Consider the following 56,242-nt stretch of genomic DNA (forward strand, 5'->3'; position numbering starts at 1 on the left):
CATGCGGTTCCTGACCGATACCGACAAGCGCAAGAAGTAACGAGAGATCACACGCAAGAGCACTTTATGAGCAAAGACTACAAGGATCTGCTGGTTTCCCTCGACATCGGCACGTCGAAGGTGGTGGCCATCGTCGCCGAGCTGAAGGGCGAAGGCCACTACGAGGTGATCGGCCTCGGCCAGAGCGAGTCGAAGGGTCTGAAGAAAGGTGTGGTGGTCAACATCGAGGCCACCGTGCAGTCGATCCAGCGCGCGCTCGAGGAAGCCGAGCTGATGGCCGACTGCAAGATCACCAACGTGTTCACGGGGATCGCGGGCAGCCACATCCGCAGCTTCAACTCGAGCGGGATGGTCGCGATCAAGGACAAGGAAGTCACGCAGACCGACGTCGCGCGCGTGATCGAGACCGCGAAGGCGATCAACATCCCGACCGACCAGCAGGTGCTGCACATCCTCACGCAGGAATTCATCATCGACGGCCAGGAAGACGTGCGCGAGCCGATCGGCATGAGCGGCATCCGGCTGGAAGTGAAGGTGCACATCGTGACGGGCGCGGTGAGTGCCGCGCAGAACATCGTCAAGTGCGTGCGCCGCTGCGGGCTCGAAGTGAACGACCTGATCCTGCAGCCGCTCGCGTCGTCGCTGGCCGTGCTGACGGAAGACGAGAAGGATCTCGGCGTGGTGCTGGTCGACATCGGCGGCGGCACGACGGACATCGCGATCTTCGCCGAAGGCGCGATCCGCCACACCGCGGTGATTCCGATCGCCGGCGACCAGATCACGAGCGACATCGCGATGGCGCTGCGCACGCCGACGCCGGATGCGGAAGACATCAAGGTCGGCTACGGGATCGCGAAGCAGGCGCTCGCCGATCCGGACGAAATGGTCGAAGTGCCGGGCCTCGGCGAACGCGGTCCGCGCACGCTGTCGCGCCAGGCGCTGGCCGCGGTGATCGAGCCGCGCGTCGAGGAACTGTTCTCGCTCGTGCAGCAGGTCGTGCGCGAATCCGGTTACGAAGAACTGCTGAGCTCCGGGGTGGTCATTACCGGCGGTGCATCGATGATGCCCGGCATGGTCGAGCTTGGCGAAGACATTTTCCTGAAACCGGTGCGCATCGGCGCGCCGGAATATGCAGGCGGCCTCTCCGACGTCGTGCGCAATCCGCGCTACTCGACGGCGATGGGGCTGCTCGTCGAAGGCAGTGCCCAGCGCATGCGCGGCCGCAAGGTCGCCGTGCAGTCCGGCAACGCGGGGCAAGTGTTCTCGCGGATGAAGGAATGGTTCCTGAGCAACTTCTGACGAATCGAACCGAATCGAAATTCGCGCTGGTGCCGGCGGCTGGCGCGCGACAGGGGGTTGCCCGATCTCCTGCCGAATAACGGCCGAGTAGCAGTCATTCTCTTGACGGAGGCAACAATGGAATTCGAAATGCTGGAAACCGAGACCAACGGCACCATCATCAAGGTGGTCGGCGTTGGCGGCGCTGGCGGCAATGCCGTCCAGCACATGATCAACCGCGGCGTGCAGGGCGTCGACTTCATCGTGATGAACACGGATGCGCAGGCGCTGTCGCGTTCGCGCGCATCGTCGGTGATCCAGCTCGGCAACACGGGCCTGGGCGCCGGTGCGAAGCCGGAAATGGGTCGTGCGGCAGCGGAAGAAGCGCGTGAGCGCATCGCCGACGCACTGCGCGGCGCGCACATGGTGTTCATCACGGCCGGCATGGGCGGTGGCACGGGCACGGGCGCGGCACCGGTGGTCGCGCAGATCGCGAAGGAGATGGGCATCCTGACGGTAGGTGTCGTCAGCAAGCCGTTCGAGTTCGAAGGCGGCAAGCGCATGCGCGTCGCTGAAGCCGGTTCGCAGCAACTGGAGGATCACGTCGACTCGCTGATCGTCGTTCTGAACGACAAGCTGTTCGACGTGATGGGCGACGACGCCGAGATGGACAAGTGCTTCCAGTGCGCGGACGACGTGTTGAACAACGCGGTCGCAGGCATCGCTGAAATCATCAATGTCGACGGCCTCGTGAACGTCGACTTCGAAGACGTGAAGACGGTGATGGGCGAGCAGGGCAAGGCGATGATGGGCACGGCGACGGTCGCCGGCGTCGATCGCGCACGCCTCGCGGCGGAACAGGCCGTGGCGAGCCCGCTGCTCGAAGGCGTCGATCTGTCGGGCGCGCGCGGCGTGCTGGTCAACATCACGTCGAGCCGTTCGCTGCGTCTGTCGGAAACGCGCGAAGTGATGAACACGATCAAGAGCTACGCGGCGGAAGATGCGACGGTGATCTTCGGTGCGGTGTACGACGACGCAATGGGCGATGCGCTGCGCGTGACGGTCGTGGCAACGGGTCTGGGTCGTGCGGCGAAGAAGCAGCAATCGGCACCGATGACGCTGCTGCGCACGGGTACGGACAACCAGCCGGTCAGCGCGGTGTCGCACGGTTATGCGCCGACGCATCACGTCAGCACGGCAGACTACGGCGCGCTCGACACGCCGGCGGTGTGGCGCAATTCGCGCGAAACCGCGGCATCGCACGTGCAGGCGCTGCAGGAGAAGGGTGTCGACACGTACGACATCCCGGCTTTCCTGCGCAAGCAGGCTGACTGACGCACACACAGGCGAAGCCGCGGCGAATCTGCCGCGGTAACGCCGGCGTGACGGATGCTACGGACCACGACAGGCCGCGTCGGCTGCGACGCCGGGCCGGGAAACGTGCCCTCTCCGCTCAAGCGGGGCGGGATGGACCGTGCTGTCCGCGACACGCTGAAAAACCGTATCGCTATGAGGGACCAGCCATGATTCAAGTGGGCGACGCGCTGCCCGACGCGCAATTGTTCGAGTACATCGACGACGCGCGCGAAGGGTGCACGCTGGGGCCGAACGCCTACAGCGTGCGCGACCAGGTTGCGGGAAAGCGGGTGGTGATCTTCGGATTGCCGGGCGCTTTCACGCCGACCTGCTCGGCGCAGCATGTGCCGGGCTACGTCGAACACGCCGAGCAGTTGCGCGCGGCGGGCATCGACGAGATCTGGTGCGTGTCCGTCAACGACGCATTCGTGATGGGCGCATGGGGACGTGATCTGCACACCGCGGGCAAGGTGCGCATGATGGCGGACGGCAGCGCTGCTTTCACTCATGCGCTGGGGCTGACGCAGGATTTGTCGGCGCGTGGCATGGGAATTCGTTCCCTGCGCTACGCGATGGTGATTGACGGCGGTGTGGTCAAGACGCTGGCCGTCGAGGCGCCGGGCAAATTCGAAGTGAGCGATGCGGCGAGTGTTCTCGCGACGTTGACGTCCTGATCGTGCGGTGCGCCGTTGCCTTCCGGCAACGCTGCTCACCGGCCTCAGGGCAGTTGTAACACGGGCCGATGACCGGAAACGCCTCCGTTCCGGGCATCGGCCCGTCCCGTATCGGCGCGGGTAAACGGTCGAAACAGATTGATACGCAGTTTCAAACGACGCTGAATAGGGAATTACGCTATAATCTCCCCTATCGAATATAACTCCTGATTGATATCTTCAATCACGACGAAGAACATCATGCTGAAGCAGCGCACCATCAAATCCATCGTGAAGACCGTGGGTATCGGTGTCCACTCGGGCCGCAAGATCGAGCTGACGCTCCGTCCTGCCGCACCCGGCACGGGCATCGTCTTCTCGCGCGTCGACCTTCCCACGCCCGTCGACATTCCCGCCGCGGCGACGTCGATCGGCGATACGCGGCTCGCGTCGGTGTTGCAGAAGGATGGCGTGCGCGTGTCGACCGTCGAGCACCTGATGTCGGCATGTGCCGGCCTAGGTATCGACAACCTCTATGTCGACGTGACGGCCGAGGAAATCCCGATCATGGACGGCAGCGCGGCGACCTTCGTGTTCCTGATCCAGTCCGCCGGGATCGAGGAGCAGAACGCACCGAAGCGCTTCGTCAAGGTGAAGAAGACGGTCGAAATCCGTGATGGCGACAAGTTCGCGCGTCTCGATCCGTACTTCGGTTTCAAGCTGAAATTCTCGATCGACTTCCGTCACCCGGCCGTCGACAAGACCGGCCAGGAGCTCGAGGTCGATTTCGCGAATACGTCGTACGTGCGCGAGATTGCGCGGGCACGCACGTTCGGTTTCGCCCATGAAGCCGAGATGCTGCGCGAGATGGGTCTCGCCCGTGGCGGCAGCATGGAAAACGCGATCGTGCTCGACGAGTACCGCATCCTGAACAACGACGGGCTGCGCTATGACGACGAGTTCGTGAAGCACAAGATGCTCGACGCGATCGGCGACCTGTACGTGATCGGCCATCCGCTGCTGGCGTCGTACACGGCGTACAAGTCGGGCCACGGGCTGAACAACGCGCTGCTGCGCGAACTGCTCGCGAACGAAGATGCGTACGAGATCGTCACGTTCGACGATCCGCAAGCCGCACCGAAGGGCTTCGCGTTCGACATGCAGACGGCCTTCGCGTGACCTGCGTTTGGCGCAAGCAATAAAAAAGCAGCCTTCGGGCTGCTTTTTTATTGGCCAGGCCACCTGGCGCTGCCGGCGGCGCGCGCCGTCAGCGCGGCTTCGCGCCATGCCGGGCCGCCATCCGCGCGAGCGCGTCCTGCAGCGGTGACGGTTCGAGATGATCTGCCAGGTCGCGCAACGCGGCCGCGCCGACCGACGTCATCCGCGCCTGCTTCACGTGGGGCGGCTCCGGCGCATCCTTCGGGCGCACGCGTACGCGTAACGTCGAGACCGGCCAGCCGCGTTTTTGCAGATCGCCGAGCAACCGCGGTTCGACCTGTCGCAGGCGAGCGGCCAATGCGTTGTGCGCAGCAAAGAGGGTCAGGGTGCCATCCTTGATGAAGCCCGGTTCGACGTGATTCGCCAGATAGTCGGGCAGGAGCGCGGCAAGGTCGCGCTGCAGCGACGCGATCTGTTCGACGCCGGCGCGCAGCGCCGCAAACGCGTCGGTGCGGCCGAGCACTTCGGACACGGGTTGCGGGCGATACGGGGCGAGCGGGCCGAAACGCTTGGAAAATCGGTTCATCGAGACATTCTTCGGGCGCGCACGCGCGCGGACGTTGACGCCGATTGTACCCGTGCGGGCCCGTGCACGGGCGGCTTTCGCCCCGATGGCCCGGCGGTCGGCGCGCAGTGCCCGTCCGGCCGAGACACGGGCGCACGCGTCCCCGCGTGCTAAAATTCATCGTTTGAGTCCACTAATTCGCTAAGCCGCCGAGGCTCGGGCGCCGGGGCGCGCAACACGCGCCGGGCGCCGGTGCTGCGACGCAGGATCCGATCCGATGACAACCGGTTTTCTCCAGAAAATTTTTGGCAGCCGCAACCAGCGGCTCGTCAAGCAATACCAAAAGACCGTCACGACGATCAATGCGCTCGAAACGCAGATCGAGAAGCTGACGGACGACCAGTTGCGCGGCAAGACGGACGAATTCCGCCAGCGGGTCGCGGCCGGCGAGTCGCTCGACAAGCTGCTGCCCGAGGCCTTCGCGGTCTGCCGCGAGGCCAGCCGTCGCGTGCTGAAGATGCGGCACTTCGACGTGCAGATGATCGGCGGCATGGTGCTCCACTACGGCAAGATCGCGGAAATGCGCACCGGCGAGGGCAAGACGCTCGTCGCGACGCTGCCCGTGTACCTGAACGCGCTGGCAGGCCGCGGCGTGCACGTGGTGACCGTCAACGATTACCTCGCGCAGCGCGACGCCGAATGGATGGCGCGCCTCTACAACTTCCTCGGTCTGTCGGTCGGCATCAACCTGTCCGGCATGGAGCATGACCAGAAGCAGCAGGCGTACGCGGCGGACATCACGTACGGCACGAACAACGAATTCGGCTTCGACTACCTGCGCGACAACATGGTCTACGAGACCGACGCGCGCGTGCAGCGGGCCCTGAATTTCGCGGTCGTCGACGAAGTGGACTCGATCCTGATCGACGAGGCGCGTACGCCGCTGATCATTTCGGGCCAGGCCGAGGATCACACCGAGCTGTACGTGCGGATGAACGCACTGCCGCCGCTGCTCGAGCGCCAGATCGGCGAAGAGAAGGCCGACGGCACGGGCGTCGAGAAGCCGGGCGACTATACGCTCGACGAGAAGGCGCGCCAGGTGTTCCTGACGGAATCGGGCCACGAGAAGGCCGAGCGCCTGCTCGCCGAATGGGGCCTGATCGGCGAGGGCGAGAGCCTGTACGCGCCGCAGAACATCACGCTGATGCACCACGTGTACGCGGCGCTGCGCGCGCACACGCTGTTCCACAAGGATCAGCACTACGTCGTGCAGAACGGCGAAGTGGTCATCGTCGACGAATTCACGGGCCGCCTGATGGCCGGCCGCCGCTGGTCCGACGGCCTGCACCAGGCGGTCGAGGCGAAGGAACACGTGAAGATCCAGAGCGAGAACCAGACGCTCGCGTCGATCACGTTCCAGAACTACTTCCGGATGTACGCGAAGCTGGCCGGCATGACCGGTACCGCCGACACCGAAGCGTACGAATTCAACGAGATCTACGGTCTCGAAACGGTCGTGATCCCGACCAACCGCCCGCCGAAGCGGATCGACAAGCAGGACCAGATCTACAAGACGGCCAAGGAGCGCTATGACGCGGTGATCCGCGACATCCGCGAATGCTACGAACGCGGTCAGCCGGTGCTGGTCGGCACGACGTCGATCGAGAACTCGGAGCTGCTGTCGCACCTGCTGAAGCAGGCCGGGTTGCCGCACGAAGTCCTGAACGCGAAGCAGCACGAGCGTGAAGCCGCGATCGTCGCGGAAGCCGGCCGGCCGAAGCGCATCACGATCGCGACCAACATGGCCGGCCGCGGTACCGACATCGTGCTCGGCGGCAATGCGGAGAAGCAGGCGGCGTTCATCGAGGCCGACGAAGCGATCCCGGCCGACGAAAAGGCGCGCCGCATCCAGCAGCTGCACGACGAGTGGGAAACGCTGCACGAGGAGGTGAAGGCCGCGGGCGGCCTGCACATCATCGGTACCGAGCGCCACGAATCGCGCCGGATCGACAACCAGCTGCGCGGCCGTGCGGGCCGCCAGGGCGATCCGGGCTCGTCGCGCTTCTACCTGTCGCTCGACGATCCGCTGCTGCGCATCTTCGCGGGCGACCGCGTGCGTTCGATCATGGATCGCCTGAAGATGCCGGAAGGCGAGGCGATCGAGGCCGGCATCGTCACGCGCTCGATCGAGTCCGCGCAGCGCAAGGTCGAAGCGCGCAACTTCGACATCCGCAAGCAGCTGCTCGAATACGACGACGTGTCGAACGACCAGCGCAAGGTGATCTACCAGCAGCGTAACGAGTTGCTCGAAGCGCACGACATCACCGAGACGATCACCGCGATGCGTCACGGCGTGATTACCGAAGTCGTCCGCCAGTTCGTGCCGGAAGGCAGCATCGAAGAGCAGTGGGACGTGCCCGAGCTCGAGGAAGTGCTGCGCAACGAATGGCAGCTCGACCTCGCGATCCAGGAAATGGTGAACGAGTCCTCGTCGATCACCGCCGAGGAGATCCTCGACGCGGTGACGACGGCCGCCGACGAGCAGTATGAGGCGAAGGTCGCGATGGTCGGCCGCGAATCGTTCAGCGCGTTCGAGCGCTCGGTGATGCTGCAGACGGTCGACCGTCTGTGGCGCGAGCACCTCGCGGCGCTCGACCACCTGCGCCAGGGTATCCACCTGCGCGGCTATGCGCAGAAGAATCCGAAGCAGGAATACAAGCGCGAAGCGTTCGAACTGTTCGCCGCGATGCTCGAGGCGATCAAGCAGGAAGTCACGCGCGTCGTGATGAACGTGCAGATCCAGTCGCCGGAACAGCTCGAGCAGGCCGCCGAGCAGATCGAGGAGCGTGGCGGTCATCTCGAGAACGTCGAGTACCAGCACGCCGATTACGCGGAATCCGGTGCGCCGGTGGCCAACGTCACGGCTGCCGTGGCGGCCACGGCGACGGCCGACATGGTCGGCAGCGCGATGACGCACAGCGGCCCCGGCGGCGAAATGCCGAAGGTCGGCCGCAACGACCCGTGCCCGTGCGGCAGCGGCAAGAAGTACAAGCAATGTCACGGGAAGCTGTCATGATCGACGGCGGCGCGCATCGCGCGTGCCGCTTCATTCGCAGCTTCGCGTGAGTGATGTGAGTTGCGGCGGCCCGCGCGTGCGGCCGCTGGTTCTTCCAATCGATGCCGGCGCATGCCGGCATTTTCCATCCGGCAGGTGTGCCCCATGGCTGTCAATTTTCCGTCGATCGATCCCGCCCAACTGCATCCCGTCGCCGGCGTCACGCTCGGCTGGGCGGAAGCGAACATCCGCAAGCCGAATCGCAAGGACGTGCTGGTCATCTCCGTCGACGAAAGCGCGACGGTCGCGGGCGTGTTCACTGAAAACCGTTTCTGCGCAGCGCCGGTCACCGTCTGCCGCGAGCACCTGGCGAAGGTGCGCGCGGGCGGCGCGGGCATTCGCGCGCTCGTCGTGAATACGGGCAATGCGAACGCAGGCACCGGCGAGCCGGGCCTCGTGAACGCACGCGAAACCTGCACGGAACTCGCGCGCCTTGCGGGCATCGAGCCGGCGCAGGTGCTGCCGTTCTCGACCGGCGTGATCCTCGAGCCGCTGCCGATCGATCGCCTGAAGGCCGGCCTGCCGGCCGCGCTCGCGAACCGCAAGGCCGCGAACTGGTTCGACGCCGCGCAGGCGATCATGACGACGGACACGCTGCCGAAGGCCACGTCGCGCCAGGTGACGATCGACGGCCATACGGTCACGCTGACGGGCATCAGCAAGGGCGCGGGCATGATCAAGCCGAACATGGCGACGATGCTCGGCTTCCTCGCGTTCGACGCGAACGTCGCGCAGCCGGTGCTCGACACGCTCGTAAAGGAAGTCGCGGATCGCTCGTTCAACTGCATCACGATCGACGGCGACACGTCGACGAACGACTCGTTCATCCTGATCGCGTCGGGCAAGAGCACGCTGCCCGCGATCACGTCGACCGATTCGCCGGCCTACGCGGCGCTGCGCGATGCGGTGACGGAAGTCGCGCAGGTGCTGTCGCAACTGATCGTGCGCGATGGCGAAGGCGCGACGAAATTCATGACGGTGCAGGTCGAAGGCGGCAAGAACGTCGCGGAATGCCGCCAGATCGCTTACGCGATCGGCCATTCGCCGCTCGTGAAAACGGCCTTCTACGCATCCGACCCCAACCTTGGCCGGATTCTCGCGGCGATCGGCTATGCGGGCGTCGCGGATCTGGACGTCGACAAGATCGACCTCTATCTCGACGACGTTCTCGTCGCGAAGGCGGGCGGCCGCAATCCGGCTTACCAGGAAGAAGACGGCCAGCGCGTGATGAAGCAGAGCGAAATCACGATTCGCGTGCTGCTCGGCCGCGGCGACGCGCAGGCCACCATCTGGACGTGCGACCTGTCGCACGACTACGTGAGCATCAACGCGGATTACCGCTCCTGATCGGGAGCGTTCGAACGCCATGGACAAGCTTGAACAGTTTCTGACGCGTGCCGAAGCGCTGCTCGGCCGTCTCGAGGGGATGCTGCCGCCCGCGCCGGCCGCGGTCGACTGGAATGCCGCGCACGCGTTCCGCTGGCGCAAGCGCCAGGGGCGCGGCTATCTGCAGCCGGTGCCGGCCGTGTCGTCGATCACGCTCGGTGACCTCCACAACATCGATCGCCAGAAAGGGCTGATCGAACAGAACACGCGGCAGTTCGTGCAGCAGAAGCCGGCCAACAACGTGCTGCTGACCGGCGCGCGCGGTACCGGCAAATCGTCGCTGATCAAGGCGTGCCTGAACGCGTATGCGAACGACGGCCTGCGCCTGATCGAAGTCGACAAGGACGACCTGCACGATCTCGGCGACATCGTCGACCTGATCTCGCAGCGTCCCGAGCGCTTCATCGTGTTTTGCGACGACCTGTCGTTCGAAGAAGGCGAGTCGGGCTACAAGGCGCTGAAGGTCGCGCTCGACGGCTCGATCGCCGCCCAGTCGGACAACGTGCTGATCTACGCGACGTCGAACCGCCGCCATCTGCTGCCCGAGTACATGAGCGACAACGAGTCGTACAAGCATCTTCCGGATGGCGAGATTCACCCCGGCGAAGTCGTCGAGGAAAAGATCTCGCTGTCGGAGCGCTTCGGCCTGTGGGTGAGCTTCTATCCGTTCAAGCAGGACGACTACCTCGACATCGTCGGGCACTGGCTGCGTCATTTCGGCTGCCCGGACGCGGAGATCGAATCCGCACGCGGCGATGCGCTCGTGTGGGCGCTCGAGCGCGGTTCGCGCTCGGGGCGTGTCGCGTGGCAGTTTGCGCGTGACTGGTCGGGCCGCAAGGAGCAGGCATGAGCCCGGATCTCGCACAAGGCGCGGTGCGCGCGCCCGATGGCCGCAAGGTGACGGAAGTCGCGGTCGGCGTGATGGTGCAGCCGGACGGAAGCTACCTGCTCGCACAGCGGCTGCAAGGCAAGCCGTATGAAGGCTACTGGGAGTTTCCGGGCGGCAAGCTGGAGGCCGGCGAAAGCGTCGAGGATGCGCTTGCGCGCGAACTGCACGAGGAGCTCGGCATCGAAGTCACGGCCAGCCACCGCTGGCACACGCTCGAGCACGATTATCCGCATGCGTACGTGCGGCTGTATTTCTGCAAGGTGACGGGCTGGACGGGCGAGCCGCACAGCAAGGAAGGGCAGGCGTTCGTGTGGCAGCAACTGCCGGTCGCCGTCGCGCCGCTGTTGCCGGCCGCGCTGCCGGTGCTCGAACTGCTCGAGAAGGAAGCCGCGTCGAACTGACGCCATGATGGCCTGCCGGAAAGGCGGGCCATATCACTAGCAGGCGGTGCCGCGCGCCGCTCAGCTGTCGCGGTGGCCGTCCGTGCCGTCTTCTTCCGACGAGGGGCCCTCGTCGGAGGATCCACCGATCCGGTACTTTTCCGCGGCCCATGCGCCGAGGTCGAGCTGCTTGCAGCGGGCCGAGCAGAACGGGCGGAATTGATTTTCGGGCGTCCAGCGCACTTCGGCGCCGCACGACGGGCATTTCACAACGGTAGTCATACGAAAGCGATCCGGCGCGCGGCCGTTACAGATTGCACAGTGTCAGATGGAACGGCACGTCGATATCCACCGCGCGCGGACGCACATCGCCGTCCTGCATGGTGAACCGTACCCACAGCATGTATTTGTTCGCGCTCGCTTCGGGAATGACGCGCAACTCCGGCGGCACGCGCACCTGCATCAGCTGGTAGGTGCGGCCGGACAGCATCTGCTGGTAGCTGCCCTGCATCGCCATGACCTTCGACGCCTGGCCCGATTCGCGCGCGAGCCGCAGCACGATCGTCACCGCGTCGCGCAGCGGCAGCATCGGCAGGATCCACTTCGCGATGTCCTGGCGCCGCTGCTCGGCGGGCCACTGCTGCCATGCGTAGTACGACGGCAGGTCGAACTTGCACGTGCCGCCGGGAATCACCGCACGGCTGCGGATGCTGGCGAGCCACTCGTTGTCGACGAGGTGCTGCCCGGTCTTGCCCTGCATCTGCGCGAGGTTCGCGAGCGTCTGCTCGATTTCGCCGAGCACGGCTTCGAGCGCGTTCTGCTCGATGCCCGGATTGCCGCGAAAGGGGGCGAGCGTCTGGCGCTGACGTTCGAGCTCCTTCATCAGATCCGATTTCAGGTCCGCGCGGCCCGTTACCTCGGCGATTTCGAACAGCGTCGTCAGCGCGACGTGGTGTTCACGCGGGTCCTCCTGAGCCAAAAAGAACGCGAAGCGCTCGAAGAGATCTTCGAGGCGCAACAGCGTGCGAATTCGCTCGTTGAACGGATACTCGTAAAGAATCAAGCGCGCTCGCCTCTTGGGTAGGGATTGAAACAATGCAGGACATTCTAATGCTCACTCTCTACCCTAGCAACGCGCCAATTTCGTACACCATCACGATTGGGCACGAGGTTCAGCGTGCGGCGGCCGCAAATCCGAGATAGCGTTGGTGCAGTGCATCGACCTGTGCGGCGAGCGTGTCGGGTGTCGTCGCGTCGTTGACGATCACGTCGTCGGCCGCCGCGAGGCGCGCTTCGCGCGTGGCCTGTTTCGCGATGATCGCTTCGACCTGCTCGCGCGTGAAGCCGTTGCGCCGCATCACGCGTGCGATCTGCGTTTCGACCGGGCAATCGACGACGAGCACGCGGTCGCAGCGCGCCTTCCAGTTGCCGGACTCGACGAGCAGCGGCACGACGAACATCACGTACGGGCCTTGCGCTTCGCGTGCTTCGCGATCGGTCTCGGCGCGGATCAGCGGATGCGTGATCGCTTCGAGGCGTCGGAGCGCGGCGTCGTCGCTGAAGATCAGTGCGCGCATCTTCGCACGGTCGAGCGAGCCGTCGGCGGCAACGAAGCCGCGGCCGAATGCCTGTTCGATCGCCGGCATCGCGAGACCGCCCGGTGCGGTGATGCGATGGGCGATCAGATCGGTATCGACCAGTGACGCGCCGCGGGCGCCGAACAGGTCGGCGACGGTCGTCTTGCCGCTGCCGATGCCGCCGGTGAGTCCAATTGCGAACATGTCAGCCTCCGAGCGCCGAATAGAACGGGGTGCCGAAAAACAGCGTCGCGGCGCCGCCTGCCGCGAGGAACGGACCGAACGGAATCGGCTCCTCGAAGCGCATGCGGCCGCGCCAGGTCGCGATGAGCCCGACGATCGCGCCCGTCACCGCGGCGAACAGCACGACCTGCGGCAAGGCGGCCCAGCCCATCCATGCGCCGAGCGCGGCGAGCAGCTTGAGGTCGCCAAAACCGATGCCCTCGATGCCGCGCAGCCATTTGAACAGCCAGTAGATCGCCCACAGGAACAGGTAGCCGGCCATGGCCCCGATCACGGCCGAGCGCAGCGACGTGAACGTGCCGCCGAGGTTCAGCGCGAGCCCGGCCCAGAGGAGTGGCAGCGTCATCGAGTCGGGCAGGTAGCCAGTCCGGATATCGATCGCGCTCATCGCGAGCAGCGCGGCGCACAGCGCGAACGCGGCAAGCGCGGCGACGGTCGGGCCGAATACCGCGAGCGAGCCGGCGGCGAGCAGCGCGCACGCGAGCTCGACGAGCGGATATACGATGCCGATCCCGTGGCCGCAGCGCCGGCAGCGCCCGCGCAGCATCAGAAAGCTGACGAGCGGGATGTTTTCACATGCGCGCAGCACGTGGCCGCAATGCGGGCAGGCGCTGCGCGGACGCCACAAATCGTAGCGCGGCGGGTAGCCATCGTCGGGCGCAGCGCTCGCGTTGCCGGTCGCTTCATCGATCTCGGCCTGCCACGCACGCTGCATCATCACGGGTAGCCGGTGAACGACCACGTTCAGGAAGCTGCCGACGCAAAGGCCGACGACGACCGCGAACGCATACTGCAGCGCGGGCGGCAGCATCGCCAGCGCGAGCAGCGTGCTCTCGGGCGAATCGGTAACGGAGTACAGGGGCGCTGGCGTCATGAGGCTCAAGGTTCGGACTAAAAGGCGACAGAATCGGTTGCGATGCTACACCACGTTGCCGAGCTGAAGGATGGGCAGGTACATCGCGATCACGAGGCCGCCGACGAGTGCGCCCAGTACGATCACGATCAGCGGTTCGCCGAGCGCGGCGAGTGCATCGAGACGCGCGTCGAGCTGGCGTTCGCACAGCGCCGCGATGTCGGCGAGCATCGTGTCGAGCGCACCGGTTTCCTCAGCGACGGCGATCGGCTGCACGACGTCGTCCGGAAAGCAGCCCGCGTGCTGCATGGCGTCCGCGAGGCGTGCGCCGTGCAGCACGCGGGCTGCGATGTGCGCAGTGGCGTGCTCGAACACCGGATGGCCGGCGGTGCGCTCGAGGGTGGCGAAGGCGTCGGCGAGCGGCACGCCGGCGCCGAGCAGCGTCGCCAGCGAGCGGCACCAGCGTGCGGCCCCGTACCGGCTGAGTGCGCTACCCGCGAGCGGTGCGTGCAGCAGCCGCCGCGCGACAGCGTGGCGCAGCGGTGCCGAGCGCCGCAGCGCGTGATGCGCGGCCAGCCCGGCTGCTGCGCCAATGGCAAGGAGCCCACCGCCCCATGCCGACAGTGCGGAGGACAGCGCGAGCAGCGCGCGGGTTGGCGCCGGCAGTGCGGCGCCGAACCCGTCGAAAATCTGGCGGAACGTCGGTACCACCCACACCATCAGCGCGGCCGAGATCGCGAGCCCGAACAGGATGACGGCCGCCGGGTACGCGAGCGCGGCCCGCAACTTGCGCCACTGCGCGTCGGTGCGCTCGCGGTGTTCCGCGACCCGCGTCAGCACGATGCCGAGCGAGCCGGACGCTTCGCCGACCTCGATCAGCTGGCGATACAGCGTGCCGAACTGGGAGGGATAGCGTGCGAGTGCATCGGCGAAGCGCCGGCCGCCGACGATCTCGCGGGCGAGCCCGGCTGCGATGCGCGGCAGGCCGTCGTGTGGCCGCGTACGCGCGAGCATCTCGAGCGACGGCGCGAGCGGCAACCCGGCCTGCAGCAGGCTCGCGAGCTGGCGCGTGAAGCGCGTGACGTCCCGCGCGCTGGCCGTGGGCGGCCGGGCCGCCCCGCGGACATCGAGCGACAGTACGGCGATGCCGTCGCGTGCGAGCGCGGCACGTGCGTTCGCGGCATCGAATGCGATGACGGTCCCGCGGCGCGACGTGCCGTCGCGACGGCGGCCGCGCCACGCGAAGCGGGTTTCGCGCGGCGGCGTGTGCATGCTCATGCGGCAGGCGTCGCGGCGAGGGCTTCCGCGATGCTCGTCGTGCCGTCACGGACGCGCGCGAGCGCCGCGTCGCGCAGACTGCGCACGCCTTCGGCCGCCACGCATTGTGCGAGTTCGCCGACACTTGCCCGTGCGACGATGCGTTCCGCCAGCCCGGACGACACCGGCATCGTCTGATGCAGGCCGACACGGCCGCGATAGCCGATGCCGTGACAGGCCGGACAGCCTCGCGCGACGAACGGCCGCCATCCGGTTGCGAGGGCGGCCGGGTCGCAGCCGGCTTCGCGCAGGACGGGCACCGGTGCGTCCGAGTGCACGCGGCAGGCGGTGCACAGCCGCCGGACGAGGCGCTGCGCGGTGACGAGGTGCAGCGCGGCCGCGAGGTTGTACGGTGCGACGCCGATGTCGAGCAGCCGCGCGACGGCGGCCGGTGCGTCGTTCGTATGCAGCGTCGACAGCACGAGATGGCCGGTCTGCGCGGCCTTGATCGCGACGTCGGCCGTCTCCGCATCGCGAATCTCGCCGACCATGATGATGTCCGGATCCTGCCGCAAGAGCGCGCGCAGTGCCGTCGCGAACGTGAGCCCGGCCTTTTCGGCGACACCGACCTGGCTGATGCCGTCGAGCTGGATCTCGGCGGGATCCTCGACCGTGCAGACGTTGTGCGCGTCGCGATCGAGCATCTGCAGCGCGCAGTAGAGCGACAGCGTCTTGCCGCTGCCGGTCGGCCCCGTGACGAGTACGAGGCCATGCGGGGCGCGTATCGCGGCCTCCATCGCGGCCGCCTGCTGCGCGTCGAAGCCGAGGCGGGCGAGCGTGAGGTCGGTCGGCATGGTTTCGAGCCGCCGCAGCACCAGCTTTTCACCGAACAACGTGGGTAGCGAGCTGACCCGGTAGTCGCCGCGCGTACCGCCGTCGATCACGATGCGCAGCCTGCCGTCCTGCGGGAGCCGCCGCTCGGCGATGTCCATGCGCGCGAGCACCTTGATCCGTGTGACGAGCGCGTCGCGCAGATGAAGGGGCGGCCGCGCATGTTCGTGCAGCACGCCGTCGATGCGCAGGCGAATGCGCCAGCCGGCTTCGAATGGTTCGACGTGGATGTCGGATGCGTCGCGCACGCGAGCCGCGTGAAGCGTATCCGTCAGCAGCCGCACGGCCGGTGCATCGTCGAGCTGGGCCGCGTCGAGCGCGCGCGGTGCGGCAGCGGGCGACGCATCGGAATGGGCGGCCGGCTGCGTGCGCAGCGGCGCCCCGGAAGGAGGGAAGTGCATGTGAGCCGGCACGCTGGCCGCCTGTTGACCGTGACCCGCAGATGGTCGCGCGTCGCGGGCGGCGCCGGCAGTCAGCCGTTCGGCTAGCGCGACGTGACGCGTGCGGTGCGCGAGCTGCGCGGCTTGAAGAGCTTGACGGTGCGCACGGCCTGATCGTCGCTGCGCATCACCTCGAGCATGACGTCGCCGATTTTCAGGCACACGTCGTCTTCCGGAATTTCCTCGAGGATTTCGAGCACCAGGCCGTTCAGCGTCTTCGGCCCGTCGGTCGGCAGCTTCAGGTGCAGCCAGCGATTCAGTTCGCGCAGCGGCATGCTCGCCGAGACGATGCATTCGCCGTTCTCGTCCCAGCCGCCCTTGCGCTCGCTGCGCGGCAGCGACGTCGTGAATTCGCCGATCAGTTCCTCGATGATGTCTTCGGGCGTCACGAGCCCTTCGAGCTCGCCGTATTCGTTGACGACGAGCGCGGTCCGCTGCCGGGTTTCCTGGAAAAACTGGAGCTGCTGGACCACCGGCGTGCCGGACGGCACGTAGTACGGCTCGGCGAGCAGCGCGCGCAGCGTCTCGCGGTCGAATTCCTGGTTGTGCAGGGCGGTCAGCGTCTTGCGGACGTGCAACACGCCGAGCACCTTGTCGATGTCGCCTTCGTAGACGACGAGCCGGTTGTGATAGCAGGTTTCGAGCTGATGCAGGACGTCGTCGAGCGGCGCGTAGAAATTGAGCGACTCGATCTGGCGGCGCGGCACCATCACGTCGTCGACCGTGATGTTCTCGAGGTCGAACAGGTTGAGCAGGATGCTGCGGTGCTTGGTCGGCATGAAACTGCTCGACTCGAGCACGATGGCCCGCAGCTCGTCGGCCGACATTCGCTGGTCGCGACCCTTCTTCGTGTTGATGCGCAGCACCCACAGCACGCCGTTCGCGAGGGCGTTGACGAACCAGACGACGGGCTTGAACACGCGCATCAGCGGCGCGATCACGAGGCTCGCGGGCAGCGCGATGCGTTCGGGGAACGTCGCACCGACGATCTTCGGCGCGATTTCGGCGAACACGATGATCAGGAACGCGACGATGCCGGTCGCGATCGACAGCGCGAGGTTGTTGCGGCCGAACGTATGCAGCGCGAGCGACGTCGTCAGGACCGGGATGATCGTGTTGAACAGGTTGTTGCCGATCAGGATCACGCTGAGCAGCAGGTCAGTGCGCGTGAGCAGCCCTTGCGTGGTTTTCGCGCCGAGTGCGCCCTGGCTGGCGAGATGCTTCAGCCGATGGCGGTTGAGCGCCATCATCGCGGTCTCGGAAATCGAAAAGAAGCTGGAACAGAGGAGAAGCAGGAAGACGGCGCCGATTTGCGCCCATAAGGGAATTTGGTCCACGCGTTGGAAGGGCAGTGAAGGACTGGGATGGGAGAAATATAGCAGAGGCCGGCGACCGCGATGTGTCGTGCGCGACACGAGGAGCTAGCGGCGGCCGGGTAAAAAAAAAACCGTGCACGAAGTGCACGGTTTTTTAAAAATCTGGTCGGGGTGAGAGGATTCGAACCTCCGGCCTCTACGTCCCGAACGTAGCGCTCTACCAGGCTAAGCTACACCCCGATTTTTTGCTCTTCGGACTTCGCTGCTTTCGTTAAGAATCGCTGCGTCGTCACAAGCAAGAACGTAACTATAACGATGTTTTTTCTAAAAGGGAATACTTTGATGAAGAAAATTTTCGGGACAAGGCATCGCGTCGCGTTCGCGGCGTGTTTACGATTGCCGCGACGTCGAGTATGAGCACAACCCGAGCAGGCTTTCCTTATAGATCGAGTCCGGGAACGCAGCAATCGCCGCGGCTGCCGCCTGCGCTTCCTGGCGTGCGCATTCGAGCGTGTGATCCAGTGCGCCCGAGCGCGTGATCGCTTCGAAGATCGTGTCGAAGCGATCGGTGCCGCCCTGTTCGATCGCTTCGCGTGCCAGCGCCGACTGTTCGGGCGTGCCGCGTTCGATCAGATAGATGAGCGGCAGCGTCGGCTTGCCTTCGCGAAGATCGTCGCCGGCATTCTTGCCCATTGCCTCGGCGGTGCCCGCGTAGTCGAGCCAGTCATCCATGATCTGGAATGCGGTGCCGATCCGGCGGCCGTATTCGGCGGCGGCCGCCTCGGTCGGCGCATCGGCGCCCGCGAGTACCGCGCCCAGACGTGCCGAGGCCTCGAACAGCTTGGCCGTCTTGTAACGGATCACCTGCATGTAGCGCGTTTCGTCGACGTCTGCATCGTGCATGTTGAGGAGCTGCAGCACCTCGCCTTCGGAAATGATCGTCGTCGCTTCCGACAGGATCTCCATCACGCGCATCTTGCCGACGCCGACCATCATCTCGAACGAGCGCGAATAGAGGTAGTCGCCTACCAGCACGCTCGCCGCGTTGCCGAACAGCGCATTGGCGGTCTGGCGGCCGCGGCGCAGCTCGGATTCGTCGACGACGTCGTCATGCAGCAGCGTGGCCGTGTGGATGAACTCGACGACGGCGGCCAGCACGTGCCGCTGGTGCGACGTCTCGCCGAGCGCGCCGGCGACGAGCAGCAGCAATGCCGGACGCAGCCGCTTGCCGCCCGCGCCGATGATGTACTCGGCGATCTGGTTGATCAGCAGCACATCGGACGCGAGGCTTTGCCGGATAACGCGATTCACCTGCTCCATGTCAGTGGTGATCGGAGCGAGCAGATGGGCGGCGCTGAGGGTGGGGGAGGCGGTGGACGACGACATGATGATGGAATTGGGTGATGCCGCGGATTATAAGTCGAATCCGCGATATGCCGGTCTGTCAGACGTAGCAGCGGCGCGATTTTGGCCGTCCGGTAGAGGCCCGCGCGCGGCAATCGTCGATCGGCTTTGACTTGGGTGCTAACCCCATGTATAATCACGTGTTTTCCGCGCGTGGTGTGCGGAAAAATTGGATCCAGAGTGAGGTTCTCAATGTACGCGGTCATAAAAACCGGCGGCAAGCAGTACAAGGTTGCCGTTGGCGAAAAACTCAAAGTAGAACAGATACCGGCTGACATTGACGCTGAAATCACGCTCGACCAGGTTCTCGCAGTGGGCGAAGGCGAATCGATTAAGTTCGGTACGCCGCTGGTCAGTGGGGCTTCCGTCAAGGCCACCGTTGTGTCGCACGGTCGTCATGCCAAGGTCACCATCTTCAAGATGCGTCGCCGGAAGCACTACCAAAAGCACGGCGGCCACCGCCAGAACTACACTGAGCTGCGCATCGACGCGATTAACGCGTAAGCGCCTCGGTAAAGGAGCAATCAGATGGCACACAAAAAGGCAGGCGGCTCTTCCCGGAACGGCCGCGACTCCGAGTCGAAACGTCTCGGCGTGAAAGTGTACGGCGGCCAGGCAATCAATGCCGGCGGCATCATCGTGCGTCAGCGCGGTACGCGCATGCACGCAGGCGAGAACGTCGGCATGGGCAAGGATCACACCCTGTTCGCGCTGGTCGACGGTCACGTCAAGTTCGCGACGAAGGGCGCGGACAAGAAGCATCTGGTCATCGTTGTCCCGGCGGCTGCCTAAGTTCAGGCACCCACGGGCTTCGTAGCCGAAAGGCCCCGCAGTCTTCGCGGGGCCTTTTTTTATTTGGTCGCCGGGCGCGTGTGTGTCCGGGCGGCCATCGCGCAACCGGCGTACGATCGGCCGAACGGCAGATTGTTCAAGCGCGCCGGCGCGCGGCACAATAGCGGAAATACTGGGCGGAGTGACGAATGAAGTTCATTGACGAAGCACGAATCGAAGTCATCGCCGGAGACGGAGGCGATGGCAGTGCGTCGATGCGCCGCGAGAAATTCGTCCCGTTCGGCGGGCCGGACGGCGGCGACGGCGGCCGGGGCGGTAGCGTATACGCGATCGCCGACCGCAACATCAACACGCTGATCGACTACCGTTACGCGAAGAAGCACCTGGCGCGCAACGGCGAAAACGGGCGCGGATCGGATTGCTACGGCAAGGGCGGCGACGATGTCACGCTGCGCATGCCGGTCGGCACGATGATCAGCGACATGGATACCGGCGAGCTGATCGCCGACCTGACCGAACACGACCAGCAGGTGATGCTTGCGCAGGGCGGTGCCGGCGGGCTCGGCAACCTGCATTTCAAGTCGAGCACGAACCGCGCGCCGCGCCAGAAGACGGACGGCAAGCCCGGCGAGCGTCGCATGCTGAAGCTCGAGCTGAAGGTGCTCGCCGATGTCGGCCTGCTCGGCATGCCGAACGCAGGCAAGTCGACGTTCATCTCGTCGGTGTCGAATGCGCGGCCGAAGATTGCCGACTACCCGTTCACGACGCTTGCGCCGAATCTCGGCGTGGTGCGCGTCGGTCCGAGCAAGAGCTTCGTGATCGCCGACATCCCGGGGCTGATCGAGGGCGCCGCCGAAGGCGCGGGCCTCGGCCATCAGTTCCTGCGCCACCTGCAGCGCACCGGCGTGCTGCTGCATCTGGTCGATCTCGCGCCGTTCGACGAAAGCGTCGATCCGGTGGCGGAAGCGACGGCGATCGTCGGCGAGCTGCGCAAGTACGACGAGGCGCTCTACGAGAAGCCGCGCTGGCTCGTGCTCAACAAGCTCGACATGGTGCCGGAAGACGAGCGCAAGGCACGGGTCGCGGATTTCCTCGAGCGCTTCGAGTGGGACGGCCCCGTGTTCGAGATCTCGGCACTGACGGGCCAGGGTTGTGAAGCGCTGTGCTACGCGATCTACGACTACCTCTCCGAACATTCGGACGCGCATCGCGCCGCGGAGGCGGAAGATCTCGCGGCAGACGTGCGTTTCCGCGATGCGCCGCCTGCCAAGGGCGATGCAGCGCCGGGCGACGACGCCTGAGCGATTCCGGAACGCGCCGGGCGTGCCGCCCGGCGCCGGCGTTCAATCGCGCCCGGTCGGAAAGGCAGCAGATACAGGAGACAGTGCAGGATGCGTTCGATCATCGCGGATTCGAAGCGATTGGTGGTGAAGGTGGGCTCCAGCCTCGTGACCAACGACGGCAAGGGGCTCGATCATGCGGCAATCGGCCGTTGGGCGGCTCAGATCGCCGCACTGCGCGCGCAGGGCAAGGAAGTCGTGCTCGTCAGTTCGGGCGCGATTGCGGAAGGGATGCAGCGGCTCGGCTGGAGCAAGCGACCGCGAGAAATCGACGAGTTGCAGGCTGCCGCCGCAGTCGGCCAGATGGGGCTCGCGCAGGTCTATGAAAGCCGCTTCACCGAGCACGACATCCGCACCGCGCAGATCCTGCTGACGCATGCCGACCTGGCGGACCGCGAGCGTTACCTGAATGCGCGTTCGACGATGCTGACGCTGTTGCGGCTTGGCGTCGTGCCGATCATCAACGAGAACGACACGGTCGTCACCGACGAAATCAAGTTCGGCGACAACGACACGCTCGGCGCGCTCGTTGCAAACCTGATCGAAGGCGATGCGCTGATCATCCTGACCGACCAGTCGGGGCTGTTCACGGCCGATCCGCGCAAGGACCCGAACGCGACGCTCGTTGCGGAAGCCAATGCAGGCGCGCCGGAACTCGAGGCGATGGCCGGCGGCGCGGGCTCCAGCCTCGGCCGCGGCGGGATGCTGACGAAGATCCTCGCGGCGAAGCGCGCCGCGCACAGCGGCGCGAACACCGTGATCGCGAGCGGCCGGGAGGCCGACGTACTCGTGCGTCTGGCGGCCGGTGAGGCGATCGGCACGCAACTGATCGCACGTACCGCGCGGATGGCGGCACGCAAGCAGTGGATGGCCGACCATCTTCAGGTGCGCGGCCATGTCGTGATCGACGCAGGCGCGGTCGAGAAGCTGACGGCCGGCGGCAAGAGCCTGCTGCCGATTGGCGTGATCGACGTGCAGGGCGCGTTCGCGCGCGGCGAAGTCATCGCGTGTGTCGGCCCCGACGGGCGCGAAGTGGCGCGCGGGCTCACGAACTACAGCAGTGCAGAGACTAAACTGATTCACCGCAAGCCGAGCGGCGAGATCGAATCCGTGCTCGGCTACATGCTGGAGCCCGAATTGATCCACCGCGACAACCTGGTGCTGGTGTGACCATTCGTGCCGGTTCCTGCCGTCAAACGAAAAAGCCCGCGTGAAGCGGGCTTTTTCATGCGACGAACGAAGGCGCGGTGGGCGCCGCGCGCCGTCAGCGCAACTGGCTCATCGCGGTGCGGTGAAACCGGATGTTCTCCAGGATCTGCTGGGTCGAGCCCTGCGGCATCTTGTTCGCGCAGAAGTAGTCCTGATAGAGCGCCGAATGGTAGGCATTCAGTTCGCCGTTCTCGATGCGCCGCCAGTCGTTCTCGACCGTGCGATCCCAGCCGTCGTGTTCCGAATTCAGGCCGGCATACTGGCGCCATTCGTAGGTGTCGCAGCGGATGCCTTCGTAGTTCACGTTGCGCGCACCGGCCGGGCTCGTGATGACGACCGCATAGCGCACGACGCCATCGGTGCCGACCGCCAGCGACTTCGCATCGACGAAGAACTTGAGCGGCGTGTTCTGCGATACGTTGAACGGCAGCAGGTCGCCCGTCTGCGGCAGCGGCGGCAGCGAGTCGACCGTGTTTTCCTTCCACGTGCCCTGGCGGTCCAGCAGATACACGAACTCGCTGTCATCCTTGTTGGTGGGCGTCTTCGAATTCGCGCAACCTGCCAGTGTGGCTACCGCGGCAATCGATGCGAGCGCGAGAGCAATCGCTTTCAATATGCATTCCTCGTAAAAAAAGGGCGCGACACCAAGGTCGCGCCCGGTCATGCAGTTCGATTCGTCATTTGCCGACGATCACGTGGGGCGGCATCTCGTCGAGCGTGCCCGCTTCCACTTCGATCTCCGAACAGACTACCGATGTGTCGACAATCGTCAGCGTCTGCTGGGCCTGTACGCCAATGACGCGCGGATAGCGCGACAGACGCGGCCCACGCGGCGGCTTCTCGGCTCGCTGCGCCGGGCGGCGCAGGAAGCGCGACAGTTCCGTCAGCGCCAACTGATAGACATCCCGCTTGAACTCGATCACCGCATCGAGCGGCACCCAGTACTCGTTCCAGCGCCACGCATCGAACTCCGGGTGGTCGGTCGCGCGCAAGCAAATGTCGCAATCGCGTCCAACCATCCGCAGCAGGAACCAGATCTGCTTCTGGCCGCGGTAATGACCGCGTACTTCGCGTTTAATGAACTTGTCAGGCACCTCATAACGCAACCAGTCGCGTGTGCGGCCGATTATCTTGACGTGTTCCGGGTGCAGGCCCGTTTCCTCGTGCAGTTCCCGGTACATCGCCTGCATGGGGGTCTCGCCGTACTTGATCCCACCTTGAGGAAACTGCCAGGAATGCTCGCGGAGCCGCTTGCCCCAAAACACCTCGTTGCGCGCGTTCAAGAGGATGATGCCGACGTTCGGGCGAAAGCCTTCACGATCCAGCATACAACCACCTTCGAATCCTTTAAAATTGCTTTGATTATAAACAGATAACGGGCGCTGCGCACCGTGACGGAGCGAATCCGCGCGGGGGGCACCGGCTGAATTGTCCCTGATTAGTCTGCTACGTCATCTGCGCCATCGTCGTTCGTCGCGCGCAGCTTTTTCACCTTGAAACTTTTTCGGGCGCCCCGCCTGGGGGCGCCGTTTTTGGAACCGTCCGCATGAAAGCTTCCCGTTTCTTTATCGGCACCCTGAAAGAAGCACCCGCCGACGCAGAGATCGTCAGCCACAAGCTGATGGTGCGCGCCGGCATGATCCGTCGCGTCGCCGGCGGCATCTATAACTACCTGCCGGTCGGTTTGCGTTCGATTCGCAAGGTTGAGGCGATCGTGCGCGAGGAAATGAATCGGGCGGGCGCCATCGAGTTGCTGATGCCGGCCGTGCAACCCGCCGAACTGTGGCAGGAATCGGGCCGCTGGGAGCAGTACGGCCCCGAGCTGCTGCGCTTCAAGGACCGCAAGGACAACGACTTCGTGATCGGGCCGACGCACGAGGAAGTCATCACCGACATCGCGCGCAACCAGATCAAGAGCTACCGGCAGATGCCGGTGAACTTCTACCAGATCCAGACGAAGTTCCGCGACGAGATCCGTCCGCGCTTCGGCGTGATGCGCGGCCGCGAATTCATCATGAAGGACGCGTACTCGTTCGACAAGGATGCGGCCGGCCTGAACGAGTCGTATCGCAAGATGTACGACGCGTACGTGCGCATCTTCACGCGCCTCGGCCTCGAGTTCCGTGCGGTCGCGGCCGACAGCGGCTCGATCGGCGGCAACTTCTCGCACGAATTCCACGTGATCGCCGACACCGGTGAAGACGCGATCGCGTACTGCCCGACGTCCGAATTCGCGGCGAACATCGAGGCGGCCGAAGCGCTGCCGCTGACGCCCGAGCGCGCGGCGCCGGCCGAAGCGATGGAGAAGGTCGCGACGCCCGGCAAGGCGAAGTGCGAAGCCGTCGCCGAGCTGCTGGCCATCCCGCTCGAGCGCACGATCAAGTCGATCGTGCTCGCGACCGACAACGAAGGCGCCGAGCCGACCATCTGGCTCGTGATGCTGCGCGGCGATCACGACCTGAACGAGATCAAGGTGTCGAAGCTGCCGGGCCTGAAGAACCACCGCTTCGCGACCGAGCAGGAAATCGTCGAGTGGTTCGGCACGCCGCCGGGCTATCTCGGCCCGGTCGGCACGAAGAAGCCCGTGAAGGTGATCGCGGACCGCACGGTCGCGAACATGAGCGACTTCGTCGTCGGCGCGAACGAGGTCGACTACCACATCGCTGGCGTGAACTGGGGCCGCGACCTGCCCGAGCCGGACGTCGCCGACGTGCGCAACGTGAAGAAGGGCGACCCGTCGCCGGACGGCAAGGGTGTGATCGACATCTGCCGCGGCATCGAAGTCGGCCACGTGTTCCAGCTCGGCACCAAGTATTCGGAAGCGATGGGTGCGACGTTCCTCGACGAGTCGGGCAAGCCGCAGCCGATGCTGATGGGCTGCTACGGCGTCGGCGTCACCCGCATTCTCGGCGCGGCGATCGAGCAGAACTTCGACGACCGCGGCATCATCTGGCCCGAGTCGATCGCGCCGTTCGAAGTCGTGCTGTGCCCGATGGGCTATGACCGCAGCGACATGGTGCGCGAGACTGCCGACAAGCTGTACGCGGAACTCGTCGCCGCCGGCATCGACGTGATCCTCGACGATCGCGGCGAGCGCCCGGGCGTGATGTTCGCCGACTGGGAATTGATCGGCGTGCCGCATCGCCTGGTGATCGGCGAGCGCGGCCTGAAGGAAGGCAAGATCGAGTATCAGGGCCGCCGCGACGCCGAAGCGACGCTGCTGCCGGCCGACGCGGCTGCGGCGACGGTCGCGGAGAAGATCCGCGCCGCGCTCGCGCGCTAAGCGCACCGACCGGGGAACGCGGTGGAATACACCTTCCTGTCGGCCACCGTGCTCCTGGTGCTGATCACCGATCCGCTCGGCAACATCCCGCTATTCATTTCGGCGATGCGGGATGTGCCGCGCGAGCGGCGCGTGAAGCTGATCCTGCGTGAAGTGGGGATCGCGTTCGTGATCCTGCTGTTCTTCATGCTGGTCGGCGACCGTTTCCTGCGGATGATGAGCCTCACCGACCTGTCGCTGCGGCTCGGCGGCGGGATCGTGCTGTTCCTGATCGCGCTGCGGATGATCTTTCCGCATCCGGACGGCGCGCTCGGCAACGATCCGCGTGCGGGCGGCGAGCCGTTCATCGTGCCGCTCGCGATTCCGGCGCTCGCCGGGCCGTCCGCGCTCGCGACGGTGATGCTGCTGACGTCGCAGGGGCCCGGCAAGATGCTCGAGTGGGTCGGCGCGCTGACGGTCACGATGATCGTCTGCGCGGTGACGCTGGTGCTGGCCGAGCGGATCCAGCAATGGATCGGCGAGCGGACCGTCGCGGCGTTCGAGCGGCTGATGGGCCTCGTGCTCGTCGCGATTTCGGTCGAGATGATGCTGGGCGGCGTCCGCGCGTTCGTGCACCAGCTGTAGGGCGGGGCGGCGCACACTCAAGACGCCCAAAAAAAGCGGCGCTCCGGGAAACCGGAGCGCCGCTTTCTATTTATATAGTGCGGAGTGGGGCGCTCAGACGTTCGTGGTCAGCGCACGGATCGTCGGCAGGTTGCGCCAGTAGCCCTTCGCATCCATCCCGCAGCCGAACACGTAGCGGTCCGGCACCGCGAAGCCGCAGAAGTCGGGGTGCAGCGGCTTGGCCTTCGCGAGCGTCTTCTCGCACAGCACGGCCGACATGAAGCGCTTGGCGCCCATGTCGAGAATGCGGTCGCGGATCGCGGCCATCGTCTCGCCTTCGTCGAGGATGTCGTCGAGCACGAGCACGATCCGGTCCTTCACCGATTCGCGCGGCGCGACGCGCCAGTGCATCTCCGGGCTGCCCTGCGTCGTGTTGCGGTAGCGGGTCAGGTGGATGTAGTCGAATTCCAGCGGGAAATCGAGATGCGGCAGCAGCATCCCGGTAAACACCGCGGCGCCGCCCATCACCGAGAGAACGAGCGGGAACGCGTCGCCGATCTCGGCGCGGATCGCGTCGGCCATCTTGGAGATCGACGCGTTGACGGCGTCCGCCGAGACGATCTCTTCGGAGTGGTTGAAAATGTGGAGGGCTTCTTCGCGGTTCATGTGTTCTGGCGGGCAGTCGGTATACAAATAAGAATGAAGCAGAACGGCCGCCGCGCGCTACAGCAAAAACCCGCGCGCCGGCCGATGGGCGGAATCAGCGCATGCCGGGCATCATGCCCTTCAGGCCACGCATCATCTTCTGCATGTTGCCGCCCTTCAGCTTCTTCATCATCGTACGCATCTGGTCGTACTGGTTCAGCATCCGGTTGACTTCCTGCACCGGCACGCCCGCGCCGGCCGCAATGCGGCGCTTGCGCGTCGCCTTGATGATCTCGGGTTTCGCGCGCTCGGCCGGCGTCATCGAGCTGATGATGCCTTCCATCCGGCGGATCGACTTCTCGGCCTGGCCCATGTCGGCGCCGGCCGCCGCCTGCTGGAACTGCGCAGGGAGCTTGTCCATCAGCGACGACAGGCCGCCCATGTTCTTCATCTGCGAGATCTGCGCGCGGAAATCGTTCAGGTCGAAGTCGCCGCCTTTCTTGACCTTGTCGGCGAGCTTCTGCGCGGCCTGCACGTCGACGCCGCGCTGCGCCTCCTCGACGAGCGCGAGGATGTCGCCCATGCCGAGGATCCGGTTCGCCATCCGGTCGGGGTGGAACACCTCGAGGCCGTCGAGCTTCTCGGCGACACCGACGAACTTGATCGGCTTGCCCGTGACGTGACGCACCGACAGCGCGGCGCCGCCGCGCGAGTCGCCGTCGAGCTTGGTCAGCACGACGCCGGTGAGCGGCAGCGTGTCGTTGAACGCCTTCGCGGTGTTGACCGCGTCCTGGCCGAGCATCGCGTCGACGACGAACAGCGTTTCGGCCGGCTTCAGCGTGCCGTGCAGCGCGGCGATTTCCTGCATCATCGCCTCGTCGATGCCGAGGCGGCCGGCCGTATCGACGATCAGCACGTCATGGTAGTGGCGCTTCGCCCAGTCGACGGCCGCAATCGCGATGTCGACGGGCTTCTGGTCCGGCGTGGACGGGAAGAAGTCGGCGCCAACCTGTTCGCTCACCGTTTTCAGCTGCATGATCGCGGCCGGGCGATACACGTCGCACGACACGGTCAGCACCTTCTTCTTGTACTTCTCGCGCAACAGCTTCGCGAGCTTGCCGGCGGTCGTGGTCTTGCCCGCGCCCTGCAGGCCGGCCATCAGGATCACGGCGGGCGGCGTGACCGCGAGGTTCAGCTCGGCGGCCTTGCCTTCGTAGTCGCCGCCGATCACGGCGGTCAGTTCCTTCTGGACCACGCCGACCAGCGCCTGACCCGGCGACAGGCTGCTGATCACTTCTTCGCCGAGCGCCTTTTCCTTGACCTTGGCGATGAATTCGCGGACGACCGGCAGCGAAACGTCGGCCTCCAGCAGGGCGAGACGCACCTCGCGGAGCATCTCCTGGGTGTTCGCCTCGGTAAGCCGGGCCTCGCCGCGCAGCGTCTTGACGACGCGCGCCATCCGTTGAGTGAGATTGTCGAGCATGGGGAGCGATGGACAGTGGGGCCCGAAGGCGCGGCGGAACCGAACAAAGGGAGCCGTCGCGGGAAGGGGGCCTAGTGTAAACTTCGAACATGGATATTGTACTGTATGCCCTCACCGCATTCCTGTACGGCGGCCTCGCCGTCGCAGGCTGGCGCACGCACCGCCAGGGCGCGACGCCGCTCGTCGCGAGCGTGCCGGCCGTGCCGGTCCCCGCGTCCGCCGCGTCCGGGATGAGCGGGGCCGGCCGCGCGCTGCTGTTCGCCGCGCTGGTCGCGCACGGCGTGCTGCTCCACATGACGATCTTTCCGAACGACGCGATGGTGTTCGGCTTCGCGTTCGCGCTGTCCGCGATGTTCTGGCTCGGCGCCGGCATCTACTGGATCGAGAGCTTCTTCTTCCCGCTCGACAGCCTGCGCCTGCTGGTATTGCCGCTCGCGTGCGGCGCGTCGCTGCTGCCGCTCGTGTTCGGCGGCGTGCGGGTGCTTCCTTATGCCGCAGCACCGCTGTTCAAGCTGCACTTCCTGATCGCGAACATCGCCTACGGCCTGTTCGCGATCGCGGCGCTGCACGCGGTCCTGATGCTGATGGTCGAGCGGCGCCTGCAGTCGCTGAGGAGCGGCGGGCGCGACGGCTCGACGGGCTGGATCGCGAGCTGGCTCGAGACGCTGCCGCCGCTGCTCACGCTCGAGAAGCTGCTGTTCCGCCTGATCGGTGCCGGCTTCGTGCTGCTCACGCTGACGCTCGCGTCGGGCATCCTGTTCAGCGAGCAGGTCGACGCGCGCGCGCTGCGCCTCGACCACAAGACGGTATTCGCGATCCTGTCGTGGCTGATGTTCGGCGGCCTGCTGGTCGCCCGCAAGACGTCGGGCTGGCGTGGCCGCGGTGCCGCGCGCTGGGTGCTCGTGTCGTTCGCCGCGCTGCTGCTCGCGTATGTCGGCAGCCGGTTCGTTTTCGAGGTGCTGCTGCACCGTTCCGTGGTTTGAACGCAGGTTTCCGATGCGACAGATTCTTCTCCTGATTCTTCTTTTCTTCGCGGGTTCGTGGATCGCGCGCAAGCTGCGCCAGGCCCAGGAGCACGCGCAGGCGCGCACCGGCCGCGGCGCCGGTTACGACGGCACGCCCGGCGCCGGCGGTGCGGGTGCGGGGCGCCCGAACGGCGACGCGCGGGCGCTGCCCGAGCCGATGGTGCGCTGTGCCGAATGCGGCGTGCATGCGCCGAAGGGCGACGCCGTCGCCGCGGGCGGCGAATACTTCTGCAGTACCGAGCACGCGCAGCGCCACGCCGCGCGGTCGAGCGGTCGCGACGCACGATGAGCGACGCGCGGGTGCTGTCGGTCGACGCGCACGGCTGGGTGCGCGAAGCGCGCCATGCGCCGTCGCCGAACTTCGAGGTGCGGCCCGCGGGCGTGGTGCCGACGCTCGTGGTCGTCCACAACATCAGCCTGCCGCCCGGCGAATTCGGCGGTGACGCGATCGAGGCGCTGTTCCTGAATCGTCTCGACTGCGATGCGCACCCCTATTACCAGAGCCACCTGCGCGGCGTGCGCGTGTCCGCGCACTTCCTGATCCGCCGCAACGGCGAACTCGTGCAGTTCGTGTCGTGCGACGAGCGTGCGTGGCATGCGGGCTCGTCCGAGTTCTTCGGCCGGGCGCGCTGCAACGACTTTTCGATCGGCATCGAGCTCGAGGGAGCGGACGACGTGCCGTTCGACGACGCGCAGTACGCGATGCTCGCCGCGCTCTCCCGCGCGCTCGCCGCACGCTACCCGGTCGACGCATTCGCGGGGCATTCGGACGTCGCGCCGGGCCGCAAGACCGACCCGGGTCCGCATTTCGATTGGCAACGCTTCGCGAGCGATGCCGGTTTTTCCGCCGAATACTTTCCTTTCCGTCAGCACTGATCGCAGGGTTTTTGAGGGCGCGAAATTTTTTTTTCCGACCAATGCCTTGTCGCGTCTGAGCCTGCGCGGGGTGGGGGTGATGTCAATACCTCCATCGCAAATTATCCATTTTGATGTGCTCCGAATGTCCACTATACTTGGTGCCAGTTGAGCAGTTCTGCACTAGATATAGTGTGTGTCGCAGGGGAAACCCGAGCGGCACCGGCCGGCGGGCAACGCCGGCGGACAGGGTTCTCAGGGCGGCGCGTCAGGCCGGGCGGTCCGGGCGTCGCGATCAGCGCAGCGAACATCGACGGGGCAGGGTACACATGACGAAGCACACGACCGGATCGGTTGTCGCGCATCGACCGAACCGGCTTCCCCGGCGCATCGCTCGCCTCTTACCGCTCGCGCACCGCGTTGCGCAGCGTTCGTTTTAATCCGCGGTTCTCTCCGCACCATCCAACACCAGGAGCTTTGCACATGCAAACCACCGACAACGCGACGTCCCAGTACGAGAGCGCCTCGAGCCGTCCGCTCGGCGGGACCGAACAGGGCGCGAAGGCGCTCGCGCCGCAGGCCACGTTCGCCGACTACAAGGTGATCCGCCGCAACGGCAGCGTCGTCTCGTTCGAACCTTCGAAGATCGCGATTGCGGTGACCAAGGCTTTCCTGGCCGTCAATGGCGGGCAGGGTGCGGCATCGGCGCGCGTGCGCGAGCAGGTCGAGCAACTGACGCACAACGTCGTGCGCGCGCTCGTGCGCAGCCGCCCGAACGGCGGTACGTTCCATATCGAAGACATCCAGGACCAGGTCGAACTCGCGCTGATGCGCGGCGGCGAGCACAACGTCGCGCGTGCGTACGTGCTGTATCGCGAGAAGCGTCACCTCGAGCGCCAGCACGCGGGCGAGGACGCAGCGGCAGCCGGCGGCGAGGCGAGCACCGGCATCAACGTCGTCGACAACGGCGTCACGCGCCCGCTCGACCTGAACGCGCTGCGCGCGCTGATCGTGTCGGCATGCGACGGCCTCGGCGCTGCGGTTAACCCTGACCCGATCGTCGCCGAAACGGTGAAGAACCTGTACGACGGCGTGCCGATGAGCCAGGTCTACGACTCGGCGATCCTGGCTGCGCGCACGATGATCGAGAAGGATCCGGCATACAGCCAGGTCACGTCGCGCATCCTGCTGCACACGATCCGTCGCGAGATCCTTGGTGAGGAAGTGGTCCAGGCCGAGATGTCGACCCGTTACGCGGAATACTTCCCGCAGTTCCTGAAGCGCGGCGTCGACGCCGGCCTGCTCGACGACAAGCTGCTGCAGTTCGACCTGAAGCGCCTCGGCGAAGCGCTCGACGCGAACCGCGACCTGCAGTTCGGCTACCTCGGCCTGCAGACGCTGTACGACCGCTACTTCCTGCACGTCGAAGGCACCCGCATCGAAATGCCGCAGGCCTTCTTCATGCGCGTCGCGATGGGCCTGTCGCTGAACGAGATCGACCGCGAAACGCGCGCGATCGAGTTCTACAACGTGCTGTCCAGCTTCGACTTCATGAGCTCGACGCCGACGCTGTTCAACTCGGGCACGCACCGCTCGCAGCTGTCGTCGTGCTACCTGACGACCGTCGCGGACGATCTCGACGGCATCTATGAAGCGCTGAAGGAAAACGCGCTGCTGTCGAAGTTCGCCGGCGGCCTGGGCAACGACTGGACGCGCGTGCGTGCACTCGGCTCGCATATCAAGGGCACGAACGGCAAGTCGCAAGGCGTGGTTCCGTTCCTGAAGGTCGTCAACGACACGGCCGTCGCGGTCAACCAGGGCGGCAAGCGCAAGGGCGCGGTCTGCGCGTACCTCGAATCGTGGCACCTCGACATCGAGGAGTTCCTGGAGCTGCGCAAGAACACGGGCGACGATCGCCGCCGGACGCACGACATGAACACGGCGAACTGGATTCCCGACCTGTTCATGAAGCGCGTGATGGAAGGTGCGGACTGGACGCTGTTCTCGCCGTCGACCTGCCCGGACCTGCACGACAAGTTCGGCGCGGAATTCGAGAAGGCTTACACGGCTTACGAAGACAAGGTCGCGCGCGGCGAGATCAAGCTGTTCAAGAAGATCCCGGCGCAGCAACTCTGGCGCAAGATGCTCGGCATGCTGTTCGAGACGGGCCACCCGTGGATCACGTTCAAGGATCCGTGCAACGTGCGCTCGCCGCAGCAGCACGTCGGCGTCGTCCACTCGTCGAACCTGTGCACGGAAATCACGCTGAACACGAGCGACACCGAAATCGCGGTGTGCAACCTCGGCTCGGTGAACCTCGTCGCCCACCTGGTGAAGCAGGCCGACGGCAGCTACGCGCTCGACCACGACAAGCTGAAGCGCACGATCAGCGTCGCGATGCGCATGCTCGACAACGTGATCGACATCAACTACTACGCGGTGCCGAAGGCACGTAACTCGAACCTGAAGCACCGCCCGGTCGGCATGGGCATCATGGGCTTCCAGGACTGCCTGCACCTGCTGCGCACGCCGTACGCGTCGGAAGCGGCGGTCGAGTTCGCCGATCGTTCGATGGAAGCGGTCTGCTACTACGCGTACTACGCGTCGACCGAGCTGGCCGAAGAGCGCGGCCGCTACTCGAGCTACCGCGGCTCGCTGTGGGATCGCGGCATCCTCCCGCAGGACACGCTGAAGCTGCTGACGGAAGCACGCGGCGGCTACGTCGAAGTCGACACCTCCGAATCGCTCGACTGGACGTCGCTGCGTTCGCGGATCGCCGCGCACGGCATGCGCAACTCGAACTGCGTCGCGATCGCGCCGACGGCGACGATCTCGAACATCATCGGCGTGTCGGCCTGTATCGAGCCGACCTTCCAGAACCTGTACGTGAAGTCGAACCTGTCGGGCGAATTCACGGTGGTGAACGAGTACCTGGTGCGCGACCTGAAGGAACGCGGCCTGTGGGACGAAGTGATGGTCGCCGACCTGAAGTACTTCGACGGCATGCTGTCGCGCATCGACCGCATCCCGGCCGACCTGCGCGCGATCTACGCGACCGCGTTCGAAGTCGACCCGACGTGGCTGGTCGAAGCGGCATCGCGTCGCCAGAAGTGGATCGACCAGGCGCAGTCGCTGAACATCTACATGGGCGGCGCGTCGGGCAAGAAGCTCGACGAGGTCTACAAGCTCGCATGGCTGCGTGGCCTGAAGACGACCTACTACCTCCGCACGATGGCGGCGACGCACGTCGAGAAGTCGACGGTCGCACACGGCGCGCTGAACGCCGTGCCGACGGGCGGCGGCTCGAGCAGCGGCGGCGCGCAAGGCGCGGCCGGCGGCTTCGGTGCGGCAGGCGGCGATGCGTCGTCGGGCGCGGTCAACGCGGCACCGGCACTCGCACCGGTCGAGGCAGATGGTCCGGTGTGCACGATGCGTCCGGGCGATCCTGGCTTCGACGAATGCGAAGCGTGCCAGTAACGCAGTGCGCCTGACCTGGGAAGCAGGTCAGTGCGGCGCACACGACGACCGATCGAGGTTGAAGTGTGCGCCGCTCTCAACTAAAAAAATGATAAGGAATCTGTAACGCGGCACCTGCGTTGCAGGCAGTGACAAGCGATCGAAACATCCCCGACGACGTCGCGTTTCGATCAGCGTTCGATGCGTCGAGCGCACCTCGCGATACACGCGCGACGCACATCGCGCGCTGCATGAACGACGATGCGTTGCTCAAAGTGTTGTATCGAGGTCGCAACGCGAATCGAAAAAAGGATTTTTCGTGAGCGAACCCTTTTATCGCTCAGGAAAAGATGGTACAAACCGTTCTAAATTGATGGTGAGAATTTATGCTCAACTGGGATGAAGAGAAGACTGCCGTAACTCCCGCGAGCGGAGCGCAGCAAAACGCGATGCGCACCTCCGCAGGAACGGCTGTCGGACTGCAGGCTGCAACGCCTGCCGCCCATCAGGTCCGCGACATTTTCGAAGGCGATCTTGCGGTGCCCCCGCAAGCATCGGCTGTTCCCGCCGGCGGTTCGGAAGCGCGGGTCAATGTCGCCGACAAGCGCATCATCAACGGCCAGACTGACGTCAATCAGCTGGTGCCGTTCAAGTACAAGTGGGCGTGGGAAAAGTATCTGGCCGGTTGCGCGAACCACTGGATGCCGCAGGAAATCAACATGTCCCGCGACATCGCTCTGTGGAAGGACCCGAACGGTCTGACCGAGGACGAGCGCCGCATCGTGAAGCGCAACCTCGGCTTCTTCGTGACGGCCGATTCGCTCGCGGCGAACAACATCGTGCTCGGCACGTACCGCCACATCACGGCGCCCGAGTGCCGGCAGTTCCTGCTGCGCCAGGCGTTCGAAGAGGCGATCCACACGCACGCGTACCAATACATTGTCGAATCGCTCGGTCTCGACGAAGGCGAGATCTTCAACGCGTACCACGAGGTCACGTCGATCCGCGCGAAGGACGAATTCCTGATCCCGTTCATCCACACGCTGACGGATCCGGCCTTCAAGACCGGCACGCTCGAAGCGGATCAGAAGCTGCTGAAGTCGCTGATCGTGTTCGCCTGCATCATGGAAGGCCTGTTCTTCTATGTCGGGTTTACGCAGATCCTCGCGCTCGGCCGCCAGAACAAGATGACGGGTGCTGCAGAGCAATATCAGTACATCCTGCGCGACGAGTCGATGCACTGCAACTTCGGCATCGACCTGATCAACCAGATCAAGCTCGAGAATCCGCATCTCTGGACCGCCGAATTCCGCGCCGAGATCCGCGAGCTGTTCAAGCAGGCTGTCGAACTCGAATACCGCTACGCCGAGGACACGATGCCGCGCGGCGTGCTGGGTCTGAATGCGTCGATGTTCAAGAGCTATCTGCGCTTCATCAGCAACCGTCGTTGCCAGCAGATCGGCCTCGATCCGCTGTACCCGAACGAGGAAAACCCGTTCCCGTGGATGAGCGAGATGATCGACCTGAAGAAGGAACGCAACTTCTTCGAGACGCGTGTGATCGAGTATCAGACGGGCGGCGCGCTGTCCTGGGAATAACCCGCAGCAGCGAACCCGTCACATGATGGAACAGCCGGCGGCCTCTCGGCCCCGGCTCAAGGTTTAGGAGCAAGAACGCCTGATGCAAAGCATGCCCGGTGCCTTAACGGCACGACGACACGACAGGCACTTTGCGAACCCTTCAGTGGGATGGGCAAACTTCCCTCCGGAAAAAGCGGACGGCCGTGTGGCGGTCCGCTTGATCAAGCGATTAGGGGTAGCGGCGCGAGGTGCGCCGGCTACCGACTTGATTTGGCGCGCGAGGCCGAGTGGCCACGCGCGCCATACCGTATTCATTAGCGTAAGCGCGTGGTATCCGCGTACGCCGATGAATAGCCCGCTTCGAAGCGCACGTCCTGAACAGCGTCCGCGGGAAGCGGGTTTTGACGAAGGGTGTAGTTTGAACTGACTCTCATCTGAACCTGAAGGAGAACAACATGGCACTTGCCAAGAAGAAACCGGCTGCAAAGAAGGCCGCAGTGAAGAAGGTCGCTGCGAAGAAGGCTGCTGCTCCGGCGAAGAAGGCCGCTGCAGTGAAGAAGGTTGCTGCGAAGAAGGTCGCGGTGAAGAAGGTTGCCGCGAAGAAGGCAGCACCGGCGAAGAAGGCAGCAGTGAAGAAGGTTGCTGCGAAGAAGGTCGCAACGAAGAAGGTTGCAGCCAAGAAGGTCGCAGTGAAGAAGGTTGCCGCGAAGAAGGCAGCACCGGCGAAGAAGGCCGCAGCGAAGAAGGTTGCCGCCAAGAAAGTCGCAGTGAAGAAGGTTGCTGCGAAGAAGGCCGCACCGGCTAAGAAGGCTGCTGCGAAGAAGGCCGCGCCGGCGAAGAAGGCTGCTGCGAAGAAGGCCGCGCCTGCGAAGAAGGCTGCCGCGAAGAAGGCTGCGCCTGCTGCGAAGAAGGCTGCCCCTGCGAAGAAGGCCGCTGCTCCGGCGAAGAAGGCTGCCGCTGCTGCTCCGGCTGCCGCTCCGGCTCCGGCGAAGAAGGCCGCGGCTCCGAAGAAGGCTGCTGCTCCGAAGAAGGCCGTCGTGAAGAAGGCTGCGCCGGCAACGACCGCGTCGACCGCATCGGTTGCGCCGGCATCGGGCGTGAAGACCGCGCTCAACCCGGCAGCGGCATGGCCGTTCCCGACCGGCAGCCGTCCGTAATCGAGGCTGACCTGCACCACCCGGACACTCACGTGGTGTCCGTGGGTTGAGTAGCGCTACTCAATCAGTCCCGCCATCTGGCTCAGGTGGCGGGATTTTTTTCGTCCGTCGTTGCCGATGTGCCCGCATCCCGGACACCCACAAGCCGGCTGCGGCGAGCACGGACGAAAAAAAACGCATGTGCAGCTTCGCACATGCGTTCGACCGCGGCTTGCGCCGCGTGCTGAGGTACCTGTTAGTGCGTGACGCGCGTGACGCCGCCGCTCGACAGCAGTCGCACGCGTTCGCCGGCGCGGAACGCTTCGCCGCTTGCAGCCTGCGTGATCGAGCGCAGATCGCCGTTGTCGAGGCGCACGGTGATTTCGACACCGTTCGCCGTGCTGAGGTTTTCACCGACCGCGTTGCCCGCGACCGCGCCGACGAGGCCGCCGGCGATCGCGGTCAGGATCGACCCCTTGCCGCCGCCGATCGCGCTGCCTGCCACTGCGCCGAGCGCGCCGCCGCCGAGCGTGCCGATCGCGCTGCCGCCGCCGTCGGACTGGATGCGCACCGCGCGGACGCTTTCGACGGTGCCCATGCGGACCGTCTGTTCGCGCTGCGCCTGGCCGACGCTATAGACATCCGCCGAACCGGGTGCGGTGAAGCAACCGGTGAGCGTCAGCGAGGCCGTCAGCATGGCCGCGAGCGTGAGGGTCTTTTTCGTCAACATCTTTGCTCTCCCACAAAATTCATTTGAGACTGTAACCGAATGCAGTCTCGAAGCGTGCGTCGATTTCGGCGCGCGTCAGTACGTAAGTCTGGGGCCCCTGGTGGGCGATCTTGATCGAGCCCATCAGGCTCGCGAGGCGGCCCGTGGTTGCCCAGTCGAGGCCATGCTCGATGCCGTACAGCAAGCCACCCCGGAAGGCGTCGCCGCAGCCGGTCGGATCGGAGATCTGCTCGGCCGGCACGACAGGAATCTGCTCCGTGCCCTGTTTGTGGCGGATGGTCGCGCCGTGCTCGCCGCGCGTGATGACGAGGGCGTCGACCCGGCTGGCGATTTCATCTTCGGACCATCCCGTCTTGTCGCTCACCAGCTTGGCCTCGTAGTCGTTGACCGCTACAAAGGTCGCAAGTTCAATGCTGCGGCGCAGCGTCGCACCGTCGAACAGCGGCAGGCCCTGGCCCGGATCGAACACGAACGGCACGCCGGCCTTGGCGAGTTCTTCCACGTGCTGCACCATCCCGTCGAAGCCGTCGGGGCCGACGATCGCGAGCTTGACGCCCGGCGCGTCGCCCGCGTGGTTCAGGTGCGACTGCATCATCGCGCCCGGGTGGAACGCCGTGATCTGGTTGTTGTCGAGATCGGTCGTGATCATCGCCTGCGCGGTATACGTGTCGGGCAGCACGCGAACGTGGTCGCGGCGCAGGCCGAGCTGGTCGAGCCGGTCGAGATACGGCTGCGCGTCGAGCGCGCCGATCGTCCCCATGATGCGCGCATCGCCGCCGAGCAGGTGCAGCGCGTACGCGATGTTGCCCGCGCAGCCGCCGAATTCGCGGCGCATCGTCGGCACCAGGAAGCTCAGGTTGATGAGGTGCACCTGGTCGGGCAGGATGTGCTCGCGGAACCGCCCCTCGAAGGTCATGATGGAATCGTAGGCGATCGAGCCGCAAATCAACGTAGCCAAGGTGTGCGTTCCTGTAGAAATGAGGAACCCTGCGCGACAACGCCGCGCGAAAGGCGCGGCGCGGCAGGGGAAAGCGAAAGAAAGCTTACTTCAGTGCGGCGAGCGCGGCATCGTAGTTCGGCTCGTCCTTGATTTCGCCGACGAGTTCCGCGTGGATCACCTTGTCCTGCGCGTCGAGCACGACGACCGCACGTGCGGTCAGGCCGTTCAGCGGGCCGCTCGTCACGTCGACGCCGTACGCGTTCGCGAACGCGCGGCCGGTGCGGAACGTCGAAGCCGTCACGACATTCTCGAGGCCTTCGGTCGTGCAGAAGCGCGTCGCAGCGAACGGCAGGTCGGCGGACACGACGACGACGACCGTGTTGTCGAGCGACGATGCGGCTTCGTTGAACTTGCGGGTCGACGTCGCGCAGGTCGGGGTGTCGAGGCTCGGGACGATGTTCAGCACCTTGCGCTTGCCCGCGAAGCTGGCGAGCGACAGGTCGGCGAGGTCCTTGCCGACCAGCTTGAAATCGGCGGCTTGTGCGCCGACGGCCGGGAACGTGCCGGCGAGATCGATCGGGTTGCCACCCAGCGTAACTTTGCTCATGTTCGTGCTCCGAAATAGCGCGCCGCTCGGGCGCGCGGGTTGAGACGGGCGCGCAGGCGCGCGCCGCGGCGCGTCACGGATAGAAAATCTGGACGCGGAAATTCGAGGCGGGCGCACCGTTCGTTTCGACGCGGACGACCATCGTCTGCGTCGTGCCGGGCGGCAGCCCGGCGTCGATCGGCGTGCCCGGGCGCACGTAGTCGCGCGGCGCGAGTACGCGGCGCACGGTCACGTGGTTGGTGTCGTCGAGCAGCGTCAGCTCGAGCGACGGGTAGGCGAGTGCGACGCGGTAGCGGTTCGTCAGCGGCACCTTCAGCTCGAGCTCGCGCGGGCCGTCGAGCTGGCGCAGGTCGGTCGCGTCGAGCCGCAGGCCGTCGATCGCGCGCGGCGGCGCAACCGTGCAGCCGAGCGGCGCGCAGGCCTGCCGGAACCAGCCCTGCGTGACGGGCCAGTAGATCATCAGCGTTTCGCGCTGCCACCATGCGAGTTGCCCGACGAGCAGCACGGCGAGCACGGCAGCGACGAGGCCACCGAAAAAGCCCCCGAGCATGCCGCGCCGCTGCGGCGCGCGGGTTTCCCGCGTGACGGCGAAATGCGGACGATCGTCGTCGGTCAGCGCAGCGGGGAAGGGGGCGGCCGGCGCGTGGGTCGTGGCGGCGGGCGTCTCGTCGTGCCGCGTGGTGCCGGAGTCGGGCTCGGGCGCGGCTTCGGTGACGGCTGGCGCAGGCGCGAACGCAAAGCGCGGTTCGCGCGGCGCGCGCTCGTCGTCCTGCACGGCGAAATGCGTGGTACCGACGGGCTCGGCGGCGTTGTGAGCGGTCTCTGCGTCCGACGGAAGGTGCGCGACGAAGCGGGGCTCACGCGGGTCGCGTTCGACGGGCGCGGCCGATGGTTCGACATCCTGCGGCGATTGCGATTGCGTTTGCGTCTGCAGCGATTCGGCCGGCTGTTCGACGGCAGCGGAGGCGGGCAGCTCGGCCGGGGAGGGCGCGAACGGTGCGGGCGTACCCGACAGGTGCACGACGCCGGCTTCGATGGACGGAAGGGCAAGCGGGATCAGCGGCTCGGTGCGCACGGTCCGCACGTTGTGCTGCAGCGACGGGTCGACGCCGGCATCGAGCCACGGCGCCCACATGTCCCAGCCTTCGGGCTTGTAATCGGTGTCGGAAGGTGACCCGGCCGGCGCTTCGGCGGCGAACAGCCGAGGCGGGGCCGGATGACGCGCATCACCGTCATCCTGCGCGGCAGCCGGTTCGGTCAGGACCGGCTCGGGCTGCTGCGCGTGCTCGGGAACGAGCGACTCGGACGCGTTGAAGACTTCGTGGCAATGCCCGCAGCGCACGAGCCCTTGATGCAGCGAGAGCTGTTCCTGCTGCAGCCGGAAGACGGTTTCGCAATGAGGGCAGCGCGTCGCAAGAAGCATGTCGAGCCGGGCGGCCTGCTGGCCAGAGTGAAGGACAGCGCTATTCTAATGGCTTTCGCGTCGGGTTCCGGCGAGGCATACCCAACCTTCGTGCTCACGCCAGACCGAGATGTCGACATAGCGTGCGTAGACGGCCGCCACTTCGTCCGCCTGGCGCGCGAGCACGCCCGACAGCGCGATGCGCCCGCCCGGCTTGACCTTCGATGCGAGCATCGACGCCATCAGCTTCAGCGGATTCGACAGGATGTTCGCGACGACGATGTCGAATTCACCGTCCGGGCACGCATCGGGCAGCCCGTACGTGACTTCCGCATGGTTGCGTTCGCTGTTCTGCCGCGCCGATTCGACCGCTTGCGGATCGATGTCGATGCCGATGACGGGGTTCGCCCCGCATTTCTTCGCGAGGATCGCGAGAATGCCCGAGCCGCAGCCGTAGTCGAGCACCGACTGGCCGGGCTGCACCGACTGCTCGAGCCATTCCATGCACAGGCGCGTGGTCGGGTGGCTGCCGGTGCCGAAGGCGAGGCCCGGATCGAGTTCGAGGATGAGCGCGTCGGGATCGGGCGCATCGTGCCACGACGGCACGACCCAGATCCGCTCGCCGATCGGGATCGGCTCGAACTGCGATTGCGTGAGACGCACCCAGTCCTGCTCTTCGACTTCGCGGACGGTGAATGCCGGCGTCTCGGCGACGCCGATCTCGTTCGCGGCCGCCGCGAGCAGCACGGCCGGCTCATGGTCGGCCGCGAGCAGCGCGACCACGCGCGAGTGCTGCCACGCGGTGCGGTCGGGCACGAGGCCCGGCTCGCCGAAGAGCGGCTGTTCGTCGGGCGTGTCGGCGTCGGCATCTTCGACCGACACCGACAGCGCGCCGAGTTCGAGCAGCGCGTCGGACAGCGCCTCCGCATGCTCACGGGCCAGTTCGACGACGAGTTCGCGATAGCTCATGCTTACGCTTCTTCCGGTGCGACCTGCTGCTTCTGGGCGAGCCGGTTTTCGAGGTAATGGATGCTGGTGCCGCCTTCGACGAACTTCGAATCGATCATCAGCTCGCGGTGCAGCGGGATGTTGGTCTGGATGCCTTCGACGACCATTTCCGACAGCGCGATGCGCATCCGGCTGATCGCCTGCTCGCGCGTCGCGCCGTAGGTGATCAGCTTGCCGATCATCGAATCATAGTTCGGCGGCACGAAATAGCCATTGTAGGCGTGCGAATCGACGCGCACGCCGGGGCCGCCCGGCGTATGCCACGACGTGATCCGGCCCGGCGACGGCGTGAACTTGAACGGATCCTCCGCGTTGATCCGGCATTCGATCGCGTGCCCGCGGAACTGGATGTCGCGCTGGCGCAGCGTGAGCTTCTCGCCGGCCGCGATGCGGATCTGTTCCTGCACGATGTCGACGCCCGTGATCAGCTCCGATACGGGGTGCTCGACCTGCACGCGCGTGTTCATCTCGATGAAGTAGAACTCGCCGTTTTCGTACAGGAATTCGAACGTGCCCGCACCGAGGTAGCCCATCTTCTTGCAGGCGTCCGCGCAGCGGTCGCCGATGCGGTCGATCAGGCGGCGCGGAATGCCGGGTGCCGGCGCTTCCTCGATCACCTTCTGGTGGCGGCGCTGCATCGAGCAATCGCGCTCGCCGAGCCAGATCGCGTTCTTGTACGCGTCGGACAGCACCTGGATTTCGATGTGGCGCGGGTTCTCGAGGAACTTCTCCATGTACACCTGCGGGTTGCCGAACGCACGGCCGGCTTCCTCGCGGGTCATGTTGACCGCGTTGACGAGCGCGGCCTCGGTGTGCACGACGCGCATCCCGCGCCCGCCACCGCCGCCTGCCGCCTTGATGATGACCGGATAGCCGATCGCGCGCGCAATCTTGACGATCTCCTTCGGATCGTCCGGCAACGCGCCTTCCGAGCCCGGCACGCACGGCACGCCGGTCTTGATCATCGTCTGCTTCGCGGTGACCTTGTCACCCATCATGCGGATCGTTTCGGGGCGCGGGCCGATGAACGTGAAGCCCGACTGCTCGACACGTTCCGCGAAATCGGCGTTCTCCGACAGGAAGCCGTAGCCGGGGTGGATCGCCTCGGCATCGGTGACTTCCGCGGCGCTGATCAGCGCCGGCATGTTCAGGTAGCTCAGGTTCGACGGGGCCGGGCCGATACAGACGGCTTCGTCCGCGAGGCGCACGTACTTGGCTTCCTTGTCGGCTTCCGAGTAGACGACCACCGTCTTGACGCCGAGCTCACGGCACGCACGCTGGATGCGCAGCGCGATTTCACCGCGGTTGGCAATGAGGATTTTTTCAAACATAGCGAGTATTCGTCTCTTCGAGGGGCGCGCGAACGGCGCCTGGCGGGCATCGGCGGCGCGCGGCCCGCAGGCCGCGCGGCGGACTTAGCCGATCACGAAAAGCGGCTGGCCGTATTCGACGGCCTGGCCGTTCTCGACGAGGATTTCCTTGATCACGCCGGCTTTGTCCGACTCGATCTCGTTGAGCAGCTTCATCGCTTCGATGATGCAGATGGTCTGGCCTTCCTTGACCGTATCGCCCACCTGGACGAACGGGTCCGCGCCCGGCGACGGTGCGCGATAGAACGTGCCGACCATCGGCGACGTCACGACGTGGCCCTGCGGGACAGCCGGAGCGGCAGCGCCGCCCGCGGCCGGCGCGGCAGCGCCTTCGGTCGGCAGCGCGGCCGACGGGGCGGGCGCGCTGACTTGCGGGGCATACCCAGCCGTCGGCTGCACGTAGACCGGGGGCGCGTTCTTGACGATGCGCACCTTGCCTTCGCCTTCCGTCACTTCCAGCTCGGAGATGCCGGATTCGGAAACGAGGTCGATCAGAGTTTTCAGCTTACGAAGATCCATCGGGAATTCCCCTTTCAATACGTGAAGGCGCCGGTTAGGGGCCGGCGCTGAATCTAGATCGCGAAATCAGCCGCGCGACGTGCCTTGCAGCTTGTCCAGCGCGTACTCGAGCGCGTACAGATAACCTTTCCAGCCGAGCCCGCAGATCACGCCTTCGGCCTGGTCGGAAAAGTAGGAGTGGTGCCTGAACGCTTCGCGGCGATGCACGTTCGACAAGTGAACCTCGACGAACGGGATGCCAACGCCGGCGATCGCGTCCCGGATCGCGACACTCGTGTGCGTGTACGCGGCCGGATTGATCAGGATGAAATCGGTCTGTTCCTCCCGCGCGGCCTGGATGCGGTCGACCAGCGCGCCTTCATGGTTGCTCTGGAACGACGACAGTTCGGCGCCGGCTTCCCGGGCACGCGCGGCAAGCGCCTGATCGATCTGTGCGAGCGTGACGCGGCCGTACACCTCCGGTTCCCGGGTGCCGAGAAGGTTCAGGTTAGGGCCGTGCAGCACCAGCAATCGTGTCATGGTCGCTTCTATTTCTGCGGAATTGCGCGAACTTTAGCGCTATTTAGAGAAATTTGTCTAGTTTTGCCGAACGGCCGAGCGCGCGCGACCTGCAAGAATTACCGGCGCGCATCCAAAGTGTCGGCGAATTCACGCGAAATTGCGGCGATCGACGGGCAAATTGCCGCCAACGTGCGGGCCGCCGTTCGGGCAGGTTACAGCGCGTCGAGCGTCTTTTTGAGCTCCGCCGGCTGGATTTGCCCCAATTTTGTCTCGCGGATCTTGCCGGTTTCGTCGATGACGACCGTAAACGGCAGCGCACCGGCCGTATTTCCAAAATTGCGGGCCAGATCGGCGCCCGCATATCCGCTGACGAATACCGGGTAATCGACCTTCACCTTCTGCAGAAAGTTCTTCACGTTCTGTTCGGAATCGACGCCGATTCCGATGAAACGGATGCCCTTCTGCTTGTATTGGTGCGACAGCGCGACGAGCTCCGGCATCTCCTCGACACACGGGCCGCACCATGACGCCCAGAAATTGACGACGACCTTCTGCCCCTTGAACGCGGACAACGTGGCCGGCTTGCCGTCGGTGCCCGTCAGCGACGCCGCCCACAACTGTTCGACGGGGCTGCCGTGCGCAGCAGGCGCGGCGACGGCGACACCGTCGTCGGCGGGGCCGCGGAACCAATGGCCGGCGGCGAGCCCGCCGGCAACGGCGGCGGCCGCGACCACCGCGAGCGCCAACATGCGTTTCATCATCATCGTTGAATCATTCCGGTTCGGAAGGGGTCTTGCCTGCTTCGACGAGCGCGCGCAGCGCGGCGGCATCCGCACGGGCGACCCGGCCGCGCGCGTCGGCCTTGACCGCGCCGCGCAGATCGTCGCTCGCATAGAGCGCGAGATGGATGCCGATTGCATCGACGTCGCGCCGCGGGCGCCACAGGAAACTGAGCGTCTCGACGTCGGCGCGGCCCGCGAAGTGCCGCGTCTCGGAGACGTCGTACTGGACGTTCTGGTTCAGCAGGTAGATCGCGACGTCCTTCGGGTTGTCGGTGAATGCCTGCAAATGGATATCCGAATGCGCGTTCGCGGTGCCGTTCAGCACGGCGCCCGTCACATAAGGATGGAATTCGGCGAGCCGGCGCATCCAGTCGAGCGCGATTTCGCGCAGGCGGCGCAGTTCGTCCGGCTGCGTGTCGCTCTGGAACAGGGCCAGGTACTCGCGCAGTTCTTCCTCGATCTGGTCGTTATCCGGCAGCCATTCGCCGGCAACGCGCGTATCGCCCAGCAACTGGCGCGCGGCCTTGCGCTTTGCACCGGCATAGTCCAAGCCGTCCTCCGCGATCAGGCGCGCGGCGGACTGGGCGATTTCCTCGCGGACGCGCCGCGGGTCGAGAAGGGTTTTACGAGACATGATCCGGCAATCATACTCGATCGCCTCAGGGCCCGAGCGCGGGTGCGGCGGCCTGCCGCCCGGCGTGCCGGCACCGTCCGCGCGCAGCGTTCGGGCCGCCGGGCACGGCAGGCCGTCAGTTACAATACTGTTCTTTGTGTCGCGGCAAAAGCCGTTGGCCGGTCGCCGGCCGCACGGCCTGTCCGCCGCGCCGCACACGCATCCTTTCCGAATCGACGGCGCCCGGCGGCGCGAAAGCATTCATCTATGCACATCCACATTCTTGGCATCTGCGGCACCTTCATGGGCGGTCTCGCCGTACTCGCGCGCGAGGCGGGCCACACGGTGACGGGTTGCGACGCGGGCGTCTATCCGCCGATGAGCACGCAGCTCGAGGCGCAGGGCATCACGCTGATCGAGGGCTACGGCGCCGAGCAGATCGACCTGAAACCGGACCTGTTCGTGATCGGCAACGTCGTCACGCGCGGCAATCCGTTGATGGAGGCGATCCTGGATCGCGGCCTGCCGTACGTGTCGGGCCCGCAGTGGCTCGGCGAGCACGTGCTGGCCGGTAAATGGGTGCTCGCGGTCGCGGGCACGCACGGCAAGACGACCACGTCGTCGATGCTCGCGTGGCTGCTGGAAGACGCGGGCCTGAATCCGGGCTTCCTGATCGGCGGCGTGCCGCTGAACTTCGGCGTGTCGGCGCGGCTCACCGATTCGAGCTTCTTCGTGATCGAGGCCGACGAATACGACACGGCGTTTTTCGACAAGCGCTCGAAGTTCGTCCACTACCGGCCGCGCACCGCGGTGCTGAACAACCTCGAATTCGATCACGCCGACATCTTCCCGGATCTCGCCGCGATCGAGACGCAATTCCACCATCTCGTGCGTACCGTGCCCGGTGTCGGCCGGATCGTCACGAACGGCCGCTCGGACGCGCTCGAGCGCGTGCTGGCGCGCGGCTGCTGGAGCGAGGTCGAGCGCTTCGGCGTCGACGGCGGCTGGCAGGCGCTGCCGGCCGAGGACGGCGTGCCGGTCGACGAGCGCTTCGCGGTGTATTCGCACGCGGAACGCGTCGGCGAAGTCGCGTGGCAGGTGCAGGGCGACCACAACCGGATGAACGCGCTCGCGGCGATCGCGGCCGCGCGCCACGTCGGCGTGCCGCCCGCGCAGGCGGCCGAATCCCTCGCGTCGTTTCGCAACGTGAAGCGCCGGATGGAAGTGCGCGGCAGCGTGGACGGCGTGACCGTCTACGACGACTTCGCGCACCATCCGACCGCGATCGACACCACGATCGCCGGCCTTCGTGCCCGCATCGGCCGTCAGAATGCCCGCATCCTCGCGGTGCTCGAGCCGCGCTCGAACACGATGAAGCTCGGCGTGATGAAGTCGCAATTGCCGGCGAGCCTGGCCGACGCCGATCTGGTGTTCGGCTACGGCGCGCCGACCGGGCGCGACGCGCTCGGCTGGAACCTGGCCGAAGCGCTGGCGCCGCTCGGCGAGAAGGCGCACGCATTCGACGATCTGCACCTGCTGGTGAAGTCCGTCGTCGCAGCCGCCCGCCCGGGCGACCACGTGCTCGTGATGAGCAACGGCGGCTTCGGCGGCGTGCACCAGAAGTTGCTCGATGCGCTCGGGAGCCGCACGTGATCCTGTACCTGCACGGCTTCCGGTCGTCGCCGGAATCGCAGAAGTCGCGCCAGCTCGCCGCGCGCATGGCCGAACTCGGCCGGATTGACGAGTGGCGGTGCCCGTCACTGTCGGTGTCACCGCTCGAGGCGATTGCAGTCGCGGAAGCCGAGGTGGCCGGTGCGCGCGACGTGACCGTCATCGGCAGCTCGCTCGGCGGCTATTACGCGACGTGGCTGGCCGAAAAGCACGGCTGGAAGGCCGTGCTGCTGAATCCGGCCATCGTGCCGCAGCGCGATCTCGAGCAGCATCTGGGCGAACAGCCGCTGTATCACGGCGGCGGCACGATCGTCGTCGAGCGCCGTCACCTGCATGAGCTCGATGCGCTGCGCGTGCCGGCGATCACGCGTGCCGAACGCTACTATCTGTTCGCGGCGACCGGCGACGAAGTGCTCGATTACCGCGAGATGCTCGCGCATTACCCGGGCGCGAAGACGCGCGTGATCGAAGGCAGCGATCACGGGATCAGCGAATTTGCCGACTATGTCGACGACGTTCTCGCGTTTTGCGACGGAAAGACGTCTTAAACCGGCCATGTGCCGATCGAATTCCCATCATCATGCGGCGCCGCCGATGTGGCGCCCGGCAGTCTGAACGAGAGTACTGAGTGAACGTTTTCTTCGAGGAATCGGGCAGTTTCAAGGCGGGCAGCGTGCTGTCGCGCCAGGGCGACGCGTTTCAGGTCGAGTTGCCCGGCGGGCGGCGGGCGAAGGTGCGCGCGAAAGACGTGCTGATCGAATTCGACAAGCCGGCCGCAAGCGAACTGATGCAGGAGGCCGACACGGCCGCGCAGCAGATCGATCTGGATTTCCTGTGGGAATGCGCGCCGGCCGACGAGTTTGCCTATACGGCGCTGGCCGCGGAATATTTCGGCGCGTCGTACGGCCCGGTCGAGCGCGCGGCGCTCGTGTTGCGCCTGCACGGTTCGCCCGTCTACTTCCGCCGCAAGGGGCGCGGCCAGTACCAGCGCGCGCCGGAAGAGCAGCTCAAGATGGCGCTCGCGTCGCTCGAGCGCAAGCGCCAGCAGGCGCTCGTCCAGGTGCAGTATGAAGAGGAACTGAAGGCCGGCAAGCTGCCGGAGGCGTTCGCGGGCAAGGTGCTCGGGCTGCTGACGCGGCCGGACAAGAACTCGATCGAATACAAGGCGATGGAAGCGGCGGCCGGTGCGCGCGGCGTGTCGCCGGCGCGGTTGATGCTCGACTGCGGCGGTATCGCGTCGCCGCGTGCGCTGCACGAGGCGCGCTTCCTCGCGGAATTCTTCCCGCACGGCACGGGCTTCCCGGCCGTCACGGTCGGCCCGCTGCCGGACGACCTGCCGCGTGCGGACGTCCAGGCGTTCTCGATCGACGACATCACGACGACCGAGATCGACGACGCGTTCTCGGTCGAGCACCTGGCCGACGGCCGCGTGCGGATCGGCGTGCACATCGCGGCGCCGGCGCTCGGCATCGTGCGCGGCGACCCGGTCGACGCGATCGCGCGCACGCGCCTGTCGACCGTCTACATGCCGGGCGACAAGATTACGATGCTGCCGGACGACGTCGTCGACGTGTTCACGCTGAAGGAAGGCGATTATCGTCCGGCGCTGTCGCTGTACATCATCGTCAATCGCGAAACCCAGGAGATCGTCGCGAACGAGACGCGCGCCGAGCTCGTGTTCGTGAAGAGCAACCTGCGGCACAACCACCTCGACGAGCTCGTCAACGAAGAGACGCTTGCGGCCGGCACCGGCGAGTATCCGCACAAGGACGACATCGCCGTGCTGTGGCCGCTCGCGCAGGCGCTGTTCGAGAAGCGCCAGGTCGCGCGCGCGGGCTACGGCCTGAAGCGCGAGGTGCAGCGCAACACCGATTACAACTTCTACGTCGACGGCGAGCACGTGTCGATTACGCCGCGCCGTCGCGGGTCGCCGCTCGACCTGATCGTGTCGGAGCTTGCGATCCTCGCGAACTCGACCTGGGGCGCCTTCCTGCACGACCACACGGTGCCGGGCATCTACCGCTCGCAGCGCGGCTTCGGCGCGCCGGGCCCGAAGCGCACGCGGATGCAGACGACGGCCGCGCCGCACGAAGGCCTCGGCGTGGCGCAGTACGCGTGGAGCACGTCGCCGCTGCGCCGCTACGTCGACCTCGTGAACCAGTGGCAACTGCTCGCATGCGTGCAGCATGGCGTCACCGCGAAGCTCGCCGCGCCGTTCAAGCCGAAGGACGCCGACCTGTACGCGGTCGTGCAGGGCTTCGACGACACCTACACGGCCTACGCCGACTACCAGCGCCGGATGGAGTATTTCTGGTGCCTGCGCTGGCTCGCGCAAGAACAGAAGAAGCAGGTCGTCGCGAGCGTCGTGAAGGGCGACCTCGTGCGCCTCGAGGAAATTCCGCTGCTGCTGCACGTGCCGGGGCTCGGCGTGCACGCGCGCGGCACGCGCGTGTTGCTCGACGTGATGGCGCTCGATGAGCTGACGATCGAGGCGTCGGTACGTTTGCTGAACGTGCTCGACGCGCCGACCGTGACGAGCGGCGACGCGGCCGAGGAAGAGGATGACGCCGAAGGCGGCGACGACACGCTGATCGACACCGAAGACGCAACCGCCGAAACCGAAGCCGAAGCACTGGCGGAAGCGGATGGCGCGGCGGCCGGTGAAGGCGGCGAAGCCGCGAACGGCAACGCCGGCGAAGAGGGGCGCGCATCATGACCGCGATTGCGTCGACGAGCGGCGCCGACCGCTATGTGGTGTTCGGCAACCCGGTGGCGCACAGCAAGTCGCCGTTCATCCACGCGCAATTCGCCGCGCAAACGGGGGAGCCGGTCGAATACACGCACCGGCTCGCGCCGCTCGACGGTTTCGACGCGGCCGTGCGGGCCTTCGTCGCCGAAGGCGGTCGCGGCGCGAACGTGACGGTGCCGTTCAAGCTCGAAGCGCATGCGCTCGCCGACACGCTGTCGCCGCGCGCGGCGGCGGCGGGTGCCGTGAATACGCTGCGCATCGACGCCGACGGCCGCATCCACGGCGACAACACCGACGGTGTCGGCCTCGTGCGCGACATCGAAGCGAATCTCGGCGTGTCGCTGGCGGGCGCACGCATCCTGCTGCTCGGCGCGGGTGGCGCGGCGCGCGGTGTCGTGCTGCCGCTGCTCGACCGCGCACCGCTGTCGATCGGAATCGTGAACCGCACCGCGAGCAAGGCCGAAGCGCTCGTCGGCCAGTTCATGCAGGCCGCGCACGATGCGGGCTGCACGCTCGCGGGCGGCGGCCCCGACGTCGTGCGCGCGGAGCCGTACGACGTGGTGATCAACGCGACGGCCGGCAGCCTCGATGCCGCGCTGCCCGAGTGCGATGCGGCCGCGTTCGGCGCGGGCACGCTCGCGTACGACATGATGTACGGCGCGCAGCCGACGGTGTTCATGCAGCATGCGGCGTCGCTCGGCGCGCGCACGGCCGACGGCCTCGGCATGCTCGTCGAGCAGGCGGCCGAATCGTTCTTCATCTGGCGCGGTGTGCGGCCGGACGGCGCGCCGGTGCTGGCCGCGCTGCGCCAGGCGCTCGCGGCGAGCTGAGCGGAGCGCGGCACGTGGTGGCGGTGAGCGGCACGCAGCCCACGCGGACGGTGAGCCCGACGCGCTGGTTCATCTATGCGGGATCGGTGTTCGCGGGGGCGTGGCTCGCGACGCAACTGTTCTATCTCGCGCAAATCGCGCTGTGGTCGTTCGTGAACCCCGGGTCGACCGCGTTCATGCGTACCGACGCGTGGTGGCTGTCGCGCGACAAGCCGCCTGCGCAGATCCAGCATCAATGGGTGCCGTACGACCAGATCTCGCGCAACCTGAAGCGCGCGCTGATCGCATCGGAAGACTCGACCTTCGCGACCAACAACGGCTACGACGTCGACGCGATCCTGCAGGCGTGGGAGAAGAACAAGGCGCGCGGCCGGATCGTCGCGGGCGGCTCGACGATCACGCAGCAGCTCGCACGCAACCTGTTCCTGTCGCGCGAGAAGAGCTACATCCGCAAGGGGCAGGAGCTCATCATCACGTGGATGCTCGAAACGGTGCTCGACAAGGAGCGGATCTTCGAGATCTACCTGAATTCCGTCGAGTGGGGGCGCGGCGTGTACGGCGCCGAAGCAGCCGCCCGCTATTACTACAAGATTCCCGCAAGCCGGCTCGGCGCGTGGCAATCGGCGCGTCTCGCGGTGATGCTGCCGAAGCCGCGCTGGTTCGACGCGCATCGCGGCTCGGCGTACCAGGCGCAGCGCGCGGCGATCATCGCGCGCCGGATGGGGGCGGCCGCGCTGCCGCAATCGGAGTGAACGGCGCGCTCGCGCCGTCGCATTGACCGTTTCGTCGCCCGTGCGCCCGCCACGGGCCGGTTGTGCGCTGCAGCGCATTCATGTCGCGATCATTTCGGGCCACATCCTTTAGACGAATCCGTCTATTTCGTTTTGCTGAGCAATACCGGGCGTCGTGTGATTTTGTTGCCCGATATGGCGCGAAATTCGGAGATTTTTAGTCTCGCCGGATAAACACGAAAGTCCGTGAAAGGTGTGTGAAATGCAATGTTTCGCAAACCGAAGCATTCCTGAAAGGTGTGCGCCGCACCGGCTGGCCGCCAAATATTTCAAAATTTTTCAAAGCTGACGGCCTCGCGTATATTGGCCAGCGCCTCGGCCTATCGGCCCCAATCGAGGCGGGGGGTGGCTTACCCGGCTGCTCGACACAAAAAACATCCGAGAGAAGGAAAGCAACGATGCCAGCAAGCAAAGCGAAGCTGTTGTTGGGAGTGGTGTTTTCTTCGCTGATCCTGACGGCCTGCAACGACGACGTGACATCGTCTTCTGCTGCCAGCGCCGACAATTCAGCCGATCCCGCCAGTCAGGTGGACAGGGCGTACAACGATCCGAACAGTTATTCGTCGAGCGCGAACGCGTCGCTCGACGCCTCCGCCGCGGTCGAAAAGGCCGCCGTCACGCATCACCAGATCACCCTCAACGGCAAGACGATCCGCTACACGGCCACGGCCGGCCACCTCGTCGCGCGCAATCCGCAGACCGGCGCGCCCGAAGCATCGTTCTTCTATGTCGCCTATACGGCCGACAACCAGCCCGCGGCGAAGCGGCCCGTCACGTTCCTGTACAACGGCGGCCCCGGTTCGGCATCGGTGTGGCTGCACCTCGGCTCGTTCGGCCCGCGCCGGATCCAGACGGGCGACCCGAACGCGAATACGTCGACGTTCCCGTTCGTCGACAACCAGGAAAGCCTGCTCGACACCACCGACCTCGTGTTCGTCGATGCGATCGGCACCGGCTTCTCGGAAGCGATCGCGCCGAATACGAACCAGACGTTCTGGGGCGTCGACCAGGACGGCGGCGCGTTCCGCGATTTCGTGACGCGCTACCTCACCGTGAACCAGCGCAACGATTCGCCGAAATACCTGTTCGGCGAGTCGTACGGCACGCCGCGCACCGACGTGCTCGCGAACCTGCTCGAGACGGCCGGCGTGAAGCTCGACGGCATCGTGCTGCAGTCGTCGATCCTGAACTACAACGTGAACTGCGACATGGCGAGCGACTATATCGGCAACTCGAACAACGGGTCGAGCCCGGTGAGTTGCGCGGGTTTCGTGCCGTCGTACGGCACGGTCGGCGCGTACTACCAGCTCGACAACCCGAACCCGTCGAGCCTGCCGCAGTATGCGGACCAGATGCGCCTGCTGACGGCCGGCAGCTACGCGCCGGCCGTGAACGCGTACCTGGCGAGCCATACGCCGCCGCCGCCGACCCTCGTCACGACGATGGTGAATTCGACCGGCGTGAAGCAGTCGCTGTGGAATGCGGACTTCAACGTGATCCCGACTTTCTTCGACAACAGCTTCCAGCTGTCGCTGATCCCGGGCACGCTGATCGGCCGCTACGACGCGCGCGTGAACGTGCCAGTGTCGAGCCCGCTGGCATCCGGCGGCGACCCGTCGAGCACGTTCATCACGAAGCCGTTCACCGACACGATCGGCAGCTACCTGCCGAACGAGCTGAAGTACACCGCGCAGTCGGCCTACTCGGTGAGCAGCAATGCGATCAACACGTGGGACTGGACGCACGACGGCCTCGCGATGCCGGACACGATTCCCGATCTCGCCGCGGCGCTGTCGCTGAATCCGCAGCTGAAGGTGTTGTCGCTGAACGGGTATCACGACATCGCGACGCCGTTCTACCAGACCGAGCTCGACCTCGCGCGGCTCGGGACGCAACCGAACCTGACGATCAAGGACTATCAGGGCGGACACATGGTCTATCTCGACGATACGTCGCGTCCGCAGGAGAAAGCCGACCTCGTGACCTTCTACAACGCGGCCGCGCACTGATGCTGCGCCAGGCAGGCGACGCGCGCCCGCGGTGGCGCCGCGCCTGCCGTCGACGACCTCATTCCAGACTGGAGCCTGATATGAAGAATCGTTTCATCGTCGTTGCCGCGGCGCTCGCCTGTGTCGGCGCCGCAGCATCCGTATCCGCGTTCGCGCAGGCGAGCGACGCCGCCGCGCCGGTGCGTGCGCGCCAGGCGCAGCTCGGCGATCCGTACGTACCGCCGGCCGCGCGCAAGCCGACCGCCGGCACGCAGACGACGGGCGCCGCGCTGCATGCGCAGGTGGTGCGCAAGCTCGCGCGGCAGTTCAGCGCGGCCGACGCGCAGAACACGGGTTCGATCACCGAGTCGCAGGCACGCGCGGCCGGCCTCGGCTATGTCGCGAACCACTTCCGGCAGATCGACTCGGGCGGCAACGGCCGCGTGTCGTTCGCGGACGTCCAGCGCTACATGCAGGCACGCAGCACGAGCAGCCAGCAGTAAGCGCGGCGCGCGGTGAACAAACGGGGGCGGAACCTGCTGCGCGGCGGGTTCCGCCCCCGTGCACATGAAGCCGCCATGACGTCGAAGACGGGCGGATTCGCGCCGAATTCTCATTATCTGGGCAACGCACTCAAATATTGGAGACGAGTGCGTGCGCTCCTACAATCCGAAGCACATCACAGCTTCGGACCCACGCATCGCGCGGCGCCCGACGCACACGGAGACACCTTCCATGAAGTTCGCCGGGCGCTTTATTCGGTGCATCGACCGCCGCCTCGCCGCGACGCCGCGCGTAGTTCCGGCATCGTGCGAACGGCTTCACCGGTTCCGTTGAAGAAGCCCGCCCCATGACCAAGATGCCCGACACCCTTGCCCTCGTCGCCCGGCGTGCGACGCCGGACGATGCGTCGCTGACCGACAGCATCGGCGCGACCAGCACGCCGCTCGATCTCGCCGCGCAGCAGGCCGGTACGCAGACGCTACTGCGCGGCCTTGCGATCCTCGAGGCGATCGCGAACGGCGCGCGCGACATGCGCGCGATCGGCGCCGCGCTCGGCACGACGCGCAGCACCACGCACCGCCTCGTCAGCAGCCTCGTGCAGGCGCGCTACCTGCGCCAGGTGCAGGGCGGCTACCTGCTCGGCCCGAAGCTGATCGAACTCGGCACGATCGCGCTCGAGCAGATGCCGCTCACCGCGGTGGCGCGCCCGCACCTCGAAGCGCTCGCGGAAGCGACGCTCGACACGATCCATCTCGGCGTGCGCGACGGCGACGACGTGCTGTACATCGACAAGATTCCCGGCACGCGCGGGCTCGAGATGCGCTCGCGCGTCGGCCACCGGATGCCGCTCGCATCGACCGGCATCGGCAAGGCGATGATGCTCGACACCGATCCCGACACGTGGCGCGCGCTGTTCGAGGCCGCCCGGCGGGCGCTTGCCGGCGTCAATTTCAAGCCGGACAACCGGCCCGAGACGAGCGCGTTCCTGCAGCGCATGGCGCATTACGCGGCCGGCGGCTATACGTTCGATCTCGAGGAGAACGAGGCGTCGATCCGCTGCGTGGCCGCGCCGATCCGCGACGCATCGGGCGCGATCGTCGCGGCCGTGTCGGTCGCGAGCACGATTCCGTACATGCCGCACGACCGGATGGACGAACTGATTCCGCTCGTGCAGCGCGAAGCGCGAGCCATTTCCGCGGAACTGGGCTGGAGCCCGCCGCAGGGTACCCGCAGGATCAAACGATGACGACTTCGACCCGGCCCGTTCCGGATGCCAGCTCCGCCACCCCGTCGCTGATCGCGCTCGACTGGGGCACGACGTCGCTGCGCGCTTACCTGTACGACGCGCACGGCGCGCTCATCGACACGCGCAGCCGCGCGGCGGGCGTGATGCATGTGCCGGGCGGCGGCGCGCGCGCGTTCGACGCTGTGTTCGAGGAAGCGTGCGGCGACTGGCTCGACCGCTCGCCGGGCCTGCCGGTGCTTGCCGCCGGGATGGTCGGCAGCGCGCAGGGCTGGCGCGAGGCGCCGTACGTCGCGGTGCCGGCCGGCGCCGACGCGCTCGTCGCGGGCCTCACCACGGTGACGACGGCGCGCGGCACGACGATCTCGATCGTGCCGGGCGTCATCGCCACGGGCGAACTGCCCGACGTGATGCGCGGTGAAGAAACGCAGATATTCGGTGCACTCGCGAGCGATCCCACGCTTGGCACCGATCGTTCAGGGGTACTGATCGGCTTGCCGGGCACCCATGCGAAATGGGCGTGGGTGAGGGACGGGCTGATCGAGCGCTTCCAGACCTTCATGACGGGCGAGCTGTTCGCGGTGCTGCGCGACCACACGATCCTCGGCCGCACGATGCGCGCCGGCGCGTCGCCCGATCGCGCGGCGTTCGTGCGCGGCGTCTTGGTCGCGCGCGGCGCGCAGCATACGGGGCTGCTCGCGACGATCTTCAGCACGCGTACGCTCGGCCTGACCGACCGGCTCGCGCCCGATGCGCAGGGCGACTACCTGTCCGGGCTGCTGATCGGCCATGAGCTCAACGCGCTCGACGCGATGCTCGCGGAGCGCGGCATCGCGCTCGCGGACCAGCCGCTGCTGCTGATCGGCGACGACAGCTTGTGTGCGCGCTACGCCGATGCGCTCCAGGAATTCGGCCACCCGCCCGCCCGCGTGGTCGCACACGCGACCGACCGCGGCCTGTGGCGGATCGCGTCGCGCGCCGGGCTCGTGCGCGCGGATGGCGAGCCCGTCTGCGCCGACCAATGAACCGTTTGCCGAGGAACCTTCGATGCCGTCCGACCTGACCTTGCCCGCACCCTACGCGCCCCACGCCGCGCTGATGCGTGCGTTCGACGCGTGCCCGCTGATCGCGATCATGCGCGGGATCACGCCCGTCGAAGCGGCCGACCACGGCCGTGCGCTCTATGAAGCCGGCTTCCGGATCGTCGAGGTGCCGCTCAACTCGCCCGATCCGTTCGACAGCATCGCCGCGCTGCGGCGTGCGCTGCCCGACGACGCGATCGTCGGCGCGGGCACCGTGCTGCGCGCCGAGTACGTCGACCGCGTGCAGGACGCGGGCGGCGCGCTGATCGTGATGCCGCACAGCGACGCGGCCGTGATCCGCCGCGCACGCGAGCGCGGCCTCGCGAGTGCGCCGGGCGTCGCGACGCCGACCGAAGCGTTCGCTGCGCTCGCGAACGGCGCCGACGTGCTGAAGATGTTCCCGGCCGAGCAGCTCGGCGTACCGGTCGTGAAGGCGTGGCGCGCGGTGATCGACCGCGCGGTGCCGCTGATCCCGGTCGGCGGCATCTCGCCCGACAACATGGCGCCGTTCCTCAATGCCGGCGCGAACGGTTTCGGGCTCGGCTCGGCGCTGTACCGCCCCGGCCAGTCGGCCGACGCGACCGCGGCGAACGCGCGTGCGTTCCAGGCCGGCTTGCGCGTGGCGCGCGGCGGAGCCGCATGATGGGCCGCCTCGCGGACAAGGTCGCGATGGTGACGGGCGCGGGCCGGGGCATCGGCGCAGCGATCGCCCGCGCGTTCGTTCGCGAGGGGGCGGCGGTCGCG

56 protein-coding genes and 1 tRNA gene (2 of these 57 cut by a window edge) are annotated in these 56,242 nt (G+C 66.2%); 33 read left to right on the top strand and 24 right to left on the bottom strand.

What is annotated here, in order from left to right:
- The 5 genes from CFB47_RS02680 to lpxC form a co-directional block, all read left to right on the top strand.
- A protein-coding gene (locus tag CFB47_RS02680) for a cell division protein FtsQ/DivIB (protein WP_011350842.1) crosses the window boundary here: on the top strand, positions 1–40 show its end. Its footprint begins 713 nt before the window's first position; only the last 40 of its 753 coding nucleotides appear in the window; the start codon falls outside the window, past its left edge; its stop codon occupies positions 38–40.
- 26 nt (positions 41–66) lie between these two features.
- A complete protein-coding gene (ftsA, locus tag CFB47_RS02685) occupies positions 67–1,299 on the top strand; it encodes a cell division protein FtsA (protein WP_006487138.1) in 1,233 nt (410 codons plus the stop codon).
- 117 nt (positions 1,300–1,416) lie between these two features.
- Entirely contained in the window at positions 1,417–2,613 is a 1,197-nt protein-coding gene (gene ftsZ, locus CFB47_RS02690) for a cell division protein FtsZ (protein WP_011350843.1), read from the top strand.
- 188 nt (positions 2,614–2,801) lie between these two features.
- Positions 2,802–3,308 carry a peroxiredoxin gene (locus CFB47_RS02695; protein ID WP_011350844.1) on the top strand — a complete coding sequence of 169 codons (507 nt, stop codon included), beginning with the start codon at positions 2,802–2,804 and terminating at the stop codon, positions 3,306–3,308.
- A 240-nt stretch (positions 3,309–3,548) separates the two neighbouring features.
- Entirely contained in the window at positions 3,549–4,466 is a 918-nt protein-coding gene (gene lpxC / locus CFB47_RS02700) for a UDP-3-O-acyl-N-acetylglucosamine deacetylase (protein WP_011350845.1), read from the top strand.
- 88 nt (positions 4,467–4,554) lie between these two features.
- On the opposite strand, the gene CFB47_RS02705 is transcribed toward lpxC, so the two are convergent.
- Positions 4,555–5,031, bottom strand: coding sequence for a DUF721 domain-containing protein (locus tag CFB47_RS02705; RefSeq protein ID WP_039353137.1), 477 nt, complete (start codon positions 5,029–5,031; stop codon positions 4,555–4,557).
- 256 nt (positions 5,032–5,287) lie between these two features.
- On the opposite strand from CFB47_RS02705, the gene secA reads away from it, so the two are divergent.
- The 4 genes from secA to CFB47_RS02725 all read left to right on the top strand — a co-directional run bounded on the left by secA (position 5,288) and on the right by CFB47_RS02725 (position 10,801).
- Entirely contained in the window at positions 5,288–8,086 is a 2,799-nt protein-coding gene (gene secA, locus CFB47_RS02710; protein WP_089455541.1) for a preprotein translocase subunit SecA, read from the top strand.
- A gap of 144 nt (positions 8,087–8,230) precedes the next feature.
- Complete coding sequence (gene argJ / locus CFB47_RS02715; RefSeq protein WP_089455542.1) at positions 8,231–9,472, top strand: bifunctional glutamate N-acetyltransferase/amino-acid acetyltransferase ArgJ; 1,242 nt, start codon at positions 8,231–8,233, stop codon at positions 9,470–9,472.
- A 19-nt stretch (positions 9,473–9,491) separates the two neighbouring features.
- Complete coding sequence (locus tag CFB47_RS02720) at positions 9,492–10,361, top strand: ATP-binding protein (RefSeq protein WP_089439171.1); 870 nt, start codon at positions 9,492–9,494, stop codon at positions 10,359–10,361.
- Positions 10,358–10,801, top strand: coding sequence for an NUDIX domain-containing protein (locus CFB47_RS02725; protein WP_089455543.1), 444 nt, complete (start codon positions 10,358–10,360; stop codon positions 10,799–10,801). The genes CFB47_RS02720 and CFB47_RS02725 overlap by 4 nt, the downstream gene beginning before the upstream one ends.
- A gap of 60 nt (positions 10,802–10,861) precedes the next feature.
- On the opposite strand, the gene CFB47_RS02730 is transcribed toward CFB47_RS02725, so the two are convergent.
- The 9 genes from CFB47_RS02730 to CFB47_RS02770 all read right to left on the bottom strand — a co-directional run bounded on the left by CFB47_RS02730 (position 10,862) and on the right by CFB47_RS02770 (position 18,743).
- Positions 10,862–11,062: a DNA gyrase inhibitor YacG gene (locus CFB47_RS02730; RefSeq protein WP_089460399.1), complete on the bottom strand. Its 201-nt coding sequence runs from the start codon at positions 11,060–11,062 to the stop codon at positions 10,862–10,864.
- Positions 11,063–11,087: 25 nt separating this feature from the next.
- Positions 11,088–11,843 carry a cell division protein ZapD gene (gene zapD / locus CFB47_RS02735; protein WP_039353119.1) on the bottom strand — a complete coding sequence of 252 codons (756 nt, stop codon included), beginning with the start codon at positions 11,841–11,843 and terminating at the stop codon, positions 11,088–11,090.
- 109 nt (positions 11,844–11,952) lie between these two features.
- Positions 11,953–12,561 (bottom strand): dephospho-CoA kinase, encoded by a 609-nt coding sequence (gene coaE / locus CFB47_RS02740; RefSeq protein WP_089455544.1) that lies wholly within the window; start codon positions 12,559–12,561, stop codon positions 11,953–11,955.
- A 1-nt stretch (position 12,562) separates the two neighbouring features.
- Positions 12,563–13,474 (bottom strand): A24 family peptidase, encoded by a 912-nt coding sequence (locus CFB47_RS02745; RefSeq protein ID WP_089460400.1) that lies wholly within the window; start codon positions 13,472–13,474, stop codon positions 12,563–12,565.
- A gap of 45 nt (positions 13,475–13,519) precedes the next feature.
- Positions 13,520–14,731, bottom strand: a complete 1,212-nt coding sequence (locus CFB47_RS02750; RefSeq protein WP_089455546.1) for a type II secretion system F family protein — start codon at positions 14,729–14,731, stop codon at positions 13,520–13,522.
- Positions 14,728–16,002: a GspE/PulE family protein gene (locus CFB47_RS02755; RefSeq protein ID WP_089455547.1), complete on the bottom strand. Its 1,275-nt coding sequence runs from the start codon at positions 16,000–16,002 to the stop codon at positions 14,728–14,730. The genes CFB47_RS02750 and CFB47_RS02755 overlap by 4 nt, the downstream gene beginning before the upstream one ends.
- An 83-nt stretch (positions 16,003–16,085) precedes the next feature.
- Positions 16,086–17,378 carry an HlyC/CorC family transporter gene (locus CFB47_RS02760; RefSeq protein ID WP_179243610.1) on the bottom strand — a complete coding sequence of 431 codons (1,293 nt, stop codon included), beginning with the start codon at positions 17,376–17,378 and terminating at the stop codon, positions 16,086–16,088.
- 142 nt (positions 17,379–17,520) lie between these two features.
- A tRNA-Pro gene (locus CFB47_RS02765) sits at positions 17,521–17,597 on the bottom strand.
- Positions 17,598–17,747: 150 nt separating this feature from the next.
- Positions 17,748–18,743 (bottom strand): polyprenyl synthetase family protein, encoded by a 996-nt coding sequence (locus CFB47_RS02770; RefSeq protein ID WP_089424435.1) that lies wholly within the window; start codon positions 18,741–18,743, stop codon positions 17,748–17,750.
- A 210-nt stretch (positions 18,744–18,953) separates the two neighbouring features.
- On the opposite strand from CFB47_RS02770, the gene rplU reads away from it, so the two are divergent.
- The 4 genes from rplU to proB all read left to right on the top strand — a co-directional run bounded on the left by rplU (position 18,954) and on the right by proB (position 22,063).
- Positions 18,954–19,265: a 50S ribosomal protein L21 gene (gene rplU, locus CFB47_RS02775; RefSeq protein WP_006025184.1), complete on the top strand. Its 312-nt coding sequence runs from the start codon at positions 18,954–18,956 to the stop codon at positions 19,263–19,265.
- A gap of 24 nt (positions 19,266–19,289) precedes the next feature.
- Positions 19,290–19,553 carry a 50S ribosomal protein L27 gene (gene rpmA, locus CFB47_RS02780; protein WP_006476999.1) on the top strand — a complete coding sequence of 88 codons (264 nt, stop codon included), beginning with the start codon at positions 19,290–19,292 and terminating at the stop codon, positions 19,551–19,553.
- 188 nt (positions 19,554–19,741) lie between these two features.
- A complete protein-coding gene (gene obgE / locus CFB47_RS02785; protein ID WP_089455548.1) occupies positions 19,742–20,854 on the top strand; it encodes a GTPase ObgE in 1,113 nt (370 codons plus the stop codon).
- A 90-nt stretch (positions 20,855–20,944) separates the two neighbouring features.
- Positions 20,945–22,063, top strand: coding sequence for a glutamate 5-kinase (proB, locus tag CFB47_RS02790; RefSeq protein ID WP_039353092.1), 1,119 nt, complete (start codon positions 20,945–20,947; stop codon positions 22,061–22,063).
- Positions 22,064–22,157: 94 nt separating this feature from the next.
- On the opposite strand, the gene CFB47_RS02795 is transcribed toward proB, so the two are convergent.
- Entirely contained in the window at positions 22,158–22,766 is a 609-nt protein-coding gene (locus CFB47_RS02795) for a CNP1-like family protein (RefSeq protein ID WP_089424437.1), read from the bottom strand.
- Positions 22,767–22,779: 13 nt separating this feature from the next.
- A complete protein-coding gene (locus CFB47_RS02800) occupies positions 22,780–23,430 on the bottom strand; it encodes an RNA pyrophosphohydrolase (protein WP_089439178.1) in 651 nt (216 codons plus the stop codon).
- Between the two features lie 218 nt (positions 23,431–23,648).
- Between CFB47_RS02800 and CFB47_RS02810 the strand changes: the two genes are divergently transcribed.
- Both CFB47_RS02810 and CFB47_RS02815 read left to right on the top strand, forming a co-directional pair.
- A complete protein-coding gene (locus CFB47_RS02810) occupies positions 23,649–25,385 on the top strand; it encodes a proline--tRNA ligase (RefSeq protein ID WP_089439179.1) in 1,737 nt (578 codons plus the stop codon).
- Positions 25,386–25,406: 21 nt separating this feature from the next.
- Entirely contained in the window at positions 25,407–26,009 is a 603-nt protein-coding gene (locus tag CFB47_RS02815; protein WP_011350864.1) for a MarC family protein, read from the top strand.
- Positions 26,010–26,102: 93 nt separating this feature from the next.
- Here CFB47_RS02815 and CFB47_RS02820 read toward each other — a convergent pair whose 3' ends face one another.
- Both CFB47_RS02820 and ffh read right to left on the bottom strand, forming a co-directional pair.
- A complete protein-coding gene (locus tag CFB47_RS02820; protein ID WP_089424439.1) occupies positions 26,103–26,654 on the bottom strand; it encodes a hypoxanthine-guanine phosphoribosyltransferase in 552 nt (183 codons plus the stop codon).
- 94 nt (positions 26,655–26,748) lie between these two features.
- A complete protein-coding gene (gene ffh, locus CFB47_RS02825; RefSeq protein ID WP_089424440.1) occupies positions 26,749–28,116 on the bottom strand; it encodes a signal recognition particle protein in 1,368 nt (455 codons plus the stop codon).
- An 89-nt stretch (positions 28,117–28,205) separates the two neighbouring features.
- Here ffh and CFB47_RS02830 point away from each other — a divergent pair, with 89 nt between their 5' ends.
- The 7 genes from CFB47_RS02830 (at position 28,206) to CFB47_RS02870 (ending at position 36,189) form a co-directional block, all read left to right on the top strand.
- Entirely contained in the window at positions 28,206–29,099 is an 894-nt protein-coding gene (locus CFB47_RS02830) for an inner membrane protein YpjD (protein WP_027783481.1), read from the top strand.
- A 13-nt stretch (positions 29,100–29,112) separates the two neighbouring features.
- Positions 29,113–29,430, top strand: coding sequence for a PP0621 family protein (locus CFB47_RS02835; protein WP_089455553.1), 318 nt, complete (start codon positions 29,113–29,115; stop codon positions 29,428–29,430).
- Positions 29,427–30,017 carry a 1,6-anhydro-N-acetylmuramyl-L-alanine amidase AmpD gene (gene ampD / locus CFB47_RS02840; RefSeq protein WP_089455554.1) on the top strand — a complete coding sequence of 197 codons (591 nt, stop codon included), beginning with the start codon at positions 29,427–29,429 and terminating at the stop codon, positions 30,015–30,017. The genes CFB47_RS02835 and ampD overlap by 4 nt, the downstream gene beginning before the upstream one ends.
- A gap of 462 nt (positions 30,018–30,479) precedes the next feature.
- Positions 30,480–33,473 carry a ribonucleoside-diphosphate reductase subunit alpha gene (locus CFB47_RS02850; protein WP_089439183.1) on the top strand — a complete coding sequence of 998 codons (2,994 nt, stop codon included), beginning with the start codon at positions 30,480–30,482 and terminating at the stop codon, positions 33,471–33,473.
- Between the two features lie 365 nt (positions 33,474–33,838).
- Complete coding sequence (locus CFB47_RS02860; protein WP_039353057.1) at positions 33,839–35,050, top strand: ribonucleotide-diphosphate reductase subunit beta; 1,212 nt, start codon at positions 33,839–33,841, stop codon at positions 35,048–35,050.
- An 82-nt stretch (positions 35,051–35,132) separates the two neighbouring features.
- A complete protein-coding gene (locus CFB47_RS02865) occupies positions 35,133–35,459 on the top strand; it encodes a hypothetical protein (protein WP_089455555.1) in 327 nt (108 codons plus the stop codon).
- Between the two features lie 28 nt (positions 35,460–35,487).
- A complete protein-coding gene (locus tag CFB47_RS02870; RefSeq protein WP_089439185.1) occupies positions 35,488–36,189 on the top strand; it encodes a histone H1-like DNA-binding protein in 702 nt (233 codons plus the stop codon).
- Positions 36,190–36,424: 235 nt separating this feature from the next.
- On the opposite strand, the gene CFB47_RS02875 is transcribed toward CFB47_RS02870, so the two are convergent.
- The 10 genes from CFB47_RS02875 to CFB47_RS02920 form a co-directional block, all read right to left on the bottom strand.
- Positions 36,425–36,898, bottom strand: a complete 474-nt coding sequence (locus CFB47_RS02875) for a glycine zipper 2TM domain-containing protein (RefSeq protein WP_021161893.1) — start codon at positions 36,896–36,898, stop codon at positions 36,425–36,427.
- Between the two features lie 19 nt (positions 36,899–36,917).
- A complete protein-coding gene (locus CFB47_RS02880; protein ID WP_089460401.1) occupies positions 36,918–37,856 on the bottom strand; it encodes a carbohydrate kinase family protein in 939 nt (312 codons plus the stop codon).
- Positions 37,857–37,941: 85 nt separating this feature from the next.
- A complete protein-coding gene (gene tpx, locus CFB47_RS02885; protein ID WP_027783488.1) occupies positions 37,942–38,445 on the bottom strand; it encodes a thiol peroxidase in 504 nt (167 codons plus the stop codon).
- A 73-nt stretch (positions 38,446–38,518) separates the two neighbouring features.
- Positions 38,519–39,868 (bottom strand): DUF3426 domain-containing protein, encoded by a 1,350-nt coding sequence (locus CFB47_RS02890; RefSeq protein WP_089455556.1) that lies wholly within the window; start codon positions 39,866–39,868, stop codon positions 38,519–38,521.
- Positions 39,869–39,913: 45 nt separating this feature from the next.
- Positions 39,914–40,816 (bottom strand): 50S ribosomal protein L11 methyltransferase, encoded by a 903-nt coding sequence (prmA, locus tag CFB47_RS02895; RefSeq protein ID WP_089455557.1) that lies wholly within the window; start codon positions 40,814–40,816, stop codon positions 39,914–39,916.
- Positions 40,817–40,818: 2 nt separating this feature from the next.
- Complete coding sequence (accC, locus tag CFB47_RS02900; protein WP_021161890.1) at positions 40,819–42,186, bottom strand: acetyl-CoA carboxylase biotin carboxylase subunit; 1,368 nt, start codon at positions 42,184–42,186, stop codon at positions 40,819–40,821.
- An 84-nt stretch (positions 42,187–42,270) separates the two neighbouring features.
- Positions 42,271–42,744 (bottom strand): acetyl-CoA carboxylase biotin carboxyl carrier protein, encoded by a 474-nt coding sequence (gene accB, locus CFB47_RS02905; protein WP_046544894.1) that lies wholly within the window; start codon positions 42,742–42,744, stop codon positions 42,271–42,273.
- A gap of 66 nt (positions 42,745–42,810) precedes the next feature.
- Positions 42,811–43,263, bottom strand: a complete 453-nt coding sequence (gene aroQ / locus CFB47_RS02910) for a type II 3-dehydroquinate dehydratase (RefSeq protein WP_011350880.1) — start codon at positions 43,261–43,263, stop codon at positions 42,811–42,813.
- Positions 43,264–43,457: 194 nt separating this feature from the next.
- Positions 43,458–44,009: a TlpA disulfide reductase family protein gene (locus tag CFB47_RS02915; protein WP_089455558.1), complete on the bottom strand. Its 552-nt coding sequence runs from the start codon at positions 44,007–44,009 to the stop codon at positions 43,458–43,460.
- A 7-nt stretch (positions 44,010–44,016) separates the two neighbouring features.
- On the bottom strand, positions 44,017–44,661 hold the full coding sequence (locus tag CFB47_RS02920; protein ID WP_039353186.1) for a hypothetical protein: 645 nt from the start codon (positions 44,659–44,661) through the stop codon (positions 44,017–44,019).
- 42 nt (positions 44,662–44,703) lie between these two features.
- On the opposite strand from CFB47_RS02920, the gene mpl reads away from it, so the two are divergent.
- The 11 genes from mpl to CFB47_RS02980 form a co-directional block, all read left to right on the top strand.
- Positions 44,704–46,293, top strand: a complete 1,590-nt coding sequence (gene mpl / locus CFB47_RS02925; protein WP_373453129.1) for a UDP-N-acetylmuramate:L-alanyl-gamma-D-glutamyl-meso-diaminopimelate ligase — start codon at positions 44,704–44,706, stop codon at positions 46,291–46,293.
- The gene (locus CFB47_RS02930) at positions 46,290–46,859 is read left to right on the top strand and encodes a YqiA/YcfP family alpha/beta fold hydrolase (RefSeq protein ID WP_089424450.1); all 570 of its coding nucleotides are present in this window, start codon (positions 46,290–46,292) and stop codon (positions 46,857–46,859) included. Before mpl ends, CFB47_RS02930 begins: the two co-directional genes overlap by 4 nt.
- A gap of 80 nt (positions 46,860–46,939) precedes the next feature.
- Positions 46,940–49,027, top strand: coding sequence for a ribonuclease catalytic domain-containing protein (locus CFB47_RS02935; RefSeq protein ID WP_089430583.1), 2,088 nt, complete (start codon positions 46,940–46,942; stop codon positions 49,025–49,027).
- Complete coding sequence (gene aroE, locus CFB47_RS02940; protein ID WP_089460402.1) at positions 49,024–49,890, top strand: shikimate dehydrogenase; 867 nt, start codon at positions 49,024–49,026, stop codon at positions 49,888–49,890. Before CFB47_RS02935 ends, aroE begins: the two co-directional genes overlap by 4 nt.
- A 14-nt stretch (positions 49,891–49,904) precedes the next feature.
- Complete coding sequence (gene mtgA / locus CFB47_RS02945; RefSeq protein WP_089460403.1) at positions 49,905–50,642, top strand: monofunctional biosynthetic peptidoglycan transglycosylase; 738 nt, start codon at positions 49,905–49,907, stop codon at positions 50,640–50,642.
- Between the two features lie 437 nt (positions 50,643–51,079).
- Positions 51,080–52,690 carry a S10 family peptidase gene (locus tag CFB47_RS02950; RefSeq protein ID WP_089439194.1) on the top strand — a complete coding sequence of 537 codons (1,611 nt, stop codon included), beginning with the start codon at positions 51,080–51,082 and terminating at the stop codon, positions 52,688–52,690.
- A gap of 80 nt (positions 52,691–52,770) precedes the next feature.
- Complete coding sequence (locus CFB47_RS02955) at positions 52,771–53,172, top strand: EF-hand domain-containing protein (protein WP_046544902.1); 402 nt, start codon at positions 52,771–52,773, stop codon at positions 53,170–53,172.
- 347 nt (positions 53,173–53,519) lie between these two features.
- A complete protein-coding gene (locus CFB47_RS02965; protein WP_089460404.1) occupies positions 53,520–54,419 on the top strand; it encodes an IclR family transcriptional regulator in 900 nt (299 codons plus the stop codon).
- Positions 54,416–55,441: a 2-dehydro-3-deoxygalactonokinase gene (locus tag CFB47_RS02970; protein ID WP_089455562.1), complete on the top strand. Its 1,026-nt coding sequence runs from the start codon at positions 54,416–54,418 to the stop codon at positions 55,439–55,441. Before CFB47_RS02965 ends, CFB47_RS02970 begins: the two co-directional genes overlap by 4 nt.
- Positions 55,442–55,463: 22 nt before the next feature.
- Positions 55,464–56,141 carry a 2-dehydro-3-deoxy-6-phosphogalactonate aldolase gene (locus CFB47_RS02975; RefSeq protein ID WP_089456537.1) on the top strand — a complete coding sequence of 226 codons (678 nt, stop codon included), beginning with the start codon at positions 55,464–55,466 and terminating at the stop codon, positions 56,139–56,141.
- A protein-coding gene (locus tag CFB47_RS02980; RefSeq protein WP_089456536.1) for an SDR family oxidoreductase crosses the window boundary here: on the top strand, positions 56,141–56,242 show its beginning. 678 nt of this gene lie beyond the right edge of the window; the window shows 102 of its 780 coding nt (coding positions 1–102); it begins with the start codon at positions 56,141–56,143; the stop codon falls past the right edge of the window. Before CFB47_RS02975 ends, CFB47_RS02980 begins: the two co-directional genes overlap by 1 nt.

Origin of the sequence: Burkholderia sp. AU27893 (assembly GCF_002223205.1) — a bacterium.
GTDB lineage: Bacteria > Pseudomonadota > Gammaproteobacteria > Burkholderiales > Burkholderiaceae > Burkholderia.

Coding starts and splice junctions, on each gene's coding strand:
- CFB47_RS02770 (WP_089424435.1), bottom strand. CDS start 18,743: ATGTCGTCGTCCACCGCCTCCCCCACCCTCAGCGCCGCCCATCTGCTC.
- secA (WP_089455541.1), top strand. CDS start 5,288: ATGACAACCGGTTTTCTCCAGAAAATTTTTGGCAGCCGCAACCAGCGG.
- CFB47_RS02695 (WP_011350844.1), top strand. CDS start 2,802: ATGATTCAAGTGGGCGACGCGCTGCCCGACGCGCAATTGTTCGAGTAC.
- proB (WP_039353092.1), top strand. CDS start 20,945: ATGCGTTCGATCATCGCGGATTCGAAGCGATTGGTGGTGAAGGTGGGC.
- CFB47_RS02915 (WP_089455558.1), bottom strand. CDS start 44,009: ATGATGATGAAACGCATGTTGGCGCTCGCGGTGGTCGCGGCCGCCGCC.
- ftsA (WP_006487138.1), top strand. CDS start 67: ATGAGCAAAGACTACAAGGATCTGCTGGTTTCCCTCGACATCGGCACG.
- rplU (WP_006025184.1), top strand. CDS start 18,954: ATGTACGCGGTCATAAAAACCGGCGGCAAGCAGTACAAGGTTGCCGTT.
- ampD (WP_089455554.1), top strand. CDS start 29,427: ATGAGCGACGCGCGGGTGCTGTCGGTCGACGCGCACGGCTGGGTGCGC.
- accC (WP_021161890.1), bottom strand. CDS start 42,186: ATGTTTGAAAAAATCCTCATTGCCAACCGCGGTGAAATCGCGCTGCGC.
- CFB47_RS02720 (WP_089439171.1), top strand. CDS start 9,492: ATGGACAAGCTTGAACAGTTTCTGACGCGTGCCGAAGCGCTGCTCGGC.
- accB (WP_046544894.1), bottom strand. CDS start 42,744: ATGGATCTTCGTAAGCTGAAAACTCTGATCGACCTCGTTTCCGAATCC.
- lpxC (WP_011350845.1), top strand. CDS start 3,549: ATGCTGAAGCAGCGCACCATCAAATCCATCGTGAAGACCGTGGGTATC.
- CFB47_RS02750 (WP_089455546.1), bottom strand. CDS start 14,731: ATGAGCATGCACACGCCGCCGCGCGAAACCCGCTTCGCGTGGCGCGGC.
- CFB47_RS02870 (WP_089439185.1), top strand. CDS start 35,488: ATGGCACTTGCCAAGAAGAAACCGGCTGCAAAGAAGGCCGCAGTGAAG.
- tpx (WP_027783488.1), bottom strand. CDS start 38,445: ATGAGCAAAGTTACGCTGGGTGGCAACCCGATCGATCTCGCCGGCACG.
- CFB47_RS02860 (WP_039353057.1), top strand. CDS start 33,839: ATGCTCAACTGGGATGAAGAGAAGACTGCCGTAACTCCCGCGAGCGGA.
- coaE (WP_089455544.1), bottom strand. CDS start 12,561: ATGTTCGCAATTGGACTCACCGGCGGCATCGGCAGCGGCAAGACGACC.
- CFB47_RS02830 (WP_027783481.1), top strand. CDS start 28,206: ATGGATATTGTACTGTATGCCCTCACCGCATTCCTGTACGGCGGCCTC.
- CFB47_RS02795 (WP_089424437.1), bottom strand. CDS start 22,766: ATGACCGGGCGCGACCTTGGTGTCGCGCCCTTTTTTTACGAGGAATGC.
- CFB47_RS02890 (WP_089455556.1), bottom strand. CDS start 39,868: ATGCTTCTTGCGACGCGCTGCCCTCATTGCGAAACCGTCTTCCGGCTG.
- CFB47_RS02755 (WP_089455547.1), bottom strand. CDS start 16,002: ATGCACTTCCCTCCTTCCGGGGCGCCGCTGCGCACGCAGCCGGCCGCC.
- CFB47_RS02865 (WP_089455555.1), top strand. CDS start 35,133: ATGCAAAGCATGCCCGGTGCCTTAACGGCACGACGACACGACAGGCAC.
- ftsZ (WP_011350843.1), top strand. CDS start 1,417: ATGGAATTCGAAATGCTGGAAACCGAGACCAACGGCACCATCATCAAG.
- argJ (WP_089455542.1), top strand. CDS start 8,231: ATGGCTGTCAATTTTCCGTCGATCGATCCCGCCCAACTGCATCCCGTC.
- CFB47_RS02875 (WP_021161893.1), bottom strand. CDS start 36,898: ATGTTGACGAAAAAGACCCTCACGCTCGCGGCCATGCTGACGGCCTCG.
- CFB47_RS02920 (WP_039353186.1), bottom strand. CDS start 44,661: ATGTCTCGTAAAACCCTTCTCGACCCGCGGCGCGTCCGCGAGGAAATC.
- obgE (WP_089455548.1), top strand. CDS start 19,742: ATGAAGTTCATTGACGAAGCACGAATCGAAGTCATCGCCGGAGACGGA.
- CFB47_RS02705 (WP_039353137.1), bottom strand. CDS start 5,031: ATGAACCGATTTTCCAAGCGTTTCGGCCCGCTCGCCCCGTATCGCCCG.
- CFB47_RS02835 (WP_089455553.1), top strand. CDS start 29,113: ATGCGACAGATTCTTCTCCTGATTCTTCTTTTCTTCGCGGGTTCGTGG.
- CFB47_RS02850 (WP_089439183.1), top strand. CDS start 30,480: ATGCAAACCACCGACAACGCGACGTCCCAGTACGAGAGCGCCTCGAGC.
- aroE (WP_089460402.1), top strand. CDS start 49,024: ATGACCGCGATTGCGTCGACGAGCGGCGCCGACCGCTATGTGGTGTTC.
- CFB47_RS02970 (WP_089455562.1), top strand. CDS start 54,416: ATGACGACTTCGACCCGGCCCGTTCCGGATGCCAGCTCCGCCACCCCG.
- CFB47_RS02950 (WP_089439194.1), top strand. CDS start 51,080: ATGCCAGCAAGCAAAGCGAAGCTGTTGTTGGGAGTGGTGTTTTCTTCG.
- CFB47_RS02955 (WP_046544902.1), top strand. CDS start 52,771: ATGAAGAATCGTTTCATCGTCGTTGCCGCGGCGCTCGCCTGTGTCGGC.
- CFB47_RS02800 (WP_089439178.1), bottom strand. CDS start 23,430: ATGCTGGATCGTGAAGGCTTTCGCCCGAACGTCGGCATCATCCTCTTG.
- prmA (WP_089455557.1), bottom strand. CDS start 40,816: ATGAGCTATCGCGAACTCGTCGTCGAACTGGCCCGTGAGCATGCGGAG.
- CFB47_RS02810 (WP_089439179.1), top strand. CDS start 23,649: ATGAAAGCTTCCCGTTTCTTTATCGGCACCCTGAAAGAAGCACCCGCC.
- CFB47_RS02975 (WP_089456537.1), top strand. CDS start 55,464: ATGCCGTCCGACCTGACCTTGCCCGCACCCTACGCGCCCCACGCCGCG.
- CFB47_RS02730 (WP_089460399.1), bottom strand. CDS start 11,062: ATGACTACCGTTGTGAAATGCCCGTCGTGCGGCGCCGAAGTGCGCTGG.
- rpmA (WP_006476999.1), top strand. CDS start 19,290: ATGGCACACAAAAAGGCAGGCGGCTCTTCCCGGAACGGCCGCGACTCC.
- CFB47_RS02820 (WP_089424439.1), bottom strand. CDS start 26,654: ATGAACCGCGAAGAAGCCCTCCACATTTTCAACCACTCCGAAGAGATC.
- CFB47_RS02965 (WP_089460404.1), top strand. CDS start 53,520: ATGACCAAGATGCCCGACACCCTTGCCCTCGTCGCCCGGCGTGCGACG.
- ffh (WP_089424440.1), bottom strand. CDS start 28,116: ATGCTCGACAATCTCACTCAACGGATGGCGCGCGTCGTCAAGACGCTG.
- CFB47_RS02725 (WP_089455543.1), top strand. CDS start 10,358: ATGAGCCCGGATCTCGCACAAGGCGCGGTGCGCGCGCCCGATGGCCGC.
- CFB47_RS02745 (WP_089460400.1), bottom strand. CDS start 13,474: ATGACGCCAGCGCCCCTGTACTCCGTTACCGATTCGCCCGAGAGCACG.
- aroQ (WP_011350880.1), bottom strand. CDS start 43,263: ATGACACGATTGCTGGTGCTGCACGGCCCTAACCTGAACCTTCTCGGC.